At 65.6% G+C, this 57,671-nt stretch carries 48 protein-coding genes (1 of these 48 running past the window's edge); 15 read left to right on the plus strand and 33 right to left on the minus strand.

The window, feature by feature from the left end; all coding sequences use genetic code 11:
• Window positions 1-722 (plus strand): IS30 family transposase (locus ACFVYC_RS12885; RefSeq protein ID WP_387550413.1); only part of this gene is annotated, 722 nt, incomplete at its 5' end.
• A 78-nt stretch (window positions 723-800) separates the two neighbouring features.
• Here the strand turns inward: ACFVYC_RS12885 and ACFVYC_RS12890 are convergent.
• The 6 genes from ACFVYC_RS12890 to ACFVYC_RS12915 all read right to left on the minus strand — a co-directional run bounded on the left by ACFVYC_RS12890 (window position 801) and on the right by ACFVYC_RS12915 (window position 5,981).
• Window positions 801-1,133 carry a metal-sulfur cluster assembly factor gene (locus ACFVYC_RS12890; RefSeq protein ID WP_387550415.1) on the minus strand — a complete coding sequence of 111 codons (333 nt, stop codon included), beginning with the start codon at window positions 1,131-1,133 and terminating at the stop codon, window positions 801-803.
• Between the two features lie 14 nt (window positions 1,134-1,147).
• Entirely contained in the window at window positions 1,148-1,936 is a 789-nt protein-coding gene (sufC, locus tag ACFVYC_RS12895) for a Fe-S cluster assembly ATPase SufC (RefSeq protein ID WP_091418788.1), read from the minus strand.
• 79 nt (window positions 1,937-2,015) lie between these two features.
• The gene (locus ACFVYC_RS12900) at window positions 2,016-2,375 is read right to left on the minus strand and encodes a non-heme iron oxygenase ferredoxin subunit (protein WP_387550417.1); all 360 of its coding nucleotides are present in this window, start codon (window positions 2,373-2,375) and stop codon (window positions 2,016-2,018) included.
• Between the two features lie 23 nt (window positions 2,376-2,398).
• Entirely contained in the window at window positions 2,399-3,682 is a 1,284-nt protein-coding gene (sufD, locus tag ACFVYC_RS12905; RefSeq protein ID WP_387550419.1) for a Fe-S cluster assembly protein SufD, read from the minus strand.
• A 2-nt stretch (window positions 3,683-3,684) separates the two neighbouring features.
• Window positions 3,685-5,148 carry a Fe-S cluster assembly protein SufB gene (gene sufB / locus ACFVYC_RS12910; RefSeq protein WP_387550420.1) on the minus strand — a complete coding sequence of 488 codons (1,464 nt, stop codon included), beginning with the start codon at window positions 5,146-5,148 and terminating at the stop codon, window positions 3,685-3,687.
• Window positions 5,148-5,981 carry a helix-turn-helix transcriptional regulator gene (locus tag ACFVYC_RS12915; RefSeq protein WP_387550422.1) on the minus strand — a complete coding sequence of 278 codons (834 nt, stop codon included), beginning with the start codon at window positions 5,979-5,981 and terminating at the stop codon, window positions 5,148-5,150. Before ACFVYC_RS12915 ends, sufB begins: the two co-directional genes overlap by 1 nt.
• A gap of 115 nt (window positions 5,982-6,096) precedes the next feature.
• Between ACFVYC_RS12915 and ACFVYC_RS12920 the strand changes: the two genes are divergently transcribed.
• Genes ACFVYC_RS12920 through ACFVYC_RS12930 form a run of 3 tightly spaced genes read left to right on the plus strand, consistent with a single transcriptional unit; the run spans window position 6,097 to window position 8,823 of the window.
• The gene (locus ACFVYC_RS12920) at window positions 6,097-7,065 is read left to right on the plus strand and encodes an ABC transporter ATP-binding protein (RefSeq protein ID WP_387550423.1); all 969 of its coding nucleotides are present in this window, start codon (window positions 6,097-6,099) and stop codon (window positions 7,063-7,065) included.
• Entirely contained in the window at window positions 7,062-7,871 is an 810-nt protein-coding gene (locus ACFVYC_RS12925) for an ABC transporter permease (protein ID WP_387550425.1), read from the plus strand. The genes ACFVYC_RS12920 and ACFVYC_RS12925 overlap by 4 nt, the downstream gene beginning before the upstream one ends.
• 7 nt (window positions 7,872-7,878) lie before the next feature.
• A complete protein-coding gene (locus ACFVYC_RS12930; protein WP_387550427.1) occupies window positions 7,879-8,823 on the plus strand; it encodes a heme A synthase in 945 nt (314 codons plus the stop codon).
• An 85-nt stretch (window positions 8,824-8,908) separates the two neighbouring features.
• Here the strand turns inward: ACFVYC_RS12930 and ACFVYC_RS12935 are convergent, their stop codons facing one another.
• Together ACFVYC_RS12935 and ACFVYC_RS12940 are read right to left on the minus strand one after the other, a co-directional pair.
• Complete coding sequence (locus ACFVYC_RS12935; RefSeq protein WP_387550429.1) at window positions 8,909-11,287, minus strand: SulP family inorganic anion transporter; 2,379 nt, start codon at window positions 11,285-11,287, stop codon at window positions 8,909-8,911.
• Window positions 11,288-11,481: 194 nt separating this feature from the next.
• Entirely contained in the window at window positions 11,482-12,441 is a 960-nt protein-coding gene (locus ACFVYC_RS12940; RefSeq protein WP_387550430.1) for a heme o synthase, read from the minus strand.
• A 514-nt stretch (window positions 12,442-12,955) separates the two neighbouring features.
• On the opposite strand from ACFVYC_RS12940, the gene tkt reads away from it, so the two are divergent.
• The 6 genes from tkt to pgl are packed head-to-tail and all read left to right on the plus strand — an operon-like array spanning window position 12,956 to window position 21,186.
• Window positions 12,956-15,073 (plus strand): transketolase, encoded by a 2,118-nt coding sequence (tkt, locus tag ACFVYC_RS12945; protein ID WP_387550798.1) that lies wholly within the window; start codon window positions 12,956-12,958, stop codon window positions 15,071-15,073.
• A gap of 24 nt (window positions 15,074-15,097) precedes the next feature.
• Window positions 15,098-16,213: a transaldolase gene (tal, locus tag ACFVYC_RS12950; protein ID WP_387550431.1), complete on the plus strand. Its 1,116-nt coding sequence runs from the start codon at window positions 15,098-15,100 to the stop codon at window positions 16,211-16,213.
• 6 nt (window positions 16,214-16,219) lie between these two features.
• On the plus strand, window positions 16,220-17,854 hold the full coding sequence (locus ACFVYC_RS12955; RefSeq protein ID WP_387550433.1) for a glucose-6-phosphate isomerase: 1,635 nt from the start codon (window positions 16,220-16,222) through the stop codon (window positions 17,852-17,854).
• A gap of 14 nt (window positions 17,855-17,868) precedes the next feature.
• Entirely contained in the window at window positions 17,869-19,440 is a 1,572-nt protein-coding gene (gene zwf / locus ACFVYC_RS12960) for a glucose-6-phosphate dehydrogenase (protein ID WP_387550435.1), read from the plus strand.
• Window positions 19,437-20,378, plus strand: coding sequence for a glucose-6-phosphate dehydrogenase assembly protein OpcA (locus ACFVYC_RS12965; protein ID WP_387550436.1), 942 nt, complete (start codon window positions 19,437-19,439; stop codon window positions 20,376-20,378). The genes zwf and ACFVYC_RS12965 overlap by 4 nt, the downstream gene beginning before the upstream one ends.
• On the plus strand, window positions 20,368-21,186 hold the full coding sequence (gene pgl, locus ACFVYC_RS12970) for a 6-phosphogluconolactonase (protein ID WP_387550437.1): 819 nt from the start codon (window positions 20,368-20,370) through the stop codon (window positions 21,184-21,186). The genes ACFVYC_RS12965 and pgl overlap by 11 nt, the downstream gene beginning before the upstream one ends.
• On the opposite strand, the gene ACFVYC_RS12975 is transcribed toward pgl, so the two are convergent.
• From ACFVYC_RS12975 to ACFVYC_RS13055, 17 genes are all read right to left on the minus strand, one after another.
• Window positions 21,139-21,534: an RNA polymerase-binding protein RbpA gene (locus ACFVYC_RS12975; RefSeq protein ID WP_387550439.1), complete on the minus strand. Its 396-nt coding sequence runs from the start codon at window positions 21,532-21,534 to the stop codon at window positions 21,139-21,141. The genes pgl and ACFVYC_RS12975 overlap by 48 nt on opposite strands.
• A 110-nt stretch (window positions 21,535-21,644) precedes the next feature.
• Window positions 21,645-21,902 carry a preprotein translocase subunit SecG gene (gene secG, locus ACFVYC_RS12980; RefSeq protein WP_307095161.1) on the minus strand — a complete coding sequence of 86 codons (258 nt, stop codon included), beginning with the start codon at window positions 21,900-21,902 and terminating at the stop codon, window positions 21,645-21,647.
• A gap of 50 nt (window positions 21,903-21,952) precedes the next feature.
• Complete coding sequence (gene tpiA, locus ACFVYC_RS12985) at window positions 21,953-22,768, minus strand: triose-phosphate isomerase (RefSeq protein ID WP_387550442.1); 816 nt, start codon at window positions 22,766-22,768, stop codon at window positions 21,953-21,955.
• Window positions 22,769-22,868: 100 nt separating this feature from the next.
• Window positions 22,869-24,095 carry a phosphoglycerate kinase gene (locus tag ACFVYC_RS12990; RefSeq protein ID WP_387550444.1) on the minus strand — a complete coding sequence of 409 codons (1,227 nt, stop codon included), beginning with the start codon at window positions 24,093-24,095 and terminating at the stop codon, window positions 22,869-22,871.
• 10 nt (window positions 24,096-24,105) lie between these two features.
• The gene (gene gap / locus ACFVYC_RS12995) at window positions 24,106-25,116 is read right to left on the minus strand and encodes a type I glyceraldehyde-3-phosphate dehydrogenase (protein ID WP_387550445.1); all 1,011 of its coding nucleotides are present in this window, start codon (window positions 25,114-25,116) and stop codon (window positions 24,106-24,108) included.
• Between the two features lie 261 nt (window positions 25,117-25,377).
• Window positions 25,378-26,004: a superoxide dismutase gene (locus ACFVYC_RS13000; protein WP_387550447.1), complete on the minus strand. Its 627-nt coding sequence runs from the start codon at window positions 26,002-26,004 to the stop codon at window positions 25,378-25,380.
• Window positions 26,005-26,103: 99 nt separating this feature from the next.
• The gene (whiA, locus tag ACFVYC_RS13005; RefSeq protein ID WP_015937022.1) at window positions 26,104-27,084 is read right to left on the minus strand and encodes a DNA-binding protein WhiA; all 981 of its coding nucleotides are present in this window, start codon (window positions 27,082-27,084) and stop codon (window positions 26,104-26,106) included.
• A 9-nt stretch (window positions 27,085-27,093) separates the two neighbouring features.
• Window positions 27,094-28,107, minus strand: coding sequence for a uridine diphosphate-N-acetylglucosamine-binding protein YvcK (gene yvcK, locus ACFVYC_RS13010; RefSeq protein WP_387550449.1), 1,014 nt, complete (start codon window positions 28,105-28,107; stop codon window positions 27,094-27,096).
• On the minus strand, window positions 28,107-29,030 hold the full coding sequence (gene rapZ, locus ACFVYC_RS13015; protein ID WP_387550451.1) for an RNase adapter RapZ: 924 nt from the start codon (window positions 29,028-29,030) through the stop codon (window positions 28,107-28,109). The genes yvcK and rapZ overlap by 1 nt, the downstream gene beginning before the upstream one ends.
• 114 nt (window positions 29,031-29,144) lie before the next feature.
• Window positions 29,145-31,199 carry an excinuclease ABC subunit UvrC gene (uvrC, locus tag ACFVYC_RS13020; protein ID WP_387550453.1) on the minus strand — a complete coding sequence of 685 codons (2,055 nt, stop codon included), beginning with the start codon at window positions 31,197-31,199 and terminating at the stop codon, window positions 29,145-29,147.
• 98 nt (window positions 31,200-31,297) lie between these two features.
• Complete coding sequence (locus ACFVYC_RS13025; protein WP_387550455.1) at window positions 31,298-31,966, minus strand: lysophospholipid acyltransferase family protein; 669 nt, start codon at window positions 31,964-31,966, stop codon at window positions 31,298-31,300.
• On the minus strand, window positions 31,953-32,669 hold the full coding sequence (locus ACFVYC_RS13030; RefSeq protein WP_387550457.1) for an HAD hydrolase-like protein: 717 nt from the start codon (window positions 32,667-32,669) through the stop codon (window positions 31,953-31,955). Before ACFVYC_RS13030 ends, ACFVYC_RS13025 begins: the two co-directional genes overlap by 14 nt.
• A gap of 79 nt (window positions 32,670-32,748) precedes the next feature.
• Complete coding sequence (gene uvrA, locus ACFVYC_RS13035) at window positions 32,749-35,673, minus strand: excinuclease ABC subunit UvrA (RefSeq protein WP_387550459.1); 2,925 nt, start codon at window positions 35,671-35,673, stop codon at window positions 32,749-32,751.
• Between the two features lie 47 nt (window positions 35,674-35,720).
• A complete protein-coding gene (locus ACFVYC_RS13040) occupies window positions 35,721-36,101 on the minus strand; it encodes a GntR family transcriptional regulator (RefSeq protein ID WP_387550462.1) in 381 nt (126 codons plus the stop codon).
• Window positions 36,098-37,903 (minus strand): ABC transporter ATP-binding protein, encoded by a 1,806-nt coding sequence (locus tag ACFVYC_RS13045; RefSeq protein WP_387550465.1) that lies wholly within the window; start codon window positions 37,901-37,903, stop codon window positions 36,098-36,100. Before ACFVYC_RS13045 ends, ACFVYC_RS13040 begins: the two co-directional genes overlap by 4 nt.
• Entirely contained in the window at window positions 37,900-39,687 is a 1,788-nt protein-coding gene (locus ACFVYC_RS13050) for an ABC transporter ATP-binding protein (protein WP_387550468.1), read from the minus strand. Before ACFVYC_RS13050 ends, ACFVYC_RS13045 begins: the two co-directional genes overlap by 4 nt.
• Window positions 39,688-39,827: 140 nt before the next feature.
• Complete coding sequence (locus ACFVYC_RS13055; protein WP_387550471.1) at window positions 39,828-40,607, minus strand: trans-aconitate 2-methyltransferase; 780 nt, start codon at window positions 40,605-40,607, stop codon at window positions 39,828-39,830.
• Window positions 40,608-40,702: 95 nt separating this feature from the next.
• On the opposite strand from ACFVYC_RS13055, the gene ACFVYC_RS13060 reads away from it, so the two are divergent.
• The 3 genes from ACFVYC_RS13060 to ACFVYC_RS13070 all read left to right on the plus strand — a co-directional run bounded on the left by ACFVYC_RS13060 (window position 40,703) and on the right by ACFVYC_RS13070 (window position 45,166).
• Complete coding sequence (locus tag ACFVYC_RS13060) at window positions 40,703-43,249, plus strand: DEAD/DEAH box helicase (RefSeq protein WP_387550474.1); 2,547 nt, start codon at window positions 40,703-40,705, stop codon at window positions 43,247-43,249.
• Window positions 43,250-43,326: 77 nt separating this feature from the next.
• Window positions 43,327-43,827, plus strand: a complete 501-nt coding sequence (locus ACFVYC_RS13065; RefSeq protein WP_387550476.1) for a GNAT family N-acetyltransferase — start codon at window positions 43,327-43,329, stop codon at window positions 43,825-43,827.
• Window positions 43,820-45,166 carry an alpha/beta fold hydrolase gene (locus ACFVYC_RS13070; RefSeq protein ID WP_387550478.1) on the plus strand — a complete coding sequence of 449 codons (1,347 nt, stop codon included), beginning with the start codon at window positions 43,820-43,822 and terminating at the stop codon, window positions 45,164-45,166. Before ACFVYC_RS13065 ends, ACFVYC_RS13070 begins: the two co-directional genes overlap by 8 nt.
• Before the next feature lie 18 nt (window positions 45,167-45,184).
• On the opposite strand, the gene ACFVYC_RS13075 is transcribed toward ACFVYC_RS13070, so the two are convergent.
• From ACFVYC_RS13075 to coaE, 4 genes are all read right to left on the minus strand, one after another.
• A complete protein-coding gene (locus tag ACFVYC_RS13075) occupies window positions 45,185-46,582 on the minus strand; it encodes an MFS transporter (protein WP_387550481.1) in 1,398 nt (465 codons plus the stop codon).
• Between the two features lie 106 nt (window positions 46,583-46,688).
• A complete protein-coding gene (locus ACFVYC_RS13080; RefSeq protein WP_387550484.1) occupies window positions 46,689-47,717 on the minus strand; it encodes a TerC family protein in 1,029 nt (342 codons plus the stop codon).
• 192 nt (window positions 47,718-47,909) lie between these two features.
• Entirely contained in the window at window positions 47,910-50,006 is a 2,097-nt protein-coding gene (gene uvrB, locus ACFVYC_RS13085; RefSeq protein WP_387550487.1) for an excinuclease ABC subunit UvrB, read from the minus strand.
• 96 nt (window positions 50,007-50,102) lie between these two features.
• Window positions 50,103-51,323, minus strand: a complete 1,221-nt coding sequence (coaE, locus tag ACFVYC_RS13090) for a dephospho-CoA kinase (RefSeq protein WP_387550490.1) — start codon at window positions 51,321-51,323, stop codon at window positions 50,103-50,105.
• A gap of 147 nt (window positions 51,324-51,470) precedes the next feature.
• Between coaE and ACFVYC_RS13095 the strand changes: the two genes are divergently transcribed.
• Together ACFVYC_RS13095 and ACFVYC_RS13100 are read left to right on the plus strand one after the other, a co-directional pair.
• Entirely contained in the window at window positions 51,471-52,160 is a 690-nt protein-coding gene (locus ACFVYC_RS13095; RefSeq protein WP_387550493.1) for an IMPACT family protein, read from the plus strand.
• The gene (locus ACFVYC_RS13100) at window positions 52,144-52,638 is read left to right on the plus strand and encodes a GNAT family N-acetyltransferase (RefSeq protein WP_387550495.1); all 495 of its coding nucleotides are present in this window, start codon (window positions 52,144-52,146) and stop codon (window positions 52,636-52,638) included. The genes ACFVYC_RS13095 and ACFVYC_RS13100 overlap by 17 nt, the downstream gene beginning before the upstream one ends.
• Before the next feature lie 110 nt (window positions 52,639-52,748).
• Here the strand turns inward: ACFVYC_RS13100 and rpsA are convergent, their stop codons facing one another.
• The 4 genes from rpsA to polA all read right to left on the minus strand — a co-directional run.
• Window positions 52,749-54,227, minus strand: a complete 1,479-nt coding sequence (rpsA, locus tag ACFVYC_RS13105) for a 30S ribosomal protein S1 (RefSeq protein ID WP_387550498.1) — start codon at window positions 54,225-54,227, stop codon at window positions 52,749-52,751.
• A gap of 215 nt (window positions 54,228-54,442) precedes the next feature.
• Window positions 54,443-55,732, minus strand: coding sequence for a GNAT family N-acetyltransferase (locus tag ACFVYC_RS13110; RefSeq protein WP_387550801.1), 1,290 nt, complete (start codon window positions 55,730-55,732; stop codon window positions 54,443-54,445).
• 73 nt (window positions 55,733-55,805) lie between these two features.
• Window positions 55,806-56,237 carry a GyrI-like domain-containing protein gene (locus tag ACFVYC_RS13115; RefSeq protein WP_387550501.1) on the minus strand — a complete coding sequence of 144 codons (432 nt, stop codon included), beginning with the start codon at window positions 56,235-56,237 and terminating at the stop codon, window positions 55,806-55,808.
• A gap of 45 nt (window positions 56,238-56,282) precedes the next feature.
• A protein-coding gene (gene polA / locus ACFVYC_RS13120) for a DNA polymerase I (protein WP_387550804.1) crosses the window boundary here: on the minus strand, window positions 56,283-57,671 show its 3' portion. 1,296 nt of this gene lie beyond the right edge of the window; only the last 1,389 of its 2,685 coding nucleotides appear in the window; its start codon lies off the right edge, out of view; the stop codon is at window positions 56,283-56,285.

The raw sequence follows: 57,671 nt of genomic DNA on the forward strand, positions 1-57,671 counted from the left end.
GGTCTCCAGAGCAGATCAGCCACACGCTGGTCGAAGATTTCCCCGAACTGCCGGAGATGCGTGTGTGCCCAGAGACGATCTATCAAGCCCTCTACATCCAGGCTAGAGGCGGACTCAAACGCGAAATTCAGGCCGCCCTGCGCACCGGCCGGACCCGCCGCAAACCCCACAACGCCGGCGAACAACGCATCTCCCGCTTCACGGACCCCATGGTCATGATCTCCGAACGGCCGCCCGAGGTCCAAGACCGTGCCGTCCCCGGGCACTGGGAAGGCGACCTGATCACCGGGACACTAAACCAGTCCGCCATCGCAACCCTGGTCGAACGCACCACCCGGTACGTCATGCTCGTGCACCTGCCAAATGACCACACCGCCGAAACCGTCCGCGACGGCCTCGTCCGGACCATCAATACCCTTCCAGCGCACCTACGCGGCTCACTGACCTGGGACCAGGGCGCCGAAATGGCCGGACACCGATCCTTCACCATCGCCACCGACATGCCCGTCTACTTCTGCGACCCCGCAAGCCCCTGGCAACGCGGTTCCAATGAGAACACCAACGGCTTATTGCGCCAGTACTTCCCCAAAGGCACGGATCTGTCCGTCTACGGCCCGGAAGATCTCGAACACGTCGCCCAGGAACTCAACGGCCGCCCACGCAAAACGCTCGGCTGGAAAACCCCAGCCGAGCGTTTACGTGATTTACTACTAACCACCTAACCAGCAGGTGTTGCAACGACCCCTAGAAACCGCCCCTTCCCTGCGGAAGGTAACCGGCCGTCGTCGTACCCGGGGACCTTAGATGTTGAAGCCGAGGGCCCGCATCTGGTCCTTGCCGTCGTCGGTGATCCGCTCCGGACCCCATGGCGGCATCCACACCCAGTTAAGGCGCCAGTCGTCAACAACGCCGTCCAGGGCCTGGCCCACCTGCTCCTCGAGGACATCGGTGAGCGGGCAGGCGGCGGTGGTCAGGGTCATGTCGATCAGCAGCGCGCCGTCGTCATCGGAGTACTTCAGGCCGTAAAGCAGGCCGAGGTCCACGATGTTGACGCCGAGTTCGGGGTCGATGACATCCTTCAGCGCCTCTTCGACGTCCTCGAGGCTCGTGCGGGCCGCGTTGATTTCAGTCATGGCGGGGGTCCTTACTAGGCCTGTGCCGCGGCGGGTGCAGCGGCGGCACCGGCGCCCTTGGCGTAGCGGTCGTAGCCTTCTTCTTCAAGGCGGTCGGCCAGCTCGGGGCCGCCCTCCTCCACGACCTGGCCGTCCACGAACACGTGCACGAAGTCAGGCTTGATGTAGCGCAGGATGCGCGTGTAGTGGGTGATGAGCAGCGTGCCCATGTTGCCATCGGCGTGGGCGCGGTTGACGCCCTCGGAAACGACCTTGAGCGCGTCAACGTCCAGGCCGGAGTCGGTCTCGTCCAGGACGGCGAACTTGGGCTTGAAGAGTTCCAGCTGGAGGATTTCCACGCGCTTCTTTTCGCCGCCGGAGAAGCCTTCGTTGACGTTGCGCTGGGCGAAATCGGCGTCGATGCGCAGCTGCTCCATGGCGGCCTTGACGTCCTTGGTCCAGGTGCGGAGCTTGGGGGCTTCGCCGTCAATGGCGGTCTTGGCGGTGCGCAGGAAGTTGGTCATGCTGACACCGGGGACCTCCACCGGGTACTGCATGGCCAGGAAGACGCCGGCGCGGGCGCGCTCGTCAACGCTCATTTCCAGGACGTCTTCGCCGTCCAGGGTGATGGAGCCGCTGGTGACGTTGTACCGCGGGTGGCCTGCGATGGTGGAGGCCAGCGTGGACTTGCCGGAGCCGTTGGGGCCCATGATGGCGTGGGTTTCGCCGGTCCGGATGGTCAGGCTGACGCCCTTCAGGATTTCCTTGGTGCCCTGCTCCGTCTCAATGCTGACGTGCAGGTCCTTGATCTCAAGAGTAGACATGTGTCTTGTTCTCCTCTGCACCGCGCCTGGCGGCTGCGGTGCGGTCTCTGTCTGGAAGTTGGTTCGTAATTCTGTGGTGCTAGCTGAAGTTCGGGGCTTCGGCGCCGTTGAGGATGTTGGTGAAGTCCACGTAGACCTCATCCCCCTGGATCTCAACGGCGAACACCGGAACGGGATCGTAGGCCGGCAGCTGCAACGGCTCGCCGGTGCGCAAGTCGAATTGGGAGCCGTGGCCCCAGCACTCAATGGCGCAACCCTCCACGTCGCCCTCGGACAGTGAAATGTCCGCGTGCGAGCAGGTATCTCCGATTGCGTGGATCTCCCCCATGGAGTCCTTCACGATCGCCACAGGGTAGTCATCGATCAGGATCCGCAGCGCCTGCTTCAGCTGGATTTCATCCACCTTGCAGACAAGCTCGCCCTTTGGCTGTTCAGTCATCAGTAAACCGTGCCCCGTGCCTTCTAGTTATCCGTCAGCGCGAGTTCGTGCTCAACAGCCTCGGTAAGCCGCTCCTCAATGGAGGGGACCTTGATCTGCTGGATGATCTCGTTCAGGAAGCCGCGGACCACCAGGCGGCGGGCAACATCCTCCGGGATGCCGCGGGCCATCAGGTAGAACAGGTGCTCGTCGTCCATCCGGCCGGTGGCGCTGGCGTGACCGGCACCCTCGATCAGCCCGGTCTCGATTTCGAGGTTGGGGACAGAGTCGGCACGGGCACCGTCGGTCAGCAGCAGGTTGCGGTTGGCCTCGTAGGTGTCGGTGCCTTCTGCTTCCTTGCGGATCAGGACGTCACCCACCCAGACGGCGTGCGCATTGCGGCCCTGCAGCGCGCCCTTGTACAGGACGTTGGACTTGCAGTTGGCCACGGCGTGGTCCACGAACAGGCGCTGCTCCAGGTGCTGGCCGGCGTCGGCGAAGTACAAGCCGAACAGCTCGGCCTCGCCGCCGGTGGCGGTGAAGCGGGCCGACGGCGTGACGCGGACCAGGTCGCCGCCAAGGCTCACCATAACGTGCTTGAGCTTGGCGTCGCGGCCGATTTTTGCCTGCTGGGAGGAGGCGTGGACGGCGTCGTCGTTCCATTCCTGAAGCGAGATAACCGTGAGGCTGGCACCGTCTTCAACGATGATCTCGACGTTTTCCGAAACCACGGCGGAGCCCCGGTGGTTCAGGACAACAACTGCCTTCGAGAACTTTTCCGCCACGATCACGAGGTGCTGGGCGGCGGCGTCCATGGAGGCGCCTTCGATGTCCACGGAAATTTCCGTCAGGGCTTCGAACTCGGACGGGATGGTCACCACGGTGGCCCCGGCAAAGTTTTCCCAGGCGTTCGCGGAGACGCGGTCCTCGGGGATACCGGCAGTACCTATGCGCTGGTCGTCGCGGTTCACGCTTTCCACGATGACCTGCTCCGGGCCGTTGACAACAACGGTGGGTGCCGCGCCGGAGAGGACCTCTGAGTGCAGTCCGCGGAGGCGCTTCAGCGGGGTGAAGCGCCAGTCTTCCTCCATGCCGGTGAGCGGCTTGAAGTCGGCAAGCTTGTAGGACGTCAGGCGGCCTGCACGTGAGCTGTCCGGGATGCCGACGCCGCCGCCGTGGGAATGGCTCTTGGCTGAAGCGCCCGCGAGCGGTGCCTTCGTGCCGGCGTTGATGGGCGAGAGGCTCTCGCCTTCTTCAGTGAAGCCGTCGATGAACGGCTGGGCTGAGGGCGCGCCGATGCGCGCCTTTTCAGTAGTGATTTCAGTCATCGTTATCCGACGGACCCTTCCATCTGCAGTTCAATCAGGCGGTTCAGCTCAAGTGCGTACTCCATGGGGAGCTCGCGGGCAATGGGCTCGATAAAGCCGCGGACGATCATCGCCATGGCTTCGTCTTCGCGCATGCCGCGGGACATCAGGTAGAAGAGCTGCTCTTCGCTGACCCGGGAAACAGTTGCCTCGTGGCCCATTACAACGTCGTCCTCGCGGATGTCGATGTACGGGTAGGTGTCCGAGCGGCTGATGGTGTCGACCAGCAGCGCGTCGCAGCGCACGGTGTTGGCGGAGTGCTTGGCGCCTTCGCGGACCTGGACCAGGCCGCGGTAGGCAGCACGGCCACCACCACGGGCCACCGACTTGGAGATGATGGAGCTCTTGGTGTTCGGCGCGATGTGGACCATCTTGGAGCCGGTGTCCTGGTGCTGGCCCTCGCCCGCGAAAGCGATGGACAGAGTCTCACCCTTGGCGTGCTCACCCACGAGGTAAACGGCCGGGTACTTCATGGTGACCTTGGAACCGATGTTGCCATCGACCCATTCCATGGTGGCGCCCTCTTCGCAGATGGCGCGCTTGGTCACCAGGTTGTACACGTTGTTGGACCAGTTCTGGATGGTGGTGTACCGGACGCGGGCGCCCTTCTTCACGATGATCTCCACCACGGCAGAGTGCAGGGAGTCCGAGGTGTAGATCGGAGCCGTGCAGCCTTCGATGTAGTGGACGTAGGAGTCCTCGTCAGCGATGATCAGGGTCCGCTCGAACTGGCCCATGTTCTCGGTGTTGATGCGGAAGTATGCCTGCAGCGGGATGTCCACGTGGACGCCCTTGGGGACGTACACAAAGGAGCCGCCGGACCAGACGGAGGTGTTCAGCGAGGCGAACTTGTTGTCGCCCACCGGAATGACCGTGCCGAAGTACTCCTGGAAAATCTCCGGGTGTTCCTTCAGGGCGGTGTCGGTGTCCAGGAAGATGACACCCTGCCTCTCAAGGTCCTCACGCAGCTGGTGGTAGACAACCTCGGACTCGTACTGGGCGGCGACACCGGAAACAAGACGCTGCTTTTCGGCCTCGGGAATGCCCAGCTTGTCGTAGGTGTTCTTGATGTCCTCGGGGAGCTCTTCCCAGGTGGTTGCCTGCTTCTCCGTGGAGCGGACGAAGTACTTGATGTTGTCGAAGTCAATGCCGGACAGGTCCGCGCCCCAGGTGGGCATGGGCTTGCGGTCGAAATACTTCAGGCCCTTGAGGCGCAGGTCAAGCATCCACTGCGGCTCGCTCTTCTTGGCCGAGATGTCCCGGACAACCTCTTCGTTGAGCCCACGGCGTGCGTTGGCGCCGGCGTCGTTCTTATCGGCCCAGCCGTACTCGTAGGTGCCGATGCCGTGGAGCTCGGGATTCTTTTCCAGAATCTCCGAGATCACAGTGTTTTCGGCTACCGCTTTCTCTGATAGTTGGTCCGTCATCACGGCCTTTCTTGCTGCTGGTTGGTTACTTCATTCAGGCCGGCGGGGGCTGCCGGGGGCCTCGTGGGCCCCTGGGCAGACAGCCTGCCTGTGGGTATGTGGGTGGTGCAGACGTGTCCGCCGCGGGCCAGCGTGGAAAGCCGGCGGACGTCGACGCCCACCAGTCTCGCGAACACTTCGGTCTCCACGTCGCAAAACACGGGGAAGCGGGCGGCGAGCTGCTGGATGGGGCAGTGACCCTGGCACAGCTGCACGCTCGAAAGGGCGGCGGGGAGCGGCGGCTTGGCCTCGATGGAGGCTGCCGAGGCCACGAAGTTGTCGCGGCTCAGGGCTTCCGCCAGGGCCCTGGCGCGGTCGGTGACGTCCGGGCCGGCCTGGTCGATTTCCGGCGCGTAGCGGCGTTCCATCTCCGAGAAGCGTTCGACGGCGAATGCCCGCACCGCGTCCGGTCCTGCAACTTTCTGCAGCTCCTGGAGCGCAAGGGCGGCAATGCCCAGGTAATCGTTGCCGAGGCTCGACTGTCCTTGGGAGCTGAGGACGTAGCGGCGTGCGGGACGGCCTGCCCCGGCCCCGGACTTGGCCACACGCTTGACTTCGATAACGCCCGCACGGGACAAATGGTCCAGGTGCCGCCGCACCGCCGCCGGCGTGAAGCCCAGCAGGTCGCCAAGTTCGGCGGCGCTGACGGGCCCATGTTCCAGGACGGCAGAGAGCACACGGTCCCGGGTGCGCTCATCGGCATCAGCCACCGGACCGGCGGCCATAGGACCACGGTCTGCGGGAGCCGGAAAGGCTCCGTGCCCGGCAAAAGGCACAGCAGTAGCATTGCTCATGGAATACACAACACAATAATGTCGTAATTTAGTCCCCCGCTCCAGTAAGGACAGGCTGACCTGAGCGGCAGGGTGGAAGGACCGGGGAAAATACTACATCCCGTAGAATACTGGGGTGCGATCCCCCCAATCCCCGGTTCTGTCCATCAGCGGGCTAGTTAAGGATGTAGGCCCGCTCGCAAGCCTGGACGGAAAAATGCTCCGGGTGGTGAGCGGCGTTTCTCTTGTCGCCGAACGCGGGCAGGTCACCGCCCTGCTGGGCGCCAACGGCGCGGGAAAAACCACCACCTTGGAATGCGCCCAGGGCCTCCAAAAGCGAACCGGCGGCACCATCTCCCTGCTCGGCCGGGACCCGGCGACCGCGGGGGCGGAACTGCGCTCCCGCGTCGGGGTGATGCTTCAGGACGGTGGGCTGCCGCCGTCGGCCAGGCCTGTTCCCCTGCTGCGGCACATCGCCGGACTTTATGCCCAGCCCTGGCCCGTGGATGACCTGATTGAGCGGCTGGGCATCGGCGCGTTCAGCCGGACCACCGTCCGCCGGCTCTCCGGCGGACAAAAGCAACGCCTGGCACTTGCCGCCGCTTTGATCGGCCGGCCGGAAGTCCTGTTCCTTGACGAGCCCAGCGCCGGCCTGGACCCGCAGTCGCGCCAGCTGGTGTTCGACCTGATCTCCGAGCTGCGCGACGCCGGGATGGGCATCATCCTCACCACGCACCTGATGGACGACGCCCAAAGGCTGGCCGACTACGTCTACATCATCGACGGCGGCCGGAACGTCGCCGAGGGAACCGTCCAGGAACTACTGCAGCGCAACCCGGCCGTGGAAGCAGGGGCGGACCACATCCGCACGCTCGACTTCGAAGCGGTGCCGGGGCTGGACGTCGGCGGCGTCCTGCCGGACAGCATCGCTTTCCTGGAAACCCGCGCCGGCCGCTACTCCGTCACGGGCAGCCTGACTCCCGGCCACCTTGCGGCACTGGCCCGGTGGTGGGAAGCGCAGGGCATCATGCCGGCCTCGATGAGCCTGCAGGCGCGTAGCCTTGAAGACGTCTTTCTGGATATCTCGGGAAAGGACATCCGATGAACGGGAATGCGCCCGGCGCCGCACGCAATGCTCCTGTCAACGCCCTCGGCGGGGTTTCCGGCGCGCAGCAGCCTTCTTCCCTGCTGCGGCGAGTGCTGCTGCAGGGCAAGTACGAGGCCCTGGCCATGCTCCGGAACGGCGAACAGCTGATCCTTGCCGTGGTGCTGCCGCTCCTGGCACTTGTTGGCCTGACCGTCACGCCGTTCCTGGACGGGCTGGGGGGCAGCCGCGTGGACGTCGCCGTTCCAGGCATCCTCGCCCTGTGCGCCATGTCCACGGCATTCACCGGCCAGGGCATCGCCACCGGCTTCGACCGGCGTTACGGAGTGCTTCGCTTCCTTTCCACCACTCCCCTGGGCCGCGGCGGGTTAATCGCCGGCAAGGCACTGTCGGTCCTGGCCGTGCTCTGCCTGCAGGTGGTGGTGGTCAGTGCCGTGGCCTTGTCCCTGGGATGGCGGCCGCCGGCAGCCGGCTGGGTTCCCGGCCTGTTCCTGCTGGCACTGGGCGCCGCCGCCTTTACCGCCCTGGGCCTGCTGGTGGCCGGGACTGTCCGGCCCGAGGCAACGCTGGCCATCACCAACCTGCTGTGGATCCTGCTGGGCGCCCTCGGTGGGATAGTCCTTCCGGCGGAACGCCTGCCCGCCGCTGCCCAGTCAATGGTGCAGTTCCTGCCTTCCGGCGCACTCGGTGAATCCCTGCGCGAGGCATTCCTTGGCGGCACGCTGAACGGCGGCGCCACCCTCATCCTGCTCCTCTGGACCGTTATTGCCGGGGCAGCAGCCATCCGTTGGTTCAAGTGGAATTGAGATATCCGTGAGCACGGCCGCACGCCTCCCCCAGTTCGTTAACCGTCTGTCGTCCCGGCTGCCCCGCACCGTGGACGTTCGGGTTCGCCGCCTCGCGGTTGCCTCCCTGATCGGCCAGACCCTCCTGGTGGTCACCGGCGGGGCCGTACGGCTGACCGCGTCCGGCCTCGGCTGCCCCACCTGGCCGCGCTGCACGGACACATCACTGGTGAACACCCCGGAAATGGGCATCCACGGTTTTATCGAGTTCGGCAACCGGCTCCTCACGTTCGCCCTGGCCGCCGTCGCAGCACTGATGCTGGTGTACCTGTGGAACCTCCGCAAGGAGCGCAAGGATCTCTTCCTGCTGGCCCTGGGTCTTCTCGCCAGCATTCCGGCGCAGGCAGTCATCGGCGGGATCACCGTCCTGACCAACCTCAACCCCTGGGTGGTTGGCCTGCACTTCCTGGTATCCATGGCGCTGGTGGTGTTTGCCACGCTGCTGGTGAACCGCGCCTTCGGCCGGACCGGCCGTTTCCGCACGGTGCGGCACCACGTCCTGCCGGGCGTCATGCGCCCGGTGACGGCCGCCGTCGCGCTCTTTTCCGCCCTCGCCGTGATGCTGGGCGTAGTGGTGACCGGGGCCGGGCCCCACGCAGGGGACGCTGATGCCCCCCGCAACGGCCTGGACTGGGACCTGTTCTCGCACATCCACGCCGTGCCGGCCTACCTGGTGACGGCAGGCACCGTGGTGGCACTCGTGCTGGTGATCCTGCGGCGGATCAAGGGGGCCTGCCGTTCAGCGATTCTGGGGCTGCTCGCTGTGACACTCCTCCAGGCCGTCATCGGCTTCACCCAGTACTACAACGGCATTCCCGCGCTCCTGGTCGCGGCCCACATGCTCGGGGCTGCACTGCTGATGGTGGCAGCCACCAATGCCTGGGACATCTCCCGGTCCAGCCCGGTGGATTAGCCCCGCCACGGTACTTCCACAACCAAGAGCGCCCCGGTTCCCAGGAACCGGGGCGCTCTTGGTTGTGGGTCCAGCTACTGCCGCGTCAGCCTGCAGGAATCCCTGCCGGGGCTGGCCTTCGTGCCGACGCGGCAGGGTCAAGGAACTGGATGCCGGCCGGTTCCACCAGCAGGACCCGCGCCGTGGCGATGTCGTAGAAAAGGCCCGTGGCCTGCACGCTGCCCTTGGCAAGCGCCGGCCCCACCGCCGGATGGCTTTCGAGTTTGCCCAGCTGCACGGCCACGTTCACCATCGCCAACTGGTCCTGCCGGCTGTACCCCGCGGCTTCGGCAGCCAACGCCACGGGATGTTCCGCCAGCAACTCCCGGTAGCTGGGACGGGCGTGGTTCAGCCAGGCGTCGAAGCCGGCTCCGAGCGACGGGTTTCCCTTGCCGTGGGCGTCGTCGATCAGCGCTTTCATGGCGCCGCAGTTGGAGTGCCCGCAGATGACGATCGAATCTACTTTGAGGCCTTTCACGGCGAAGTTGAGGGCGGAGTCGATGGAGTCGTCCTGGCCTTCGTGGCACACCACGTTGCCGATGTTCCGCAGGGTCAGCAGGTCGCCGGGGCCGCTGCTGGTGATCAGGTTCGGGTTCACGCGTGAGTCCACGCAGGCCACGAACAGGGTGTCCGGGTTCTGGCCGTCGGCCAGGTCCTGCACCAGCGGACGTACCTGGTCCGCGAAGCGGCGGTGGTACTTGTTTATGCCCAGCAGGAGCGATCGCAGCGGCAGGGAGCCTCTCCCTGCCTGGTCCGGCGTCTGGTCCCCGGCGTCAGTCCCCGGCCGCTGGGCGTCCCGGACGTGTGCCGGCAACTGCTGCCAGGAGGTCCTCGGCGGCAGCGGCAGCTCCCTCGCGTCCTGGCGTTTCGGCGCCTGGTGCGCCGCATCCTGGAAAAGCGTATTTCCGTGTTCCTCCAAACCAACCGTTCCGCCGGCTGCCTCGTACTGGTGCTGCCAGGCGAGCAGGGCCTCGCGGAAGGCATGGTCCAGGTAGTCCGCGTTCAGCTCCACCGTCACATCCGCTCCAGCCGGAATGGCGTGCAGGACACGGTTGAGCCGCGGCAGGGCAAAGAAGCTGCACGACCCGGCGATGGTCACCCGCCACGGGGCGGCCGGTGAGACCGGCCGGTGGGAGTAGACCACGGCGCGCAGCACACGCCACAGCACGCTGGCAGCCGCCAGTGCCAGGCCGATCATGACCCCTTCGAGCAGGTTCAGGAACACCACGGAGAGCAGCGTCACCACGTAGATCAGCAGATCGCCCGTGCGGAGGCTGGTCCGGATATCGGCCACCTTGATCAGGCGCGCGCCGATCACCACCAGCAGGCCGGCCAGCACGGACAGCGGGATCAGCTGGATCAGCCCGGCAAAGATGGCGGAAAAGGCCAGCACCCAGACACCGTGCAGGACGGCGGACGTCCGGGTGGCCGCGCCGGCCTCCACGTTGGTGGCGCTGCGGACAATAACGCCCGTCACCGGCAGTCCGCCCAGCGAGCCGGAGACAATATTGGCCGCGCCCTGGCCCACGAGCTCCCGGTTGAGGTTGGTGCGGGGGCCGGTCTGCATCTTGTCCACAGCGACGGCGGACAGCAACGATTCGATGCTGGCGATCAGCGCCATCGAGATGACGGCGAAGGCGACGGCACGCCAGTTGCCCTCGGGCAGCTGCGGCAACGCGACGGCGTCGACAATTGACCCGGTCAAGGAGATGCGCTCAACCCCCGGCGCGAAGGCAACAGAAAGTGCGGTGCCCACGGCGACGGCGGCCAGCGGTCCGGGGAGGCGACGGGCCGCAGCCGGAAGGTGCTTCCACACCAGCAGGATTCCCACGACGGTCAGTCCGAGCAGGGCAGCATGCAGTTCGAGGCCGGTGATGGCTGCAGGCAGGGCGGCCAGGTTCTCAAGGGCCGAGCCGGCGGGCTGGCCACCCAGCAGGACCTGGATCTGCTGGAGGATGATGGTGATTCCGATGCCGGCCAGCATCGCCTTGACCACGACGGGTGAGACCGCCAGCGCGGCCCGCCCCACGCGGCTGATGCCGAGCAAGAGTTGGACGACGCCGGCGGCTGCGGTAATCGCGCACGTCACCTGCCAGCCGAACTCCTGCACCAGTCCGGCCACCACAACGGTGAGCCCGGCGGCGGGTCCGCTCACCTGAAGCGGTGATCCGCCCAGGCTGCCCGCCACGATGCCGCCGACGGCGGCGGCAATCAGTCCGGCCATGATGGGTGCACCTGAGGCTGCGGCAATACCCAGCGAAAGGGGCAGGGCGACGAGGAACACAACAAGTGAGGCCGGGACGTCGGCGCCAAGATGGCCGAGGAACGCGGGGCGCCGGAACCTTAGCGGGTGTGCGCGCCGGGAACCGGGCGGAGGACTGTGGCTGGGTGCTGGAACGGTGGATGGATCGTTTGCCTTTGCCATGGTTTTCCTTTGCTCGCGGGCAGGATCCATCCCACAGTAACCAGACCGTCATGCGCGGTGACAGGTCTAAGTGATCAACATGACATATGTGTCATATGAGATGTCAACTGCTTGCTTGAGGCTGGATTACGCCCCTACAAACAAACCTCCCCCGGCGGGTGCCGGGAGAGGTTCGTCAGGCAGAAAGCGCGAGGCTACCCGGCAATCACGGCCGGGCCGATAAACGGGTCAACCGCCAGGGCAATAAAGAGCAAGGTGAGGTAGCTGATGGAGCCGTGGAAGACCTTCATGGCCCGCTTGTCCGTGATGTCCTCGCGATGGGCCCGGCTGTAGAGGGAGTGCGACTCGTACAGGAACCAGGCGCCGGCCAGCACTGCGGTTACGGTGTAGACCCAGCCCGCTCCGCCGGCGGGAACCATCAGCAGGGAGCACGCAACCATGGCCCACGCATAGAGGACCACCTGCACCGAAACCACCTTGGCACCGGCGATGGCTCCCAGCATGGGGACGTTGGCGTTGCGGTAATCCTCGCCGTAGCGCATGGACAGCGGCCAGTAATGGGGCGGGGTCCAGAGGAAAATCACCATAAAGAGGATGACCGCGGGCCATTCCACCGAGTTGGTTACGGCGGCCCAGGCAATCAGCACGGGGAAACAGCCTGCCGCGCCGCCCCACACAATATTCTGCGCAGTCCGGCGTTTGAGGATGATGGTGTAGATCACCACGTAGAAGAAGATGGCGCCAAGCCCCAGCCAGGCGGACAGCGGATTGGCTCCGAACCAGAGGATGGCGATGGCTGCCGCGCCCAGGAGCCAGGAGAAGATCAGCGCTTCACGCGGCGTGACTTCACCGGTTACCAGGGGGCGGTTTTCAGTGCGGTGCATCAGTTTGTCGATGTCGCGGTCAATGTAGCAGTTGAACGCCCCTGCGCTGCCGGCCGCGAACGCGCCGCCGACCAGCGTGGCCAGGATGAGCCCGATCGAGGGAAATCCGCGCTCCGCATAGATCATGGTGGGCAGCGTGCTCACCAGCAGCAGCTCAATGACCCGGGGCTTGGTGAGGGCGAGATACGCCTTGGCCTTACGGGCGATCCCGGCGTTTGTTGCCCGGGATGCGTTCAGCGGCGTATCTGTTGTGCTCACGGTGGCAGTCACCCGTTCTGTTGGCAGTTCTGCTGGCTGTCCAGCGGTGTCAAGCGGCCCGCCCGTCCGGGCGCCGGCGGAACCGGAATTAGTGGTCCGCACCCCGGCCGGGAGTTTCGGGAAGCTGCAAATGGGCCGCCACCCGGCGCTGGCCTCCAAATATCATACCGTGCCGTCCCCGTCCCAACGGCCCGCCATTTGGTGCTGGTGATCGCTCGCGCACCAATTCGAGCAGATTAACTCAGCCTCACTTCAGGCCGGTTCACATAAGGCGAAATTGCGTCCACAACGTGAGATTTCCGCCGCCCGAGGAGTGGAATAGAGCTAAGCTGTCACCAGATCAGCACGCGGCAGGAAAGCGGCGGAAAACGCATTCCCAAGCTGGCCAGTGGCTGAGTGACAAAGATCAACGTTTCGATGGTGAACGGCTGGTACACACCGAGCGGCGCCCTACAACGTGCCTTACTACGGATCCGGTGTGCCGCCCGCCATCAGCACAGAGAGGGGCCCGGTTTTCGTGCCACATTTGGAAGAGCAAGAACTGTCTTGGACCAGCTTGGACCAGCGCGCGGTGGATACCATCCGCGTACTGGCTGCAGACGCCGTGGAGAAGGTGGGCAACGGCCACCCCGGAACGGCGATGAGCCTGGCGCCGGCCGCGTACCTGCTTTTCCAGAAACTGATGCGCCACGATCCGCGCAACCCCGACTGGCTGGGCCGCGACCGCTTCGTGCTTTCGCCGGGCCACACCTCGCTCACCCTGTACATCCAGTTGTTCCTCTCCGGTTACGGCCTGGAACTGAAGGACCTTGAGGCGCTGCGCACCTGGGGTTCGCTGACCCCGGGCCACCCCGAGTACAAGCACACCGCCGGCGTGGAAATCACCACCGGCCCGCTGGGCCAGGGCCTCGCGTCCTCTGTCGGCTTCGCCTACTCGCAGCGCCGGATGCGCGGCCTGTTCGACGCCGATGCCCCCGCCGGCGAGTCGCCGTTTGACCACACCATCTGGGTCATTGCCTCCGACGGCGACCTCCAGGAAGGCGTCACGGCCGAGGCTTCCTCGCTGGCCGGGCACCAGGAACTGGGCAACCTTGTTGTTGTCTACGACGAGAACCACATCTCCATCGAGGACGATACCGACATCGCCTTCACCGAGGATGTCCTGAAGCGCTACGAGGCCTACGGCTGGCACGTCCAGCGCGTGGACTGGACCAAGACCGGCGAATACAAGGAAGACGTCCAGGAGCTTTACTCCGCGCTCCTCGCCGCCAAAGCCGAGACGTCCAAACCTTCCATCGTGTCGCTGCGCACCATCATCGGCTACCCGGCGCCGAAGAAGCAGAACACCGGCAAGATCCACGGCTCCGCACTCGGCGCCGAGGAAGTTGCAGCCCTGAAGGAAGTCCTGGGCTTCGACCCCGCCAAGTCTTTCGACGTGGACCAGGACGTCCTGGCCCACGCCCGCGCCGTGGTGGACCGCGGCGCCGCCGCCCGCAAGGAATGGGAAGAGTCCTTCAACGCGTGGCAGGCCGCCAACGCCGAAGGCGCGGCCCTGCTGCAGCGCATTGAGGCCAAGGAACTGCCGAACGACGTTGACGCCGCTCTTCCGGTCTTCCCGGCCGGCAAGGATGTCTCCACGCGCGCCGCTTCCGGCAAGGTCCTCAACGCCCTCGGCCCGGTCCTGCCCGAACTGTGGGGCGGCTCCGCCGACCTCGCGGAGTCGAACAACACCACCATCGAGGGCTCGCCGTCGTTTGTTCCGGCGTCCAAGCAGACCGACGCCTGGAAGGGCAACCCGTACGGCCGGGTCCTGCACTTCGGCATCCGCGAGCACGCCGCCGCGTCGATCGTGAACGGCATCAGCCTGCACGGCCGGACCCGGGCGTTCTCGGGCACGTTCCTGATCTTCAGCGACTACCAGCGCCCCGCCATCCGCCTCGGCGCGCTGATGGGTGTCCCGTCCCTGTACGTCTGGACGCACGACTCCATCGGCCTGGGCGAGGACGGCCCCACCCACCAGCCGGTGGAACAGCTCGCCACCCTGCGCGCCATCGTGGGCCTGGATGTGGTCCGTCCCGGTGACGCCAACGAAGTGGCCGTTGCCTGGAAGACCATGCTCGAAAACCACAGCAACCCTGCCGGCATCGTGCTGACCCGCCAGAACATCCCCACCTGGGAACGCGGCGAGGGCGAGGCCGACGGCGACACGTTCGGTTCAGTGGCCGGCGTCGCCAAGGGCGGCTACGTCCTGGCCGAGGCAGCCAAGGACGGCGCCACCGTCCCGGCCGACGTCATCCTCATCGGCACCGGCTCCGAGGTCCAGCTGGCCGTCCAGGCCCGCGAAGCCCTGCAGGCCGAAGGCATCGCCGCCCGCGTTGTCTCCATGCCGTGCGTGGAGTGGTTCAACAAGCAGGACGCCGCCTACCGCGAGTCAGTGCTCCCTGCTGGCGTCAAGGCCCGCGTCTCCGTCGAAGCAGGACTGTCCCTGGGCTGGAAGGAATTCGTCGGCGACGCCGGCCGTTCCATCAGCCTCGAGCACTACGGCGCTTCCGCCGACTACAAGCGCCTCTTCCAGGAGTTCGGCATCACCGCAGAAGCAGTTGCCGCGGCCGCCAAGGACTCCCTCGCCGGCCTCCAGGCCTAACCCGTTTTCTTAGGAGATACAAAAATGACTACTCCCACTCAGCAGCTCTCCGACGCCGGAGTTTCCATCTGGCTCGATGACCTTTCCCGCGGACGCCTGGACACAGGCACCCTGGCCAAGCTCATCGAAGAGAAGAACGTGGTTGGTGTCACCACCAACCCCTCCATCTTCCACGCGGCCATCACGGCAGGCACCGACTACGACGCCACCATCGCCAAGCAGGCAGCAGCCGGCGCGTCCGTCGAGGACACCATCTTCGAGATCACCACCACCGACGTCGCCGACGCCTGCGACCTCTTCGCACCCGTGGCAGCAGCCACCAAGGGCGTGGATGGCCGCGTGTCCATCGAGGTCGACCCGCGCCTGGCCTGGGACACCGCAGGCACCATCGCCGAAGCAAAGCACCTGTACAAGAGGGTCAACAAGGACAACGTCCTCATCAAGATCCCCGCCACGCTCGAGGGCCTTGAGGCCATCACCGCCACCCTGGCCGAGGGCATCAGCGTCAACGTGACCCTGATCTTCTCCCTCGAGCGCTACCGCGCTGTCATCAACGCCTTCCAGGCCGGGCTGGAGCAGGCCAAGGAAAACGGCCACGACCTGTCGAAGATCCACTCCGTGGCTTCCTTCTTCGTCTCCCGCGTGGATTCCGAAATCGACAAGCGCCTCGACGCTCTGGGCACCGATGAGGCCAAGGCACTCAAGGGCAAGGCCGGCCTGGCCAACGCCCGCCTGGCCTACCAGGTCTACGAAGAGCTCTTCGCCACCGAACGCTGGGCCCTGCTGGCCGAAGCCGGCGCACTCCCCCAGCGTCCCCTGTGGGCTTCCACCGGCGTGAAGGATCCGGCCTACCCGGACACCCTGTACGTCACGGAACTCGTCGCCCCCGGCGTCGTGAACACCATGCCGGAAAAGACGCTTGACGCCACCTTCGACCACGGTGTGGTCACCGGCGACACCGTCACCGGCACCTACGCGGAAGCCAACAACACCCTGGACGCGCTCGAAAAGCTGGGCATCTCCTACAACGACGTCGTAGCAATCCTTGAATCCGAAGGCCTGGACAAGTTCGTGGCCAGCTGGAAGGAACTGCTCGGCGACGTCGAGGGCGCCCTCGCCTCTGCACGGAAGGCTTCCTAACCAACAATGAGCACACTCAGCTACGAAGCCACAGGTGCCGCGCAGCAGGCACTGGAACAGCACCTCCCCGCCCTGGTGGAGGAACGCATCGCCACCCGGATCTTCGCGAAGGACCACACCCTGTGGGGTTCCGACGCCGAAGCAGAGTCTGCCATCAGGCTCGGCTGGGTTGAGGCGGCCACCGTCTCCCAGCCGCAGGTGTTGGAGATCCTGGAACTCCGCGATGCCCTCCGCGCCGAAGGCGTCACCCGCATTGCACTGTGCGGCATGGGCGGATCCTCGCTGGCCCCGGAGGTCATTGCCGGCACCGCCGGCGTCGAGCTGACTGTGCTGGACAGCACGGACCCTGACCAGGTCCGTGCTGCCCTGGCGGACCGGCTGGCGGAGACCGCCATTGTGGTTTCCTCCAAGTCCGGTTCCACCGTTGAAACCGATTCCCAGCGGAGGGTCTTCGAGAAGGCGTTCAACGACGCCGGAATCGATGCCGCGAGCCGCATCATCATCGTCACCGATCCCGGCTCCCCGCTGGACAAGGCCTCCCGCGACGCCGGCTACCGTGCCGTGTTCAACGCCGACCCCAACGTCGGCGGCCGTTTCTCCGCCCTCACTGCTTTCGGCCTGGTGCCCTCGGGCCTGGCCGGCGTGGACATCCAGGCTTTCCTGGACGAGGCCGAGGAAGCAGCCGAGGTCCTCAACGAGGACGCGCCGGAGAACATCGGCCTGTCCCTGGGAACCGCACTGGGCGGCACCAGCCCGCTGCGCAACAAGATTGTCATTGCCGAGGACGGTTCCGGCATTGTGGGCTTCGCCGACTGGGCCGAGCAGCTCATCGCCGAGTCCACGGGCAAGCTGGGCACCGGAGTCCTGCCGGTGGTGGCCGGACCCGCCGCCCCTGAGGTGAACTCGGGTGCTGACGACGTCCTGGTGGTCCGGCTGGTAGCCGCGGACGCCGACGTCGAACTTGGTGAAAACGAAGTTGCGATCGCCGGCGGCCTGGCCACCCAGATGATGGTCTGGGAATTTGCCACCGCCGTGGCCGGGCGCCTGCTGGGGATCAACCCGTTCGACCAGCCCGATGTTGAGGCCGCCAAGGTGGCTGCACGCGGCCTGCTCGACGCCCAGCCGGAGCCGACGCCGGCAGCCTTCGTTGACGGCGCCATCGAGGTCCGCGGCGGCGAGTGGCTCGGCGGTGCGTCCACGGCCGAAGAGGCAGTGCGGGCCCTGCTGGACACCCTCCAGCCGGACAGCTACCTCAGCGTCCAGGCCTACTTTGACCGGCTCGCGTTCGCACAGCTCGAGGGCATCCGCGACGAACTGGCAGCCGTCTCCGGCCGTCCCGTCACGTTCGGCTGGGGTCCGCGGTTCCTGCACTCCACCGGGCAGTTCCACAAGGGCGGCCCCGCCATCGGCGTCTTCCTGCAGGTCACAGCGGATGCGGCCGAAGATCTTGCCATCCCTGACCGTCCCTTTACGTTCGGGAAGCTGATCTCCGCGCAGGCTGCCGGTGATGCCCAGGTCCTGAGCGACCACGGCCGTCCCGTGCTTCGCCTGCACCTGACCAACCGGGCAGCCGGTGTGGCACAGTTGCAGGACATCATCGCCGCGCTGTCCGCCAGGTCAGCCTCCGTCACCGAAAGCTAAGGCACAGAAGCAACATGCCAGAAACTGAATACGGCAGGACGTCCGGCACGCGTCCCGGGAAACCGGTGCGGAATCCGCTCCGGGACCCCCGGGACCGCCGCCTGAGCCGGATCGCCGGCCCGTCATCGCTGGTGCTCTTCGGAGTCACCGGCGACCTTGCCCGCAAAAAACTGATGCCGGCCGTGTACGACCTCGCCAACCGTGGGCTGCTGCCTCCCAGCTTCGCGCTGGTGGGCTTCGGCCGCCGTCCCTGGACGGATGAGGATTTCGCCGCCGAGGTGAAGGCTTCCGTGCAGGCCTACGCGCGCACTCCCTTTGACGAGGCCGTGTGGAACCAGCTGTCCGAAGGCATCCGCTTTGTCCAGGGCGAGTTCGACGACGACGGCGCCTTCGAGCGGCTCGGCGAGACCATCAAGGAACTCGACGACGTCCGCGGCACCCGGGGGAACCACGCGTTCTACCTCTCGATCCCGCCGAAGGCGTTCGAGCAGGTCTGCCGGCAGCTGTCCAAGCACGGACTGGCTCAGGCCGAGGGTGACAAATGGCGCCGCGTGGTGATCGAGAAGCCGTTCGGGCACGACCTCGAATCCGCCCGGCAGCTCAATGACATCGTGGAGTCGGTGTTCCCGGCGGACGCGGTGTTCCGGATCGACCACTACCTGGGCAAGGAGACGGTCCAGAACATCCTGGCGCTGCGGTTCGCGAACCAGCTGTTCGAGCCGTTGTGGAACGCCAACTATGTGGACCACGTCCAGATCACCATGGCCGAGGACATCGGCACCGGCGGCCGGGCAGGGTACTACGACGGCGTGGGCGCAGCCCGTGACGTCATCCAGAACCACCTGCTCCAGCTGCTGGCCCTGACCGCAATGGAGGAGCCCATTTCCTTCAACGCCGATGACCTGCGCGCGGAGAAGGAAAAGGTCCTCGCCGCCGTCAAGCTTCCTGATGACTTGTCCACGCACTCGGCACGCGGGCAGTTCGCCGGCGGCTGGCAGGGCGGCGAGCAGGTCCAGGGCTACCTGGAGGAAGAAGGCATCCCGGCCGATTCCACCACAGAGACGTTCGCGGCGGTCCGGGTTGACATCCACACCCGCCGCTGGTCTGGTGTCCCGTTCTACCTGCGGGCCGGCAAGCGCCTGGGCCGCCGCGTGACCGAGATCGCCGTGGTGTTCAAGCGGGCACCCAATCTTTTATTCCGTGACCACAGCGAGGATGACTTCGGCCAGAACGCCGTGGTGATCCGGGTCCAGCCGGACGAGGGCGTGACTATCCGGTTCGGGTCCAAGGTTCCGGGCACCCAGATGGAAGTCCGCGATGTGACGATGGACTTCGGCTACGGGCACTCCTTCACCGAGTCCAGCCCGGAGGCCTACGAACGGCTGATCCTGGACGTGCTCCTGGGCGAGCCGCCGCTGTTCCCGCGGCATGAGGAAGTGGAGCTGTCCTGGAAGATCCTCGACCCGTTCGAGGAGTACTGGGCGCAGCTGAACGAACAGCCCGAACCCTACGCCCCGGGGAGTTGGGGCCCGGCCTCTGCCGATGAGCTGCTGGCCCGCGACGGACGAACCTGGAGAAGGCCATGATTGTAGACCTGCCGGACACCACCACTTCCAAAGTCTCGAAGAAGATCATGTCCCTGCGCGAGCAGGGCGGCGTGATTGCCCTGGGCCGGGTGCTCACCCTCGTGGTGGTCACCAAGTCAGGCCAGGAGGAAGAAGCCATAGAGGCAGCCAATGAGGCCAGCCGCGAACACCCCTGCCGGATCATCGTCCTGGCCGACGCCGGTGCCGAGGCCGAGGACCGGCTGGATGCCCAGATCCGCGTGGGCGGTGACGCGGGCGCCTCCGAGGTGATCGTGCTGCGCGGCTACGGCCAGCTGGCCCATGAAAGCGAATCCCTGGTGGCCGCGCTGCTGCTTCCGGACGCGCCGATCGTGGCCTGGTGGCCCCACGGCGCCCCGGAAAACGCCTGTGAAACCTCCATCGGCCGGATCGCCCACCGCCGGATCACGGACTCCGCCAACGAACCGGACCCGCAGGTTGCGCTGGAGCGGATCCACAAAACCTACCGCGCAGGCGACACGGACCTGGCCTGGACGCGCCTGACCAACTGGCGGATCCAGCTCGCCGCCGCGCTGGACGAGGTGGACTCCTCTCCGGTGACCGCCGTCGCGGTGGAAGGCGCCTCGGACTCCCCGAGCACCATCCTCCTCGCGGCCTGGCTCACCCTTACGCTGGACGCACCCGTGACCATCGTGGCCGACCCCGCCGGGACCGGCATCCGACGCGTCCGCCTGACGCGGCCCGGCGGCGACGTCCAGCTCTTCCGCCCCGGACTGTCCGTGGCCGAACTGACCCAGCCGGGACAGCCTGCCCAGCGCATCTCGCTTCCGCGCCGCAGCCTCCGGGACTGCCTTGCGGAGGAGCTGCGCCGCCTGGACCCGGACGAAGTGTTCGGGGAAGTGATTACTATGGGACTGCCACGTACCAATCTAAGGAGTGTCCGACCCAGTGAGCGTTGAGCCAAGAGTAAGCATTCATCCTGATTCGTCCGTGCTGATGGCGGCCATTGCGGCCCGCCTGATTACCAAGCTTGTTGATGTCCAGGACAAGCACGGTGAAGCTACCGTGGTCCTGACCGGCGGCACGGTGGGTATCGGCACCCTGAAGGCTGTTGCTGACTCTCCGGCCGCGCCTGCCGTCGACTGGTCCAAGGTCAACTTCTGGTGGGGCGATGAGCGCTTTGTCCCCTCGGACGACGCCGAGCGGAACACGAAGCAGGCATACAACGCGCTGCTCTCGCATATTCCGGTGGACCCGGAGCGGATCCACGAACCCGGGTCATCGGACCAGTTCGCCACTCCCGAAGAGGCGGCGGAGGATTACGCCCGCCAGTTGCGGGACGCCGCGGCCTCCGAGCACGCTGCCGATATGTCCGATGACCGGCCGGAACACCCGGCGGCACTCCCCCGCCTGGACGTTGTCCTGCTGGGTGTAGGGCCGGACGCGCATGTGGCATCGCTGTTTCCTGAGCAGGCCGGCATCCGTGAGAAGGAGCGGACCGTGGTGGGGGTGCGGAATTCGCCCAAGCCGCCTCCGCTGCGCGTTTCCCTGACGCTGCCGACTATCAACACGGCCGCCGAAGTCTGGATGGTTGTTGCGGGCGAGGACAAGGCCGGTGCGGTGGGGCTTGCACTTGCCGGCGCCAACCCCGTGCAGGTGCCGGCCGCGGGTCCGCGGGGAACGTCCCGGACTCTCTGGCTCATCGATGAAAACGCGGCGTCACGCGTCCCGCAGCAGCTCGTCCGGAAGGACGCCGCGGGCGCGTAGCCTTTCCAGCGCTCCAGCCAGGAGGTCTTCGGCGTCCTGGCTGGAGCGCCGCTCTTTAACGTATTCCAGGTGGCTTTTGTAGCCATCCTCCATGGCGTCCGCCCCGGCTGCCTCCTCGCCGTCCCTCGCTGCCACAGCTCCGCAGCGCCGGCAATCCCATATTGCCGGGAGCTGGTCCTCGGGAAGCTTGAGGAAGACCAGTTGGGTTTCATGCCCTTTCGCGCACCAGTAGGACACCAGGACGCGAGGGAGGGTTTTTCCCTGGTCCTCATCAGCCTGGAGGCTGGGTCCTGTTCCTGCTGTGACACCGGCCCGGGTGCCCCGGAAACCTGACGTTGGATGTACCATCGGCGCTCCTGCCTCTTAAACAAAACTGTGGCTGCCGGAATCCGACAGCCACAGTTTAGTTCCCGGATCAGCGCGGCGGCAGTGCCCGCGCGGATCCTTTTAGCAATGCGTCAGGAGTCGCCGCTGCCGGTGAACCGCATGATCAGGCCCAGGGCGATGATCACGATGCCCCAGGTAACGCCGAGAATGACCGTGAACCTGTTGAGGTTGCGCTCGGCCACGCCCGAGGAGCTCAGCCCGGAACTCATGCCGCCACCGAACATGTCGGACAGTCCGCCGCCCCGTCCCTTGTGGAGGAGGATAAGCAACGTCAGCAGGAGGCTGGTGATGCCAAGGAGGATCTGCAGAATGACATGAAGAACGTCCACGACGGCCTTTCAGAAAGTTGGAATTGCGGGAGTGTGCGCTGCGGGACGGACTAGTCCGTCACCAAGTGACTCTCGAACCTGACAATATTAGCAAACTCCGCCGGATCGAGGCTCGCGCCGCCCACCAGCAAACCGTCAACGTCGCGTTCCTTCAGGATTGCGGCGGCATTGTTGGCCTTGACCGATCCGCCGTACAGCAGGCGGGTCTTCGACGCCACGTCGGCCCCGAACAGTGACTCGAGCTCGGCGCGGATGGCGGCACACATCTCCTGCGCATCCCCCGGCCCCGCCACTTCGCCGGTGCCGATGGCCCAGACGGGCTCGTAGGCCACCACAAGCTCGGCGGCCTGCTCCTGGGTCAGGCCTGCGACACCCGCGCGGAGCTGGGCGAGGGTATGGTCCACGTGGGTGCCGGCCTGGCGGATTTCCAGGCCTTCGCCGACGCAGAGCACGGGAACCACGCTGTGCTTGAACGCGGCCTTCACCTTGGCGTTGAGGACTTCGTCGGATTCGTTGTGGATGGTCCGGCGTTCGCTGTGGCCCACCAGGACGTACGAGCAGCCCAGCTTGTTCAGGAACTGGCCGGAGATGTCTCCGGTGTACGCGCCGGAGTCGAACTGGGAGAGGTCCTGGCCGCCGTAGGCAACGTCCAGGTCGTCACCCTGCACCAGGGTCTGCACGCCGCGGAGGTCGGTGAACGGCGGGAAGACGGCAACCTCGACCCGGCTGTAGTCATGCTTGGCGTCGGAGAGGGTCCATGCCAGCTTCTGCAGCAGGGTGATGCCCTGCACGTGGTCCATGTTCATTTTCCAGTTGCCCGCGATAAAGGGCTTGCGGTCGAAAGCGCCGTTCGTTGACGTTGTCACGTATTCTCCAAAAAGTCTGTATAAGTGTTCGGCCGGCAGGTTGCCGCGGGGCAACCTGCCGGCCGGAGGATTGAAGAGCGAGAACTGCTGCCGGCTGTTGTTACCGGTCGAGGACGCTGAGCCCCGGGAGTTCCTTGCCTTCGAGGTATTCCAGGCTGGCGCCGCCGCCGGTGGAAATGTGGCCGAACTGGTCATCAGCGAAACCGAGGGTGCGGACGGCAGCAGCGGAATCGCCGCCTCCCACCACGGTGAACGCCCCGGTTTCGGTCAGCGCCTGGGCGATGGCCCGGGTACCGGCTGCGAAGGCATCGAATTCGAAGACCCCCATCGGACCGTTCCAGAACACGGTTTTGGCACCCTTGATCCGGTCGGCAAACACAGCCGCCGAGTCCGGTCCGATGTCCAGGCCAATGCCGTCTGCCCCGAAGCTGCTGCCTTCGATGGCGTCCGCGGCAACGGTCTCATGGGCGGCGTCAGCGGCGAACTTCTCCGCCACCACAACGTCAGTGGGCACCACGAATTCCGTGCCGGCGTCAGCGGCGCGCTTCAGGTAGTCCTGGACCACGGGAATCTGGTCCTCCTCCAGCAGGCTGGAGGCTACCTTGTGGCCGGCTGCGGCGAGGAAGGTGAACAGCATGCCGCCGCCCACCAGGATGGTGTCCGCCTTGCCGAGCAGGTTGTCGATGACTGCGAGCTTGTCCGAGACCTTGGAGCCGCCGAGTACCACCACGTAGGGGCGCTGGGTGTCTGCGGTGAGCTTGCGGAGCACTTCCACCTCGGTGTGCACGAGATCGCCCAGGTACGACGGGAGCCGGGTGGCGACGTCGTAGACGCTGGCGTGCTTGCGGTGCACAGCACCGAAGGCATCGTCCACGAATGCGCCGTTGGCGCCGGTCAGCGCCACCAGCTCGTCAGCGAAGGCGCCGCGCTGGGCGTCGTCCTTGCTGGTCTCGCGGGCGTCAAAGCGGACGTTTTCCAGAACCAGCACTTCGCCGTCCTGGAGGGAGGCTGCAGCTTCCTTGGCGGAGCTGCCTACCGTATCCGCGGCCAAGGTGACCTTGAAGCCCGCCAGTTCCGCCAGGCGGTTGGCTGCAGGGCGAAGGGAGTACTTATCCTCCGGGGCGCCCTTGGGGCGTCCGAGGTGGGCTGTTACCAGCACGCGGGCACCGGCGTCCGTGAGCTTTCCCAGCACTGGCAGTGAGGCCCGGATGCGGCCGTCGTCAGTCACTGTAGAGCCGTCGAGCGGCACATTCAGGTCACTTCGAACCAGAATGTACCGCCCGCGGACACCTTCAGCGATCAGTTCGTTGAGGGTGTGAGATGTCATGTGTCTAACCCTAGCCCAGCTTGGCTGCCACAAGCTCCGTGAGGTCAACGAGGCGGTTGGAGTAGCCCCATTCGTTGTCGTACCAGGAAACAACCTTGACCTGGTTGCCGATCACCTTGGTGAGTCCGGAGTCGAAGATTGAGGAAGCGGGATCCCCAACGATGTCCGAGGAGACGATCGGCTCGTCCGTGTAGGTCAGGAAGCCCTGCAGGTCCTCGGACTCAGCGGCGCGCTTGAGGGCGGCGTTGACTTCCTCCACGGTGGTCTCACGGGAAACGGTGACGGTGAGGTCCGTGGCGGAGCCGGTGGGGACGGGAACGCGGATGGCGTAGCCGTCCAGCTTGCCCTTGAGCTCCGGCAGGACCAGGCCGATGGCCTTGGCTGCACCGGTGGAGGTGGGAACCATGTTGACGGCGGCGGCGCGGGCGCGGCGCAGGTCCTTGTGCGGGCCGTCCTGCAGGTTCTGGTCCGCGGTGTAGGCGTGGACGGTGGTCATGAGGCCGCGCTCGATAACGAACTCGTCGTTGATCACCTTGGCCAGCGGACCCAGGCAGTTGGTGGTGCAGGATGCGTTGGAAATGATGTGGTGCGTGGCGTTGTCGTACAGCTTGTGGTTAACGCCCATCACGATGGTGATGTCCTCGTCCGAGGCCGGGGCGGAAATCAGGACCTTCTTGGCGCCGGCGTCGATGTGCTTCTGTGCATCGGCTGCCTTGGTGAAGAAGCCGGTGGACTCGATGACGATGTCCACGCCCAGCTCGCCCCACGGGAGGTTGGCGGGATCGCGCTCGGCCAGGACCTTGACGACGGTGCCGTTGACGACGATGTTGCCGTCCTTGACCTCGATGGTTTCCTTCAGGCGGCCGCCAACGGAGTCGTACTTGAACAGGTGGGCCAGCGCCTCCGGGCTGGTGAGGTCGTTGACTGCAACGATCTCCAGGTCCGCGCCCTGTGCGAGTGCTGCGCGGAAGTAGTTGCGGCCGATACGGCCGAAGCCGTTGATACCAATACGGGTCGTCACTTTTTCAGTCTCCTTGGTGCTTGAAAAGCACAACTAGTTGAGCGGGCTATCAAGCCAACTAACAGATCCCGCACGCCATTGGGCAGAGATGATTTACAGACGGAGGGCGACCAGCCTCATTGCTGAAGGCTAACCGCCTTCCGTGACCTATCTTACGTTTAACTGGGTCCGCCCCCGCAAGTGCGGGGGCGGACGGTCCACATTCCGGCCGGTTAACGCCCGAAATGTGAACTTTGTTACAGGCGCGTGAAGCGCAGGTCACTACCGGAGGGTGATGAGTCCGGTGGCGTTGGTACGTGCAGCCTCAAACCGCTTGGCGACATCGGCCCAGTTCACGATGTTCCAGAACGCCTTGACGTAGTCGGCCTTGACGTTGACGTAGTCCAGGTAGAACGCGTGCTCCCACATGTCCAGCATCAGCAGCGGCGTGGTGCCCAGCGCCACGTTGCCCTGCTGGTCGTACAGCTGCTCGATGACCAGGTTTCCACCGATGGGCTCATAGGCCAGGAAGCCCCATCCCGAGCCCTGCAGGCCGAGTGCGGCCGCGGAGAACTGGGCGCGGAAGGCGTCGAAGGAACCGAAGGCGTCATCGATGGCCGCTGCCAGTTCGCCTTCGGGCTTGTCGCCGCCGTCCGGGGAAAGGTTGTTCCAGAACACGGAGTGGTTGACGTGTCCGCCGGTGTGGAAGGCGAGGTCCTTCGACAGCCGGTTGATGTTGGCGAAGTCGCCCTTCTCGCGCGCCTCGGCCAGCTGGGCCAGGGCGTTGTTGGCGCCGGCCACGTAGGCTGCGTGGTGCTTGCTGTGGTGCAGCTCCATGATGCGCGCAGAGATGTGCGGCTCCAGTGCGGCGTAATCGTAGCTGAGTTCGGGCAGTACGTACTCGGTCACAAAATCCTCCAATATCGTGGACCCTTGGTCCGGTTGGTAACTCTTGGATTGTGCATCCGGGCGTCTGGCACCCGGAATCTTTTTGATTCTAGGGGGCCGTCACTCGTCCAGCATTTCGGGCGTCACATTGGCGTCGGTCCCCGGGATGCCCAGATCAAGCGCCCGTTTGTCCGCCATGGCCAGCAACCTTCGGATCCTGCCGGCGATGGCGTCCTTCGTCATGACCGGATCGGCAAGGCGACCCAGTTCATCCAGGCTGGCCTGCTTGTGCGCCACGCGGAGCTCGCCGGCATACTTCAGGTGGTCAGGGACGTCGTCGCCCAGGATTTCCAGGGCGCGGTCCACGCGCGCCCCCGCTGCAACGGCCGCCTGGGCCGAACGGCGCAGGTTCGCGTCGTCGAAATTGGCGAGCCGGTTGGCGGTGGCCCGCACCTCCTTGCGCATCCGGCGTTCCTCCCAGACCATCAGTGCGTCGTGGGCGCCCATCCGGGTCAGGAGAGCGGCGATGGTGTCGCCGTCGCGGATAACCACCCGGTCCACTCCCCGGACTTCGCGTGCCTTCGCCTGGATGTCCAGCCGGCGGGCGGCGCCCACCAGTGCAAGTGCAGATTCAGGGCCGGGGCAGGTCACTTCCAGCGAGGATGAGCGTCCGGGCTCGGTGAGCGAGCCGTGCGCAAGGAAGGCGCCGCGCCACACCGCTTCGGCGTCCGCCGCGGAGCCGTTGACGACGGCAGACGGCAGCCCCCGCACGGGGCGGCCGCGGCCGTCGAGGAGGCCGGTCTGGCGGGCCAGCGCCTCGCCGTCGCGCACTACGCGGACCACGTACCGGCTGGCGCGCCGCAGTCCCCCGGCGGAAACCACGATGATCTCGCTCTGGTGGCCGTAGACTTCCGCGATGGCCGCGCGGAGGCGGCGGGCAGTGGAGGCGAGGTCCACTTCGGCCTCGATAACGATCCGGCCGGAGATGATGTGAAGCCCGCCGGCAAAGCGGAGCATGGCGGACACTTCGGCTTTCCGGACTGATGACTTCTTGATGTCCAGACGGGACAGTTCTTCCTTGACTGATGCTGTCAGTGCCATGGCACCTTCCTAACTGTTCCCGAAAATGTCGTTGTACGCCGTGGCCAGACGCAGGGGGTCATGGACGGGTCGGCGGCCCGACGCCCCTACTTTACCCAAGACCACCTCGGCGCCGATCATCGCGGCGGCTTTCTCGAACTCCATCCGGTCGGGAACAGAGGCGGGATCGGCCAGGACCACATCAACGCTGAACCCGGGGGCGTAGCGGCGCAGGACGTGCAGATGGTCAGCTGCGGTCATGCCGGAGGTTTCCTTGGTGTCCGTGGCCAGGTTCATGGTGAGGCAGCGCTTGGCGGGGGTGTGGCACAGTGCTTGCCGCATCTCGGGGAGCAGCAGGTGCGGCAGTACGGAGGTATACCAGGAGCCCGGGCCCAGGATGACCCAGTCCGCCAGTTCGATGGCCGTCAGCGCTTCAGCGCAGGCGGGGGCGGCTTCGGGCAGGAGCCGCACCTCCTCCAGCGAGCCGGCAACGGCGCAGCGCGCCTGCCCGCGGATGGTCTGCAGCTGGGAGGTGCCGTCGGGAGCGGTGACCCGGACGTCGCCTTCGATGGTCAGCGGCTCCGTGGACATGGGCAGGACCTGCCCGCGTGCACCGAGCAGTGCACCCGCCCATCGCAGTCCTGCAACGGCGTCACCGAGCAGTTCCCACAGCGTGACGATCAGCAGGTTGCCCGTGGCATGGTCGTCGAGGGAACCGCCTGGCCCCTTGCCGGGGCGGAAGCGGTGCTGCATCACGTCGCGCCAGGTGCGTCCCCAGTCGGTGTCGTCGCACAAGGCGGACAGCGCCATCCGCAGGTCTCCCGGCGGGAGGACGCCGTACTCGTCCCGCAGGCGCCCGGAAGAGCCGCCGTCGTCCGCAACCGTGACGATCGCCGTGAGCTCCGAGGTGAGGAGGCGAAGCGCCGAGAGCGAGGCCGAGAGGCCGTGGCCGCCGCCCAGTGCAACAACGTTCGGCCCTTTGTCCTGCTGGGCTGCCGCTGCGGCAGGCGGAACCAGCGGCAGCGCCCCGGTGAAAAGCGACATTACTCGCGGCCCAGGTCCCGGTGGGTGGTGGTCACCGTGACCCGTGGGTATTGGGCCAGCTTCTTGGAGAGTTCGACGGCGACTGCCACGGAGCGGTGTTTGCCGCCGGTGCAGCCCACGGCGATGGTGGCGTAGTGCTTGTTTTCGCGGCGGTAACCGTCAAGGACCGGTTCAAGTGCCATGACGTAGCGGTCCACGAAGTTCTTGACGCCCTCCGCTTCGAGCACGTAGTCGCTGACGTCCTTGTCCAGCCCCGTGTGCGGGCGCAGCTGCGGCACCCAATGCGGGTTGGGGATGAACCGGACGTCTGCCACATAGTTCGAGTCCACGGGAAGGCCGTATTTGAAGCCGAAGCTCATAACGTTCAGGCGGAGGGCCACCGGACCGGTTTCACTGAAGAGTTCGGTGATGGCGGTGGCGAGGCCGTGGACGTTGAAGCCCGAGGTATCGAGTACGACGTCGGAGCTGGCGCGGAGTTCCTGCAGCAGGTCGCGTTCGGCCGCGATGCCATCAAGGATGCGGCCCCCGCCCTGCAGGGGGTGCGGCCGGCGTCCCTGTTCGAAGCGCCGGACCAGGACGTCGTCGCTGGCATCGAGGAAAAGGACGCGGAAGGTGACGCCGCTGGCAGCGAGTGCCCCGAGCGCGGCGCGGATGTCCGCGAACAGGCCCTTGCTGCGGACGTCGATGACAACGGCCAGCCGCGGGATGGACTGGGGTGCGTGCGAGACGAGTTCAGCGAGGGTGCCCAGCATCTGCGGCGGCAGGTTTTCCACGACGTACCAGCCGTGGTCCTCCAGCGCGTCGGCCGCGGTGCTTCGCCCCGCTCCGGACATCCCGGTGACTACCAGCAGTTCCGCTTCGAGCGGCTTGACGGGGAGCATCCCGTCCTGCCCTGCTCCGGATTCCGCCGTTGTGTCTGCCATTAAGTTCCGCCCCGTTTCTGCTGTTGTTTCTCCGGGGCGGCCCGCATCGGCGGGTACCCCGCCCTCAACCCTAGCTAAGTTTCTTTGAACTCCGCCAAGTTTCAGCGGTGTCCGCTAGGTTTCGATGACTTCGCCGGTGGTCATGTTGATGGCCGGAACCGTTGCTGCCTCCGGGCCGGTCGCGGAAAAGTGGTTAACGATGGCGCTCGCGAGGGCAGGTCCGATTCCCTTGGCTTCGGAAAGTTCCACCGCCGAAGCCGCCTTGACGCCCTTAATCGATCCAAAGTGCGCCAGAAGGGCCTTCCGCTTGGACTCACCGAGGCCCGGCACACCGTCCAGTGCCGAAACGGTCATGGCCTTCCCCCGTTTCTGCCGGTGGAACGAGATGGCGAACCGGTGGGCTTCGTCGCGGATGCGCTGCAGCAGGTACAGCCCCTGGGAGGTCCGGGGCAGGATCACCGGGAAGTCACTGTCCGGCAGCCAGACTTCTTCCAGGCGTTTGGCCAGACCCACCACGTACACATCATCAACGCCCAGGTCAGCCAGCGCCCGGGCCGCGGCGTTGACCTGGGGCTTGCCGCCGTCCACCACCACCAGGTTGGGCGGGTACGCGAACCTGCCCCGGGGTGCGGGTGTGGTGGTGTCCAGCAGGGTGTCCTCCCGGGCAGGTGCCTGTGCGACGGCGTCCAGTTGGCCAGCTTCCTGCAGCTCCTGCTCCAGCGGGTCCGGTTCCTGGCCGCTGAGGACCGTTTCGTCCAACTGCCCGGACTTGTCCTGGAGATAGTAGCGGAACCGCCTGGTCAGGACGTCGTGCATGGCGGCGGTGTCGTCGGTGGCGGCAGCGCCGGTGATGGAGAACTTCCGGTAGTCGGATTTTTTCGGGAGGCCGTCTTCCACCACCACCATCGATGCCACCACGTTGGTGCCCTGGACATGGGAGACGTCATAGCACTCGATGCGCAGCAGCGGCACCGGAAGGTCGAGCGCTTCCTGGAGTTCCTGCAGCGCCTGCGACCTGACCGTGAGGTCCCCGGCCCGGCGGGTCTTGTGCAGCTTCAACGCGTGCTCGGCGTTCTCCCGCACGGTGGACATCAGCGCCGCTTTATCCCCGCGCTGGGGTACCCGGATGTCAACCTTCGCTCCCCGCAGTCCGCCCAGCCATTGCGTCAGTTCCGCAGCGTTGCTGGGGGCCACCGGCACCAGCACCTCACGGGGCAGCCTGCCGTGGCTTTGTGCCTCTTCCCCGTAAACCTGCTGCAGCAGGTGCTCCACCAGGTCCGGGGTGGTGGAATCCTCTACCTTTTCAACCACCCAGCCACGCTGGCCGCGGACCCGGCCGCCGCGGACGTGGAACACCTGCACTGCAGCTTCCAGTTCGTCCTCGTGGAGGGCGAAGACATCGGCGTCGGTGTCTTCGGCCAGCACCACGGCGTTCCGCTCGAAAACCTTCCGAAGGGCGGTGATGTCATCGCGCAGCCGGGCCGCCCGCTCATAATTGAGTTCGGCTACCGCCTCCGCCATCTGCTTCTCGAGCTTGGCGATAAAACGTTTGGCCTCCCCGCCCATAAATGCGCAAAAATCGTCTGCCAGGGCGCGGTGGTCTTCAGCGGAGATCCGCTTCACGCAGGGTGCGGAGCACTTGTCGATGTAGCCCAGCAGGCAGGGCCGGCCGCTGGCCTCGGCGCGTTTGAAAACACCCGCGCTGCAGCTGCGGACCGGGAAGACGCGGAGGAGGGTATCCATGGTCTCCCGGATGGCGCCGGCAGTGTACGGCCCGAAGTAGCGGGTGCCCTTCCTCCGGTCCCCTCGCATGACCTGCACTCGGGGGTATTTTTCGCCCATCGTGACGGCGAGGTAGGGGTAGGTCTTGTCGTCACGGAAGACGACGTTGTACCGGGGCTTGAATTCCTTGATCCAGGTGTATTCCAGCTGCAGCGATTCCAGTTCGCTGCCTACCACGGTCCATTCCACGCTGCTGGCCGCGTGGACCATTGCGTAGGTTTTCGGCAGGAGCCCGGCGGGGTTGGCGAAGTACGAGTTCAGCCGGGAGCGGAGGCTCTTGGCCTTGCCCACATAAATGACCCGGCCGTTGGGGTCGCGGAACCGGTACACCCCCGGGTTGGTGGGAATCTCGCCCGTCTGGGGCCGGTAACTTGCTGGATTTGCCACCTATCCATTCTACTGAGGCAGGCCGGGTACCTCTGACACTCGGAGGTTGTTACCTGTGCTCCGCCCGGCCGCACCGAGTGGGCTGTCGCCCTGGTTCCCTACTCGAGGATCTTGCTTTGGTTGTAGCTGGTGGAGCGTTCCTGGCCGCTGAGTTCGGCTATGGCGTCCATGATGCGGTCCGTTACCTGCCGGCGCGCCGGCAGGGAGTGGTCCGGTCCCGTCTTGTCGAAGTACAGCGGCTCCCCCACTTTCATGAGGAAGTGCTGGGGCCGGACGCCCTTCTCGCCGGCGCGCTGAAGGTTTTCCGTCCCGATCAGGCCCACCGGGATAACAGGGGCCCCGGTGGTCAGCGCCAGCCAGCCCACGCCGGTGCGTCCGCGGTAGAGGATGCCGTCACGGGAACGGGTGCCTTCAGGGTAGATCCCTATGCCCTTGCCCGATTCGAGAATGTCCAGAAGGGTTTTGAGCGCCTGGACGCTGGCGGCCTGCTCGCCGCGTTCCACCGGGATGGAACCCACGGATTCGAAGAAGGCTTTCATCGCCTTGCCTTTAATGCCGCCGGTGGTGAAGTACTCGGCCTTGGCAAAGAAGGCCACCGGGCGGGGCATCAGCGCCTGGACGATCACGCTGTCGAAGAAGGAGAGGTGGTTTGGAGCCACAATGAACGGACCGTCGGTGGGAACGTTTTCCAGTCCAATAACGGTGGGCCGGCACGAGCCCGCAATCAGGCTGCGCGTGGTCCAGCGGACAGCCTCAAACAGTGCCATCGTTCGTCACCTCGCTCATCGCGGCAGAGTGGATCGCCTGCAGCCGGTCGAGGGTGGCTACGAGCTCCCCGGCGGTTCCCACCACGGCCACGGCTCCCGCGATTTCCAGTTCCCCGTCCGGGGCGAAGCCCCACGCGACGCCGATGCAGTCAAGGCCGTTGGCAATGGCGCCGGAGACGTCCTGCGCCCGGTCCCCGACCATCAGGGCGTGCTGGGTGCCCAGGTCCCGCAAGGCGGCGGCAATGATCTCGGTTTTTCCCAGCGGAACGCCCGCCACGGCGGACTCGTCGTCCGCCGAGCCGTGGATTCCCTGGAACAGGGTGTCGATGCCATGGTGCGCCAGGACCGTACGGGCCAGTCCCTCGGGCTTCTGGGTAGCCACAGCGATCGGCCGGCCGGCCGCCGCGAATGACTCAAGGACTTCGCGGACCCCCGGATAAATCCGGCTCTGGCTGATTCCGGTGGCAACGTAGTACTCCCGGTAGCGCCGAATGACCTCGTCCAGCAGCTCCGCAGGAACCTGGGCCACATTTAGCAGCGAGTCGCTCAGCTTGGGGCCGATCATGGCTTCCAGCAGGTCCTGGCCGGGAACCGGAAGCCCCAACCCGCGAAGGGCCGAAGCAATTCCATCCGTTATCCCGCCGGCGGGGTCGACAAGAGTGCCGTCCAGGTCAAAGATCACGGGCACTGTTGTTTGAGTCACCGGGTTAGTTTCTCATGTCAGCACGCGTGCCTGAAACTCGCATGCGCGCAGCGGAATACTTCGGGGAATACTCCGGACCCTACTGCAGGATTTCGGCGAGGAACGCGGCAGTGTGGCTGGTGGTGGACTTGGCGAGCTGCTCGGGCGTCCCGGCGGCAACGATCTGCCCACCTCCCGAACCGCCGTCAGGTCCGAGGTCCACAATCCAGTCGGCACTCTTGATGACATCCAGGTTGTGCTCGATGGTGATGACGGTGTTGCCTTTGTCCACAAGGCCCTGCAGGACCATCAGCAGTTTGCGGATGTCCTCGAAGTGGAGGCCAGTGGTGGGCTCATCAAGGACGTAGACGCTACGGCCGTTTGATCGCTTCTGCAGTTCAGCGGCCAGCTTGACGCGCTGGGCCTCGCCGCCGGACAGCGTAGTGGCCGGCTGGCCAAGTCGGACGTAGCCCAGGCCCACATCCACCAAGGTGTTCAGGTGGCGCGCGATCGGAGAGAAGGCGGCGAAGAACTCCGCGCCCTCCTCGATGGGCATGTTGAGCACGTCCGCGATGGTCTTGCCCTTGTAGTGCACTTCGAGGGTCTCGCGGTTGTACCGGGCGCCGTGGCACACCTCGCACGGGACATAGACGTCCGGCAGGAAGTTCATTTCGATCTTCAGCGTGCCGTCACCGGAGCAGGCTTCGCAGCGGCCGCCCTTGACGTTGAAGGAGAACCGGCCCGGGAGGTAGCCACGGACCTTCGCTTCGGTGGTCTCGGCGAAGAGCTTGCGGATGTTGTCAAAGACGCCCGTGTATGTGGCCGGGTTGGAGCGCGGGGTCCGGCCGATGGGGCTCTGGTCAACATGTACCACCTTGTCCAGGTGTTCCAGGCCCTGGACAAGCTTGTGCCGGCCGGCCACCTGCTTGGCGCCGTTGAGCTTGTTCGCCAGCACCTTGTACAGGATTTCGTTCACCAGGGTGGACTTGCCCGAGCCGCTGACGCCGGTCACGGCGGTGAACAGGCCCAGCGGGAACGCGGCGTCAACGTTGAGGAGGTTGTTCTCCCGCGCGCCGACAACCTTCAGTTCGCGCTTTTTGTCGTACTTCCGGCGCTTCCTGGGCACTTCAATCTTCTTGCGCCCCGACAGGTAGTCGCCGGTCAGTGAGGCGGTGTTCTCCAGCAGCTCCTTGTAGGAACCGGAGTGCACCACCTGGCCGCCGTGCTCGCCGGCCCCGGGTCCGATGTCCACCACCCAGTCCGCCACGTGAATGGTGTCCTCGTCATGCTCCACCACGATGAGCGTGTTACCCATGTCCCGGAGCCGGGTGAGGGTGTCGATCAGGCGCCGGTTATCACGCTGGTGCAGCCCGATGGAGGGTTCGTCAAGGACATACAGCACCCCTACCAGGCCGGAGCCGATCTGGGTGGCCAGCCGGATGCGCTGGGCTTCGCCGCCGGAGAGGGTGGCGGACGGCCGTTCAAGGTTCAGGTATTCCAGCCCGACGTCGAGCAGGAAGGTCAGCCGGGCCTGGATTTCCTTCAGCACCTGGTGGGCAATCTGCGCCTCACGGCCGGTGAGCACAAGGTTGTTCAGGAAATCAGCGCAGTCCCGCATGGGGAGGGCAGCGACGTCGGCAATGGACTTGCCGTTGATGAGAACGGACAGGGACGCCGGGTTGAGCCGGGCGCCGTTGCACGCGGGGCAGGGAATCTGCCGCATGTACTCTTCGTAGCGGTCGCGGGCCCAGTCGGAGTCCGTCTCACCGTGCTTGCGGTGGACGTACTGGATGGCACCCTCAAAGCCGGTGCTGTACTTCCGTTCCCGGCCGAAACGGTTCTTGTACTGCACCACAACCTTGTGGTCCTTGCCGTGCAGCACAGTCTGGCGGACATCGCTGCCCAGCTTCTCCCACGGGGTGTCCATGGAGAAGCCCAGTTCCTTCGCCAGGCCTTCCAGGAGCCGGTTCCAGTATTCGGTGGTGGCGGTGCCCAGGGACCACGGGGCGATGGCACCTTCGGACAGTGAGAGCTCCGGGTTGGGGACGATGAGTTCCTCGTCCACCTCCAGCTTGGTGCCGATGCCGCTGCAGGCCGCGCAGGCACCGAAGGGGTTGTTGAAGGAGAAGGACCGCGGCTCGATTTCGTCGATGGCCAGCGGATGCTCGTTCGGGCACGCCAGGTTCTCGGAGAAGGCCCGGAGCCGGTGCGGATCGTCCGCCTCGAGGTCCACGAATTCGGCCAGGACCCTGCCCTCGGCGAGGCCGAGCGCGGTTTCGATCGAGTCGGTAAGCCGCTGGCTGATGCCTTCCTTGACCACGAGGCGGTCCACCACGACTTCGATGGTGTGCTTGAACTGCTTGCCCAGCTTCGGCGGGTCGCTCAGCTGGACAAGGTTTCCGTCCACGCGGGCGCGGGAGTAGCCCTTGGCGGTCAGTTCCTTGAAGAGGTCAACAAACTCTCCCTTACGCCCGCGGACCACGGGAGCGAGGACCTGGAAGCGGGTGCCCTCCTCCAGTTCGAGCAGCTGGTCAACGATCTGCTGCGGGGTCTGCTTGGCGACGGGCTCGCCGCACACCGGACAGTGCGGCCGGCCCACGCGCGCCCAGAGCAGGCGCATGTAGTCGTAAATTTCGGTAATGGTTCCCACGGTGGAGCGGGGGTTCTTGCTGGTGGACTTCTGGTCGATGGAGACGGCCGGTGAGAGCCCTTCGATGAAGTCGACATCTGGCTTGTCCACCTGGCCGAGGAACTGCCGGGCGTAGGCGGAGAGCGATTCGACGTAGCGGCGCTGGCCCTCGGCGAAGATGGTGTCAAAGGCAAGGGACGACTTGCCGGAGCCGGACAACCCGGTGAAGACAATCATGGCGTCCCGCGGCAGGTCCAGGTCCACGTTGCGCAGGTTGTGCTCGCGGGCACCCTTGACGACGAGGCGGGAAAGATCAGGGCGCTTGGGCGGCGTGGCGGGCGCGACGGTTACTTCAACGGATTGGATGGCAGATTCTTCAGCTACGGCTTTAGGCACTTACTAATGCTAATCGAAAACTTCTTCGAACACTCACGCGGAAGCCGTCAGCCGCCGTCGTATGCTGCCGCAAGCAGCTGCACGGCCTCGGCGAACGACGCGCCCTGGGCCCTGGCTGCGGCTGCGTAGGCAGCGGCAGCCTCCGAAAGTCCGCCGAGGCGTTCGTCGCGCGCGCACACCACCGTGCCGTTCCGCCCACGGGTGGCCACGACGCCGGCGGCCTCGAGTTCCTTGTATGCCCTGGCCACGGTGTGCGGGGCCACGTCCAAGCGCCCGGCCAGCGCCCTGACAGCGGGAAGCCGAGTGCCTGGCGGGAGCTTTCCGCCGTCGGCCAGGTGAATGACCTGGAGCCGCAGCTGCTCGAACAGCGGCACCGAGCTGGCGGCGTTCGGCTTCCACGATCCCGGGAAGTCGGCCACCGCTTTCAAATGCCGGCCTCGAGCGCGCCGGTCCGTCCGGCCTGCCGGGAGAACTGCGCGTTGTAAAGCCGCGTGTAGTAGCTGTTCGCGGCCAGGAGGTCCTGGTGGTTGCCCTGCTCGACGATGCGTCCGTGATCCATGACCACGATTAGATCAGCGTCGCGCACGGTGGACAAACGGTGGGCAATAACAAAGCTGGTCCTGCCGTGGCGCAACCGCTGCATGGCCTGGCGGATCAGCAGCTCCGTCCTTGAGTCCACCGAGCTGGTGGCTTCATCGAGGACCAGCACCGTCCGGGCGGCCAGCTGCGCCCTGGCGATGGTAATCAGCTGCCGCTGGCCCTGGCTCAGGCCGTCGCCGTCGTTCTCCAGCACGGTGTCGTACCCCCGCGGAAGGGACCTGACGAAGCGGTCCACGTAACTGGCTTCCGCCGCGGCGAGGATGTCGGCTTCTGCCGCGCCCGGATTTCCGTAGGCGATGTTCTCCCGGATTGTGCCGGCAAAGAGCCACGCGTCCTGGAGCACCACACCGAACTGGGCCCGCAGGAGATCCCGGGGAACTGCCGCGATGTCCTTCCCGTCGATGGTGATGCGTCCGGAGTCCGGTTCGACGAAGCGCAGCAGGAGGTTGATCACAGTGCTCTTGCCGGCCCCGGTGTGCCCAACGATCGCCACCGTGCGGCCCGGTTCCACAGCGAAGGCAAGTTTGCGGACTGCCGGCGCGGCTTCCCCGTAGCCGAATGTCACGTCGTCGAAAACGATGCGGCCCGACGGGACTACTTCCCCCGGCGGGTCGGCGGGCTCCTCGCCGGCGTCGAGCAGGGCAAAGACCCGGGACGCAGAAGCCACGCACGACTGCATGAGGTTGAGCATGCCCCCGATCTGGCCAACAGGCTGGGTAAAGAGCCTGCTGAACTGGATGAACGCCTGGATGCCCCCGATGGTCATGGCGCCGGCGATGACCTGGAGGGCACCCACCACTGCCACGGCGATGTAGTTGAGGTTGGACATAAGGACCATCAGCGGCTGCACGACCCCGGCCGAATACTGTGCCCGGGTGGCGGCACGCGCGAGCCTCTCGTTGCTCCTGGCGAAGACTTCGGCGGCCTGCGACTGCTGACCGAACGCCTTGATGACCTCGTGGCCGGTGACGAACTCCTCAACATGCGCGTTCAATTGGCCGGTTTCGGTCCACTGGCTGGCGAACTGTGCTTGGGATTTCCTGGCCACGAACACGGTGATCAGGGTGGAAAGGGGAACGGTGGCAATCGCGATCGCTGCCAGCAGCGGCGAGATCCACAGCATCATGGCCAGCGAGCCGCACAGCAGCAGGACGGACATGATCAGTTGGGTCAGGAGCTGGTTCAGGGCCTGGGTGATGTTGTCGATGTCGTTGGTGGCACGGCTGAGGACGTCACCCCGGGAGCGTTCGCCGAAGTAGTTCACTGGCAGCCTGTGCAGTTTGTCCTCCACTGATTTCCGGAGGCCGTGCATCAGGCCCTGCACCGAGTGGGCGGTGAGCGCCCCCTGGATCCAGTTGAAAAGGGAGGCGCACACATACATTAATGCCACTGCGGCGAGCAGGACTCCGAGCCGTTCCTTGTCCAGCGCACCCCGCATCACGCCTTCCACCACCACGTCGGTGGCGTCACCCAGAAACTTGGGTGCGGCGACGTTCAGCCCCGCGAAGGTGCAGGTTGCGCCGACCGCGCCCAGCATGCGCAGGCGAGAGGGCTTCAGCAAGGCAAGGAGCCGGCGTGCGGTGCGCCAGAACCGCACCGGGGTCTCCTCGACGGCGATTGCCGCACTCATGGGCGTCCGTCCAGGACCAGCTGGGACTCCGCTATTTCCCGGTAAGTGGCGGATGTCTCCAGCAACCCCTCGTGGGTTCCCTGCGCCACGAGGCGGCCGCCGTCGAGCACCAGGATCAGTCCCGCACCTTCGACGGCGGAAATACGCTCGGCGACCACTACGACAGAGGCGTCGGCCAGCCTGGCCTGCAGGGCCTGCCTCAGCCTGGTGTCGGTGTCATAGTCCAACGCTGAAAAGCTGTCGTCGAACAGATAGAGGGACGTCTTGCGGAGCAGGGCGCGGGCAATGCACAGCCGCTGCCGCTGGCCGCCCGAGAGGTTGGTGCCGCCCTGGCCCAGCGGGGTGGCGAGCCCCAGCGGCAGGTCCCGCATAAAGCGCATGGTCTGGGCGGTTTCGAGGACCTCCCACAGTTCGTGGTCCGTAGCATCCGGCGCGGCCATGCGGAGGTTGCTGGCGATGGTGCCGGTGAAGAGGTGGGCGTGTTGCGGAACCATGGCCATGGAGGCCCGCAGTTTATCCAGCGACTCGTCCTTGATGTCGCTTCCCCCCAGCCTGATGGTCCCGGCTGTGGAATCCAGGAAACGCGGGATCAGGTTAAGCAGTGTCGACTTTCCGCTGCCGGTGGAACCCACGATCGCCGTTGTTGTGCCCGGACGGGCGGTAAAGCTGACGCCGGCAAGGACCGGTTCCTCCGCCCCCGGGTAGGAAAAACCCACTCCGCTGAACTCCAGGATGCCGGGGGGCACGGCACGGGAGGCGTTGCCGTCCGCGGTGCCGGGCTGCTCCAGGGTCTTGGCTTGCACGGTTGTCGCGTGCCGGGTTTCCCGTACCGAGGGCATCGTGTCCAGGACTGCACTGATCCGCTCCGCGCATACTGCCGCGCGGGGTGCCGTCATCAGGACATACATGGACATCATGATGGCGATCAGGATCTGCAGGATATAGGCAATGAACGCCGTCAGGGCACCCAGGTTCATCAGGCCTGCCTGGATCCGTTGCCCCCCGAACCAGACGACGGCCACCGAGGAAAGATTGACCACCAGCATGACCATCGGGAGCATGCCGGCAACCAGCAGCGCGGACTGGAGGTTGTTGGCAGTCAGGCTGCCGTTGACCCGGGCAAAGCGGCGGACCTCATGGTCCTGCCGGACAAAGGACCTGATGACACCGGCGCCGATGATCTGCTCGCGCAGGATGCCACCGGCCCGGTCCAGCAGGTCCTGTCCTTCCCGGTAGAGCGGGATCAGCTTCCGGACGATGAGGTACATGATCAGCAGGAGCAGCGGAACGATGACGATCACCACCGAGGAAAGCGCCACGTCCTGCTGCAGGGCCAGGACCACGCCCCCTACTCCCATGGCAGGTCCGGCCACCAGCATGGTGAACACCAGCACGGCGAACGCCTGGACCTGCTGGGTGTCGTTGGTGGCACGGGTGGTGAGGCTCTGGGTTCCGAAGACTGCAACGTCCTGGGTGGACAGTGACTGGATCTTGGCGAAAATCTCGCCCCGCAACTGCTGCCCGATCCGCATCGCAACAACGGCTCCGAGGTATCCCGCCGAGACGGCGGCCGCGGCCTGAAGAACGGCGATAACGGCCATCACTGCCCCCAGGCGGGAGATCACACCCGTTTGGCCTGCCACGATACCGTCGTCAATGATCGCTGCGTTGACTGTTGGCAACAGGAGGTTAGCGGCGGCTTGAACCAGTTGCAGGAGGACAATGGCGGCCACGGCATGCTTGTGGTCCGTCAGCAGCCGCCTCATCATTGCGATCAGCACCATACCTCCACTGCGCTCAGGGATAACAACCTGGGCGGTAGCGGCCTCCCCATGGCCGACTCCGCAATTGTAAGCCACATCACTCACCTTTGCTGTCACGTGGCATGACCTTTATGTATTGATTCTCCAGCGAATGGAGTTTCTCACCGGTTCTTCCGCCCCACCGCGAAGACCCGGCGGAAAGGGAACACCGTGCCGTGGCGGCCCTGAGGGTAGGCCTCCCTGAGCGCGGCTGCGTATTCGGCCTCGAAAGCGGCGCCCTCAGCCGGCGGCAGGACTGCCAGGACCGGGCGCAGGGCAGTGCCGCGAACCCACTCCAGAACCGGATCCGGACCGGTCAGCACCTGCTGGTAGGTGGTCTCCCACGCGTCGGAAGTGAAGCCGGCGTCGAGCAGAATCCGAAGGTATTCCGCAGGCGCGCCCGCCGACTCACTGCCCCGCAGCACTCCCTGCAGTTGGGGCGCCCACCGGGAGGACCCCGCGAGTCCCCGCATCAGCACATGCGACGGGGCGTCGAAGTTGCCTGGAACCTGCAACGCAAACCACGAACCGGGACTCAACGCCGCCAGCCAGGAGCGCATCATGTCCTGGTGGCCCGGAACCCACTGCAGTGCCGCGTTGCTTACCACCACCCCGGTCTCCGCGGAGGGCATCCACTCGGCAATATCCATAAGGCCGAACCGCAGGGAAGGCGTTCCCTGGGCAGCGCCCTCGGCTTTGGCGAGCATCTCGGCTGAGGAATCGATGCCCACAACGTCCGCCCCCGGCCAGCGCTCGGCGAGGGTGGCGGTGAGGTTTCCGGGCCCGCATCCCAGGTCCACCACCTGCGCGGGCGACTCCGCGTGGACCCTGGCCGTCAGGTCAAAGAACGGCCGGTCCCGGTAATCGCCGAACTGGACGTACTTTGCCGGATCCCATTTCATATCTGTCTCCAGGTTCTGGTTCTGTCACGGTACGGCGAAGCCTAACCCGACGGCGGCGGAATTCCGGGAGCGTCCGGGCACTAAGCTGGAAATCAATGAAACTCGTTGACCAGTTGCCCCTTCCGCCCGCCCGGGACCTGCCCGCCTCCGCCGTTGATTCCGACGCCCTGTACACCCGGTTCGTTGAATGGACGGAAAGCCGGGGACTGGAGCTCTACCCCGCCCAGGACGAGGCGATCATGGAGCTGGCAACCGGGGCCAACGTCATCCTGGCCACCCCCACGGGTTCGGGGAAATCCCTGGTGGCCATTGCCGCCCACTTCCAGGCCATGGCCCAGGGCCGGCGCAGCTACTACACCGCGCCCATCAAGGCGCTGGTCTCGGAGAAATTCTTTGCCCTCTGCGATATCTTCGGCGCCGAGAACGTGGGAATGATCACTGGCGATTCCGGCGTCAACCAGGACGCGCCCATCATCTGCTGCACGGCCGAGATTCTGGCCAACATCGCGCTCCGGGAAGGCGCGGCCGCGGAGCTGGGCTGCGTGATCATGGACGAGTTCCACTTCTACTCGGATCCGCAGCGCGGCTGGGCGTGGCAGGTGCCGCTGCTGGAGCTCCCCCAGGCCCAGTTCCTCCTGATGTCCGCCACGCTGGGCGACGTCAGCAGGTTTGAAGTGGGCCTGACCGGCCTGACCGGACGCCCCACCACCACCGTGAGCTCCGCGGAGCGGCCCATTCCGCTGCATTACTACTACCACGAGACTCCTGTCCACGAGACGCTGGAGGAGCTGCTCTCCACCAGGCAAGTGCCCGTGTACGTGGTGCATTTCAGCCAGATCGAGGCGATCGACCGGGCACAGACGCTGATGAGCATCAACGTCTGCACCCGCGAGGAGAAGGACAAGATCGCGGAGCTGATCGCCAACTTCCGTTTCGCCGCGGGATTCGGCAAGACCCTCAACCGCCTGGTCCGCCACGGCATCGGGGTGCACCACGCAGGCATGCTCCCGAAGTACCGCCGCCTGGTGGAGCAGTTGGCGCAGGCCGGCCTCCTGAAAGTTATTTGCGGCACCGACACCCTGGGGGTGGGCATCAACGTGCCCATCCGCACTGTGCTCCTGACTGCTTTGAGCAAGTACGACGGCGTACGCACCCGGCAGCTTAACTCCCGTGAGTTCCACCAGATTGCCGGCCGTGCCGGGCGGGCGGGCTACGACACCGCGGGAACGGTGGTGGTCCAGGCTCCCGAGCACGTCACGGAGAACGTGAAGGCGATGGCCAAGGCCACCGCCAAGTTCGGTGATGACCAGAAAAAGCTGCGCCAGGTGGTGAAGAAAAAGCCGCCGGAGGGTTTTGTGTCCTGGGGCGAGCCCACCTACAAGCGGCTTGTCGAATCCGTGCCGGAGCCGCTCAGTTCCAGCTTCACGGTGACGCATGCCATGCTGATGAACCTGATGGAACGCCCGGGCGACCCCTTCGCGGCCGCCCGCCGCCTCCTGACCGAAAACCATGAGACGCGGTCCTCGCAGCTGCATCTTATGAAGAAGGCGCTGGGCATCTACCGCGAGCTGCTTGCCGCCGAGGTGGTGGAGCGGATTCCGCCCGAACAGCAAGGGCGGGACGGCCGCAGTGTCCGGCTCACCGTGCACCTGCAGGCAAATTTCGCGCTGAACCAGCCGCTGTCCCCCTTCGCACTGGCGGCGCTGGAGCTACTAGATCCGGAGTCGCCGTCGTACGCCCTCGACGTGGTGTCCGTGATCGAGGCGACGCTGGAGAAACCGCGCCAGATCCTTTCTGCCCAGCAGAAGAAAGCCCGTGGTGAAGCGATAGCGGCAATGAAGGCCGACGGCATCGAGTACGACCAGCGCATGGCGATGCTGGAGGAAGTGACGTACCCGCAGCCCCTGGCGGAAATCCTGGGCGAAGCGTTCGAGGTGTACCGCAAGGCGGCCCCCTGGGTGGGTGACTTCGAACTCGCGCCGAAGTCGGTAGTGCGGGATATGTACGAGCGCGCCATGAACTTCGGCGAATTCGTGCAGTTCTACGGCCTGGCCCGCTCCGAAGGCATCGTCCTGCGCTACCTGGCGGACGCCTTCAAGGCCCTGCGGCAGACAGTGCCGCAGGACATGCTGCGCGAAGACCTGGAGGATCTCATCGCCTGGCTGGGTGAGCTGGTCCGCCAGGTCGACTCCAGCCTGCTTGATGAGTGGGAGGAACTGGCGTCGGGCGCAGCACCCACCCCGCACGATGCACCCCCGCCGCCTCCGCCGTCGCTCACGTCCAACATCCGCGCCTTCCGGGTGATGGTGCGCAACGAGATGTTCCGGCGCGTGGAACTGTTCGCCGACGAGGACGCTGCAGCTCTGGGCGGACTGGACGGCGCTGCCGGCTGGGATGCCGACCGCTGGGAGGACGTCCTGGATGACTACTTCGACGAGCACAACGACATCGGCACCGGGCCGGATGCCCGCGGCCCCGGACTGCTCATCATCACCGAAGAACCCGGCGTGTGGAAGGTCCGGCAGATCTTTGACGACCCCGCCCGGAACCACGACTGGGGCATCTCCGCCGAAGTGGACCTGGAAGCCTCGGATGAAACCGGAACCGCAGTGGTGCGGGTGACGGACGTGAACCGGCTCTGACCGGCGGCGGTGCCGGTCCGGGGCCCATCTTTGAGCGGCCGACTGCACCTCTCCGGTCCCGGCGGTAAGCTCGAACAATGAGTGTTATCCGGCCGGCAACCCCGCAAGATGTCCCCGCGATCCTTCGCATGATCCACGAACTGGCGCACTACGAGAAGGAACCGGACGCGGTCCGGAATACCCCGGAGATGTTGGAGCAGGTTCTCTTCAGCAGCAACCCGCGCGTCTTCGCGGCCATGGCCGAGAACGATACCGGCGAAGTCCGCGGCTTTGCCTTGTGGTTCCTGAACTACTCCACGTGGGAAGGTGTCCACGGAATCTACCTGGAGGACCTCTACGTCAGCCCGGAGGCCCGCGGCGAGGGGCACGGCAAGGCGCTGCTGCAGCACCTGGCCGGCATCGCCGTCGAGAACGGCTATGCGAGGGTGGAGTGGAGCGTGCTGGACTGGAACGAGCCATCCATCAACTTCTACCGCCGGCTGGGCGCCCAACCCATGGACGGCTGGTCCACCTTCCGGCTGACCGGCGATGCCCTCGAACAGTTCGGCAGTGCTGTGACGGCCCGCGCCAATGGCTGACGTGCAGTTGGCCGCCGCGCGCGGACAAGTGCGGCACGAGATCAGGGCCCGGCATGAATTCCGCGGCATGCGCACCGTGGAGCACTTCTTTACGCTCCCCCTGGACCACTTCGGTCCTGACCCGGACCCCGAAACCATCACCGTCTTTGCCCGTGAGTACGTTTCGGCCTCCCACAGCGGGGAAGACGCCGCCAAACTGCCCTGGCTGCTCTTCCTGCAGGGCGGTCCCGGTGGCCGTGGCAACAGGTTCGGGTCCCTGGGTGGCTGGAGCAAGGCCGCGGCCAAGGACTTCCGGATCCTGATGCTGGACCAGCGCGGCACCGGCCTGTCCACTCCCCTGGACCGGAACACCCTCCCCCAGCGCGGGACGGCCGAGGAGCAGGCGGCCTACCTGGAGCACTTCCGGGCTGACTCGATCGTGGCCGACGCCGAACTGATCAGGGAGGCGCTGGGGTCACCACCCTGGAGCATCTACGGGCAAAGCTACGGCGGATTCTGCGCGCTTACGTATCTCTCGTTCGCCCCCGAAGGCCTTCGCGAGGCCTTCATCACCGGTGGCCTTCCCCCGCTGACCGGCCCGGCCGACGACGTGTACCGCGCCACGTACCAGCGCGTGGCCGCACGGAATGCGGAATACTTCGGCTGGTACCCGGAGGACCGGGCAACTGTTGACCGGATCGCCCGCCACCTGCGGACCACCCCGGAATATTTGCCCGACGGCGGACCCCTCACCGTGGAGCGCTTCCAGATGGCAGGCGCCTTCCTCGGCGGCAACACCAGGGTGGACAGCCTCCACTACCTGCTGGAGGACGCCTTCACCGGGACCACAGGCGGCAGCAGGCTCACGGATTCCTTCCTGGATCAGATGCAGGGAATAGTATCCCGCCGCTCCAACCCCCTATACGCCCTGATGCACGAGTCGATCTACGGCCAGGGGGAGGCGACCGACTGGTCCGCGTGGCGGGTGCTGCGCGAGTATCCGGAGTTCGGCCCGGACGCCGACCCGCTGCTGTTCACCGGCGAAATGGTCTACCCGTGGTACTTCGACCAGGACCCCGCCCTGCAGCCCCTGCGCGAGGTGGCAGGGCTGCTGGCAACGAAGCCGGACTGGAAACCGCTTTACGACGTCCATCAGCTCGCCGCCAATATCGTGCCCGTAGCCGCCGCCGTCTACTCGGACGACATCTACGTGGACCGGAACCTGTCCCTGGAGAGTGCCGCAGCTGTCCGCGGGCTGCAGGTCTGGGAAACGCCGGATTTCCACCACGACGGAATCGCCGACGACGGCGAGGGGATCTTCACCCGCCTGCTGGGATTGGCGCGCTCAGTACGCAGCTGACCTGCAGCGGCAGATGGCTTAAGGCGCCGGGGTCCTCCGCCTGCGCGCTATTGCCGTGGCTGTGGCCGCGGCGAGGACAGCGGCTCCCACGAGGGCTCCCGCCATGTTCAGCCCCAGGTAGCCGGCCTGGCTGAGGACCAGGCCGGACGTGGCTCCGCCCACCGCGCCGGCGATCCCCATCAGCATGTCGGATACGCCCTGGACGACTACCCGGTCATCCTGGCCGACGCTTTCCGCCAGGAGCGTGGAGCCCGAGATGGTGGACGCGGACCAGCCCATGCCCAGCAGGACCAGCCCCACGGCGACGGCTGCAGTGGAGTCCTGGCCGAACCCGGCAACGGCGACGGCGGTGATCAGCAGGCCGAAGCCGATCACGATGGTTTCGGTCCGGCCCGCCTTGTCCGTCAACCAGCCCATCACCGGCGACAGGGCAAACATTCCCGCGATGTGCAGCGAGATGGTGAACCCTATAATTACCAGGACGTCGCCCGACGCCGTGTGCCCTGCGTGGGCGGCGGCGGGCCCTTCCACGAGGTGCTGCAGGTGAAGCGGCGTCATCGACATAACGCCCACCATCACGGCATGGGCCCCCACAACGGCAGACACGGCGAGCAGTGCCATCCTGGAACCGCGGATGGCCCGCATCCCCCGGGCAAGCGACCCGCCGGCCTGTGCCGGGGGCCCCTGCGCTGTTGGCATCTGCGTCGAGGGAGCCGGCCGGCCGGCGTCGATGTGCGGGTCCGCCTGCGCTGGCACCCCCGGTTGGGGTACCGCCGAAGACGAGAGGCTGCGTGCCAGCAACAGGGGATCGGGCCTGAGGCCGGCGAAGACCAGCACCGTGGCCACGAGGAGACCGGCCGCGGAGATGACGAACGGACCGGCAACGGGCGGCAGGCCGAGCGCCTCGCCCACCACGGTGCCGGGCTGGATCAGGTTGGGCCCGGCCACTGCACCGACCGTCACCGCCCAGACCACGGCCGACAAGGCCCTTCCCCGGTGCTCGGCGTCAGCAAGGTCGACGGCGGCGAAACGCGCCTGCAGGCTTGCGGCGGTACCAACCCCAATACCGGCTGCACCGAGCACGAGCAGGACAAAGAGGCCCCAGACCACCGCCAGCACCATCAGCAGCGTGCCCAGCAGCGCAGCCGCGAGCCCTGCAACCTGGCCGCTCCGGCGGCCCCGGCGGTCTGCAAGGGCGGCGAGGGGCAAGGCAGCCAGGGCGGCGCCCAAGGTCATAACCGTGGCCACGGCACCCGCCCAGGCGCTTGATCCTGACAGCTCCACGGCAAGGATGGAGCCGATGGAAACCGTGGCACCGGTGCCGATCCCGCCGAACACCTGGGCCGCGCTGAGCAGCACCACGGTACGCCGCTGCACCTGGCGCACTCCGCTTTCCGTCATCAAAGTGCCGGCCATGATCAGAGCATAGTCCCCCGCGTCCGGCTCCTAAAGAGCGACTTTAAAGCCAGAAATCCCGGCCGCGGGCGGCCGGGATTTCTGGTAATGCAAGAAGCGGAAGGAGCTAGTCGACGTCGCTGTGGCTCTTTCGGACGTCCTCTTCGAGGCGCGGGTCAAGGTGCGCTTCCTTGGCTTTGGAGCTGAGGAGGCTGGCAATGACCGCAATGATAATCGTGCCTACGATGACTGCCAGGGACACGAACGTGGGGATCTCGGGAGCCCATTCGATGTGCTGGCCGCCGTTGATGAACGGCAGTTCGTTGACGTGCATTGCGTGCAGGACCAGCTTGACGCCAATGAACGCCAGGATGAAGGACAGTGCGTGCTTCAGGTAGATCAGGCGGTTCATGAGGCCACCCAGCAGGAAGTACAGCTGGCGCAGGCCCATCAGGGCGAACAGGTTCGCCGTGAAAACGATGAACGGGCTCTGGGTCAGGCCGAAGATTGCGGGGATGGAGTCGACCGCGAAGAGCAGGTCCGTGAGGCCGATGGTGATGAACACGATCAGCATGGGAGTGAAGACCTTCTTGCCGTTCACCTCGGTGCGCAGCTTGCCGCCGTCGAACTTCTCCGACATGGGGATGACCTTGCGGATCTTGGCGATCAGCGGGTTCTCCCGGTCTTCTTCGTCTTCGCCCTCATCCTGGGCCTGCTTCCAGGCGGTCCAGAGCAGGAAGGCGCCGAAGATGTAGAAGACCCAGCTGAACTGTTCGATCACGATGGCGCCGAGCAGGATGAAGATGCCGCGCAGGATCAGGGCGATGATGATGCCCACCATCAACACTTCCTGCTGGTACTTCCGGGGTACGGAGAACCTGGCCATGATGATGATGAAGACAAACAGGTTGTCGATGCTGAGGCTGTATTCCGTGACCCAGCCGGCGACGAACTGGCCGCCGTATTCAGGTCCGGTGAAGGCAAACATGGCACCCGCGAACACCAGGGCGAGGCTGACGTAGAACGCCACCCACAGGCCTGCCTCCTTCATGGAGGGTTCGTGGGGGCGGCGGATCACCAGGAGAAGGTCAATCAGGAGGATCAGGCCGAGGGTGACTAACGAGCCGACCTCAAACCACACGGGTAATTCGAGCACAGGGCAGCCTTTCGCAGGTACAGAGATGCAGTGTAAGTCTCTCCGGCCTGCCTGTGCACTTTGTGCTGATGTGGCGGCCCGCTACGCCCGGCGGGGCAACCATGCCCTGCGTGTTGACGATCGTAGCGCTTGGGATACTCCCCTACGTGCCGTTAACTGTACCTCAGGCCGGTCCCCCGACCGTTCATTGTGTCAGGCGTGCCCGGCCGCCTGCATCTGCCGCAGTTCCTTCTTCAACTCACTGACCTCGTCCCTGATCCGTGCTGCCACCTCGAACTGCAGCTCGGCGGCGGCGCCGTGCATTTGCTCCGTCAACTGCTCGATCAGGCCCACCAGATCCTCCGCCGGGGCGGCGGCAAGGCCGTCGGAGCGCACCTGCGCGGCACCCTTCGCCGCGGACTTGCGCTTGCCGCCCTTGGCCAGCCGGTTGTTGCTGAGCAGCTCCTGGGTGTCCGCGTCTTCCTTGGCCAATTGGTCGGTGATGTCGGCGATCTTCTTCCGCAGCGGCTGCGGATCGATGCCTCTTTCCGTGTTGTAGGCAACCTGGATGGCGCGCCGGCGGTTGGTTTCGTCTATGGCATGGGCCATCGAGTCCGTGATCCGGTCGGCGTACATATGCACCTGTCCGGAGACGTTACGGGCGGCGCGGCCGATGGTCTGGATGAGCGATGTGGAGGACCGCAGGAAGCCTTCCTTGTCAGCGTCCAGGATGCTCACCAGGGATACCTCCGGCAGGTCGAGGCCTTCCCGGAGCAGGTTGATGCCCACGAGGACGTCGAATGTGCCCATCCGGAGCTCGCGGAGCAGCTCCACGCGCCGCAGGGTGTCCACGTCTGAGTGCAGGTATTCCACCTTCACGCCGTGGCCCAGCAGGTAATCGGTGAGGTCCTCAGCCATCCGTTTGGTGAGTGTGGTGACCAGGACCCGTTCGTTCTTCTCCGTGCGGGTCTTGATTTCGCCGAGCAGGTCATCGATCTGGCCCTTGGTGGGCTTGACCACCACCTCGGGGTCGATCAGTCCGGTGGGCCGGATGATCTGCTGGACCGTGCCGTCCGCTTTGCCCAGCTCGTATTTGCCGGGAGTGGCGGACAGGTAGACGGTCTGGCCCACGCGCTGAAGGAATTCATCCCACTTCAGGGGGCGGTTGTCCATGGCGGACGGCAGCCGGAAGCCGAAGTCCACCAGGTTCCGTTTGCGGGACATGTCGCCTTCATACATGGCACCGATTTGGGGAATGGTCACGTGGGACTCGTCCACCACCAGCAGGAAGTCGTCCGGGAAATAGTCAAGGAGGCAATGCGGAGCGGTCCCGGGGGCACGGCCGTCAATGTGCGACGAGTAGTTCTCGATGCCGTTGCAGAAGCCCATTTGCTGCATCATCTCGAGATCGTAGGTGGTGCGCATCCGCAACCGCTGCGCCTCGACCAGTTTGTTCTGGCTTTCAAGGACGTGCAGGCGGTCGGCGAGTTCGTCTTCGATCCGCTTGATGGCCTTGGCCATCCGCTCGGGCCCTGCTACGTAGTGCGAGGCCGGGAAAACGTACATCTCCTCTTCGTCCCGGATGACTTCACCGGTGAGCGGATGCAGCGTGTGGATGTTCTCAATCTCATCCCCGAAGAACTCGATCCGGATGGCGAGTTCCTCGTACATCGGAATGATTTCCACAGTGTCGCCGCGGACCCGGAAGGTGCCGCGGTGGAAGTCCATGTCGTTGCGTGCGTACTGCATGGCCACGAATTTCCGGAGCAGGTGGTCGCGGTTCATCTCGGCCCCCTTGCGGAGGGTCACCATGCCGGCGATGTATTCTTCCGGGGTGCCGAGGCCGTAGATACAGGACACGGTGGCCACAACGATGACGTCGCGGCGGGTCAGCAGCGCATTAGTGGCGGAGTGGCGGAGCCGTTCCACTTCCTCGTTGATGGAGGAGTCCTTCTCGATGAAGGTGTCCGTCTGCGCCACATACGCCTCAGGCTGGTAGTAGTCGTAGTAGGAAACGAAGTACTCCACCGCGTTGTTGGGCAGGAGTTCCCGGAACTCATTCGCGAGCTGCGCCGCGAGGGTCTTGTTCTGCACCATCACCAGGGTGGGCCGCTGGACCTGCTCAATCAGCCACGCCGTGGTGGCGCTCTTGCCCGTACCGGTGGCGCCGAGCAGGACCACGTCCTTCTCACCGTTCTTAATGCGCTCCGTCAACTCCGCAATCGCTGCGGGCTGGTCGCCGGCGGGCTTGAACTCGCTGATCACCTCGAAGGGCGCTACAACACGGTTGACTTCCTGCGCAAGGCTCATGGTTCTAATTTACAGTGGGGCACCGACACTGAGGGGTCCAGTCCGTTACGGGCGAACACCGCGGCCCGGCATCCGGAACCGTGCCCGTGAAGGCAGTCAGGACACGGACGACGGCGGCTGCCAGCCCGACTGCTTTACCCACCGTTCGAGGGGTTCTTCTACTGCCGTGAACCAGTCTTCCTTTGCCTCCGCGTAGTCGGAGGTGGACGCGTCGCCGGCGTGCGCGGCAGCGAGCCTGCGCTTCAGGGCCAGGTACTCGGCTGCCGCTGCCGGTTCCGCCCGCAGCCAGTCACGGAAGCAGAGGGCGAACCGCCAGCCGGGCGAGCCCGCGGCCCTGATGTGCAGGTTTACCGGCCGGCCCGGATCGGCGTTCGCGTGGATGCGTTTGCGCCAGTCTTCCGGGTTGGGGTGGCTGGGCTTGGGGCTGTCACCGGTAATACCGGGAATTGCAGGGTATCCGCCGGCGGCCAGGGCCGGTGCAAGGGCGTCGGCAACGCCGAGGTCGGGGACGGTGAGCTGCAGGTCGATGACGTCCTTGGCGTCCAGGCCGGGAACGGAGGTGGAGCCGATATGGTCAACGGTCACGGCATCCTGCTGCCCTGCCGGGAGGACTTTGACAATCCTGTCCATGAGGCGACGGGCGTCGTTCGCCCATTCAACCCGCGCCGGCACCAGGACCGGTCCACCGGCCCTGCCCGCCCTTTCTCCGGCCGAGAGGTTTCGGGCAAAGGGCGCCAGGCGGTCATCCCAAAGCCGATCCACTTTCGCCACCAACTGTTCCACCGTGCCCGAGTTGTCGAGGACGGCGTCGGCTGCGGCGAGCCGTTCCTCCCGTGTTGCCTGCGCTGCCATCCGGGAGCGGGCGGCCGCGGCGGTCATCCCGCGGTGCTCGAGCATCCGCTGCAGCCTCGTCCTGTCCGGGGCGTCCACCACCACGACCAGGTGGAAGTCGCTGCCTTGGCCGGTCTCCACCAGCAGCGGGATGTCCTGCACCACCACCGCGTCCTCCGCGGCTTTCGCCACAATGGCGGCGGCGCGCGCCCGGACCAGTGGGTGGACGATTCCGTTCAGCGCGGCCAGGCGGGCGGAATCGCCGAACACCAGAGCACCGAGCTTCGGCCGGTCCAGCCGCCCGTCGGACCCCAGGACGTCATCGCCGAACTCAGCCGCGATCCGCTGCAGGCCTTCGGTCCCGGGTTCCACCACCTCCCGGGCCAGGGCGTCGGCATCCACCAGCACCGCCCCGCGTTCCTTCAGCCGCGAGGCGACTACCGATTTTCCTGAGGCGATTCCACCCGTCAAACCAATCTTCAGCACCCCACCACCCTATTCCCACCGTCCCCCTCGCCTCGCTGCGCCCGCCCAGGGAACCCCGACGGCGTGGGCCTCCCCACCGTCCCCCTCGCCTCGCTGCGCTCGCCCAGGGAACCCCGACGGCGTGGGCCCACCATTAGACTTGGGCGGATGCAGGAGCAAGCGAGCCGGGCCACCGCCTACACCACCCTGGCACCAGGCCCGGACTTCCGCCACGAACTCGAAATCAAGCGCTCCAGGTTCATCACGGTGCTGCGCCGGGCTGACAGCGAGGAAGGTGCCCGCGATCTGGTGGCAGGCCTCCGCCGCGAATTCCACGATGCCCGGCACCACTGTTCCGCGTTCATCCTCGGCCCCGACCGGGACATCCAGCGCTCCAGCGACGACGGCGAACCCTCGGGAACTGCCGGCGTCCCCATGCTCGAAGCCCTGGCCAAAAGGGAAACGACGCCCGGGGCGGCCGACCTCAGCGACGTGAGTGCCGTCGTCGTCCGCTACTTCGGCGGCATCCTGCTGGGGGCGGGCGGACTGGTGCGCGCGTACTCAGAGTCTGTGTCTTCGGCGCTGGCACTTGTGCCGCTGGTGCGCCGTAGCCGGTTGCGGATCTGCTCCGCGGAAGTGCCGCACGCTGCTGCCGGCAGGCTGGAGAACGACCTGCGGGCGGCGGGCTACGTGATGGCGGAAACCACCTACGGTGCACAGCACACGGTCCTGCGCGTGGCCGTCCCGGACGATTCCGGGGCGATCGCAGCGGCTGCGGACCGCCTCCAGTTGTTGACCTCGGGGAGCGCAGCCCTCAGCCCCGGAGGAACGGAGTGGGTGGATGTCCCGTTCCGCTGATGTGTCCCTCGTGGACGTGGATGAAACGGTCCTGGAGCAGCTCCTGGCGCTCGCCAAACGCGACGCCTCCCCCGACGAGGTGGCTCCCCCGCTGGGCGGTCCGGGCTGGAACTTGGAACGAACAGCATGGTTTTTCAACTATCACCGTGCCGCTGCCCAAGGCCTTGGCGGGGAAGCCGGGGAGAAGACGTGGGGCATCGTTGCCGACGGGACCCTTGCCGGATCCATCAGGCTCCGGCGCCTCGGCGGCGGGGTTGTTGCCGAGACGGGCATCTGGCTCGGCAGGAGCTTTCGGTCAAGGGGAATCGGAAGCGCCGCGCTGCGCCTGGTTTTGAAGGAGGCCCGCAACGCCGGCGTCGCCCGCGTCACCGCCCGCACCCTGGTTGGGAACCTTGGTGCCCAGCGTCTCCTTGCCTCCGCCGGGGCCACGCTCACGCCCGACGACGACGGGACGGTCAGCGCCGTCGTCGTACTTTAACTGCCTGGCTGAGAACGCACGGCGACCATCAGTGGGTTAACGCAACAGACCCCCTGCCTTGTAGGCAGGGGGTCTGTTGTGTCAGCCCGGAAAGTCCGGGCCGGTGGCAATTAGTTGCCGGTCAGCTTCTCGCGCAGAGCGGCGAGGGCCTCGTCGGATGCAAGGGTGCCTGCACCAACGTTGGACTCAGCAGCCGGCTCCGAGGAGTAGCTCGTGGTGCCGGAATCGCTCTCACCGGACGTTGCAGCTGCAGCGTCGTCAGCAGCGTGCTGGGCAACCTGCTTCTTGTGGGCTTCCCAACGGGTCTGGGCGTCAGCGTACTGCTGCTCCCAGGCGGCGCGCTGGTTCTCGTAACCTTCAAGCCACTCGTTGGACTCGGGATCAAAGCCCTCGGGGTACTTGTAGTTGCCCTCTTCGTCGTACTCTGCGGCCATGCCGTACAGAGCCGGATCGAATTCGGTGCTGTCGGCGTCGACGCCCTCGTTGGCCTGCTTGAGGGACAGCGAGATGCGGCGGCGTTCGAGGTCGATGTCGATGACCTTGACGAACAGCTCGTCGCCAACGGAGACAACCTGCTCTGCCAGCTCCACGTGGCGCACGGCCAGCTCGGAGATGTGGACCAGGCCTTCGATGCCGTCTTCGACGCGGACGAACGCACCGAACGGAACGAGTTTGGTGACCTTACCCGGAACAACCTGGCCGAGGGCGTGGGTGCGGGCGAAGGTCTGCCACGGATCTTCCTGCGTAGCCTTGAGCGACAGGGAAACGCGCTCGCGGTCCAGGTCGACCTCGAGAACCTCGACGGTGACTTCCTGGCCGACTTCGACAACCTCGGACGGGTGGTCGATGTGCTTCCAGGACAGCTCGGAAACGTGCACCAGGCCGTCTACGCCGCCCAGGTCCACGAATGCACCGAAGTTGACGATGGAGGAAACGACGCCGGGACGGACCTGGCCCTTTTCCAGCTTGTTGAGGAACGTGGAGCGGACCTCGGACTGGGTCTGCTCGAGCCATGCACGGCGGGAGAGGACCACGTTGTTGCGGTTCTTGTCCAGCTCGATGATCTTGGCTTCGATCTGCTGACCGATGTACGGAGCCAGGTCGCGCACACGGCGCATCTCGACGAGGGATGCGGGCAGGAAGCCGCGCAGGCCGATGTCGAGGATAAGACCACCCTTGACAACCTCGATGACGGTACCGGTGACAACACCGTCTTCTTCCTTGACCTTCTCGATGTCGCCCCAGGCACGCTCGTACTGAGCGCGCTTCTTGGAGAGGATCAGGCGGCCTTCTTTGTCTTCCTTGGTGAGCACCAGGGCTTCGACCTGATCGCCAACGGAGACGACGTCTCCGGGATCAACGTCGTGCTTGATGGACAGCTCGCGGGAGGGGATGACACCTTCGGTCTTGTAACCGATGTCGAGCAGAACTTCATCGCGGTCGACCTTGACGACGGTACCTTCGACGAGATCTCCGTCGTTGAAGTACTTGATGGTCGCGTCGACTGCTGCGAGGAAGTCCTCAGCGGTACCGATGTCGTTAATGGCGACTACGGGGGTACCGGGCTTCTCGGTGGAGGTGATGGTCATGTAGTAGGGGCTCCGTTGTGGATAGTTAGTCGGTCAGGCAAACCGGCGCGCCCGCGTTATGGAACGCAGGCGCGGTGTGCGGTGAATCCGAACGGATCCTCCGGGTCATCCTGATTTTGTGGATTTCAGAAATCGTGCACGTGGTACACGCCCGTTTATTCTAGTCGCTGCGCGCAACACGGGTCAAAGCGGCACGCATCGGGTCGGGTACGACCTCAGAAGTGCGTGAGGCAATGCGTTGCCCGTTCGACGGCGAACATTTGCCTTGCCTGCAGCGCTGAACCCGCCGTGTTTTCCCGGATCCGGCCTGCCGCCGTCAACGTTACCGGGCATACGGCGCCCAGGTAGATGGACGACAGGGCCGAGACATCCAGCACCAGGTCCGCTTCCGCGGTTTCCGGCAGGCGTTCGACGACGGCCCTGCCGCCTTGGACTCGCAGCGCGAAGGTTCCCGCCGTGAGGCCCAGGGAGTCATGGACTTCGAGGACCAGCCGGCCGTCCGCAGGATAGTGCCTGGCCTCGAGTGCCTTGGCTGCGTCGAGGATGCGGAGCCACAGCATGTCCCGGCTGTCCGATGAATCGATGCATCGGGGGTCCGCAAGGGCCCAAGCCAAGGGGTCATCCAGCGGCGCTTCGTCCCACGAGACACGCTCCACCAGGTCGATGGCGCCGAGGAACTGCCAGAGCTCCAGGTAGGCGTCGCTGCCTGCGGCCACCAGGTCCACCACTTCCACGGTGTACGGTTCCGTGTCCCAGCCGAGGAACTTGTAGGAGACGTAGCCATCCACGGCTCCGTCCGCCGAGTAGTGGAGCGCCACTTTGATGGCGGGGTCCTCCTTGCCGTCACGGGCGAGTGATCCTGACGCGAGCTGCCGGTACCAGTCCTGCCGTCCAAGGGAACCGGGGGTGAACTGGTGGACACGTTCGAAGACCTCCGGTGCCAGCTGCAGCAGTGCCTTGGGGTCGGCAATTTCCACGTTGCCCGTTGGCTGGTGTGCCAGGCTGAAACGCGCAGTGGTGTCCACCTTGACGGAGCGTTCGAAACTGGCCACCCCGTACCCGAAGCGCCCGTAGATAGTTCCCTCCGAAGCGGTGAGGGCGGCCATCGCCAGGCCGTCCTCCTTGGCGCGGTGCAGGTCCTCGCCCATCATCCGGCGGAGCAGCCCACGGCGGCGGTGCGAGGTCCGGACTGTCACCGACGTGACCATCTGGGTTTCCAGCGTTTGGCGGAACCCAATGTTGAGGCTTTTGCGGAAGGTGGCGAACGTGGCCACCGGCACCTCTGCGGGCAACGACGACGGCGCAACGGTTCCGGTCTGGTAGACGCCGGTGAGGATGCGGCCGTCCGCCTCGTACGTGGCAAGCGACTTTGCCACGTGCTCGGGCGTCCTGGTGGATTCGTGGAACCCAAAGGACACGGCACGGCTCCAGGTTTCAGCCTGTGCATAGCCCTCTTTGCCCTGGGACACGGCGCCGAAGCGCCGAATTTCGTAGTTTCCACTCAGATCAGTCACGCACCTGAGCCTAGCTAAGGATTCCGGCGGTGGGCCAGTATCAACACGTTCTGAAAGGGAACGGTCAAAGCCGCCGCACGGGTTGGCGGAGGATGGTCTTCAGCTTTTCAGGTGCAACCCTCCGGGCGTCGCTGAGGTAGATCTCATGGTGCGGGCCGGCAAAGGCAAAACCGTTGGCAGGCAGGAACTCGCTGTGCAGGCGGTGCAGCGTAGGGCCTTCATCGTCGTAGCTGCCGATATGCAGGATCTGCGCGGACAGGCCTTCCTCGAGGGTTTCCAGGCGGAGCATATCCAGTCCGGCGACGTTTTTCGCCGCTGCCTTCGCGATGCCCGAGAACAGCGCTTCCAGGGCACGGGTGTAAGCCGGAGACGTCCCCGGGTTGCCCTGTCCGTCCAGCATAAGGTACTTCAGCGCCGGGACGGTGACCACTTCGAAGTCCCGGGTGCGGGGCGCGTACAGCTCCTTGAACTGCTTCCGGACGTCGTACTTGTCCATCGCGCCCCGCCCCGTTCCCTGGACCTTCTTATGGCCGCTTGTCGCCTAGTGCCCGGCGTCGTACCAGCTGGGGCCAACACCGATCTGGACTTCCAGCGGAACGGTGAGGTCCGCCGCCGCCGCCATCTGTTCGGTAACAAGCTTCTCCACGGCTTCCCGCTCCCCCGCAGCGACCTCAAGCACGAGTTCGTCGTGGACCTGCAGGAGCATCCGCGATTTCAGGCCCTGCGACTTGAGCTCGGCGTGGACGCCCAGCATGGCGCGTTTGATGATGTCCGCGGCCGAGCCCTGGATGGGGCTGTTAAGGGCGATGCGCTCCGCATTCTCCCGGAGCTGCCGGTCGGTGCTGGTCAGGTCCGGGAGGTAGCGGCGGCGCCCCTCGATGGTGGCGGTGTAACCGTCCACGCGGGCCTGGTCCACCACCCCGCGGAGGTAGTCGCGGACGGCCCCGAACCGGTCGAAGTAGTCCTTCATCAGCGTGCGGGCCTCGTCCACGGAGATCTCCAGCTGCTTGGACAGGCCGAACGAGGTCAGGCCGTAAGCAAGCCCATAGGACATGGCCTTCACCTTGGAGCGCATGGCGCTGGTGACTTCCTCGGTGGGTACGTGGAAGATGTTCGAACCGACGAACCGGTGCAGGTCCTCGCCATCCTTGTACGCCTGGATCAGGCCGGCATCACCGGACAGGTGCGCCATGATCCGCATCTCGATCTGGGAGTAGTCCGCGGACAGCAGGCACTCGTAGCCATCACTGACCACAAAGATTCCCCGGACGCGGCGGCCTTCCTCGCTGCGGATGGGGATGTTTTGCAAGTTGGGATTGTTGGACGAGATCCGGCCCGTGGCCGCCACGTTCTGCGCGTAGGTGGTGTGGATGCGGCCGTCTTCAGCCACGGACTTTTTCAATGACTCCAGCATCTGGCTCAGCTTGGCGGCTTCCCGGTGGGCCATGAGCTGCACCAGGAACTCGTGTCCTGTTTTTTCGAGGAGGTTTTTCAGAGACGCGGCGTCGGTGGTGTAGCCGGACTTGATCTTCTTGGTCTTGGGCAGCTGGAGCTCCTCGAACAGCACGGTCTGCAGCTGTTTGGGCGAACCGAGGTTCACCTCATGTCCAATCGCTGCGAAGGCCTGTTCCTGGGCGTTGTCGATAACCCGGGCGAGGTCCGCGAGCTGCTCGTCCATCCGTGCCATGTCGATGCCGATGCCGGCCAGTTCCATGTCGGCAAGGACCCGGCTGACCGGAAGTTCCAGGGTGGACAGCAGCTCCTCGGCGCGCCGCTCCTTCAGCTCCGCTTCGAAGAAGCGGCCCAGTTCAAGGACGACGGCGGCTGCCTGCACCAGCGCGCCGGCGGCAGCTTCGTCGTCGCCGTCGAAGGACAGCTCCAGCTGGCCGGCCTTGGCGGTGGCGGCGGGAATCCCTACGTTGAGGTGGTG

Source organism: Pseudarthrobacter sp. NPDC058329 (genome assembly GCF_042879835.1).
GTDB lineage: Bacteria > Actinomycetota > Actinomycetes > Actinomycetales > Micrococcaceae > Arthrobacter.

Bases quoted from the DNA above. Each gene is read 5' to 3' on its own strand.
- ACFVYC_RS12890 (WP_387550415.1), bottom strand. From the start codon at position 1,133: ATGACTGAAATCAACGCGGCCCGCACGAGCCTCGAGGACGTCGAAGAG.
- sufC (WP_091418788.1), bottom strand. From the start codon at position 1,936: ATGTCTACTCTTGAGATCAAGGACCTGCACGTCAGCATTGAGACGGAG.
- ACFVYC_RS12900 (WP_387550417.1), bottom strand. From the start codon at position 2,375: ATGACTGAACAGCCAAAGGGCGAGCTTGTCTGCAAGGTGGATGAAATC.
- sufD (WP_387550419.1), bottom strand. From the start codon at position 3,682: ATGACTGAAATCACTACTGAAAAGGCGCGCATCGGCGCGCCCTCAGCC.
- sufB (WP_387550420.1), bottom strand. From the start codon at position 5,148: ATGACGGACCAACTATCAGAGAAAGCGGTAGCCGAAAACACTGTGATC.
- ACFVYC_RS12915 (WP_387550422.1), bottom strand. From the start codon at position 5,981: ATGAGCAATGCTACTGCTGTGCCTTTTGCCGGGCACGGAGCCTTTCCG.
- ACFVYC_RS12925 (WP_387550425.1), top strand. From the start codon at position 7,062: ATGAACGGGAATGCGCCCGGCGCCGCACGCAATGCTCCTGTCAACGCC.
- ACFVYC_RS12935 (WP_387550429.1), bottom strand. From the start codon at position 11,287: ATGGCAAAGGCAAACGATCCATCCACCGTTCCAGCACCCAGCCACAGT.
- tal (WP_387550431.1), top strand. From the start codon at position 15,098: ATGACTACTCCCACTCAGCAGCTCTCCGACGCCGGAGTTTCCATCTGG.
- ACFVYC_RS12955 (WP_387550433.1), top strand. From the start codon at position 16,220: ATGAGCACACTCAGCTACGAAGCCACAGGTGCCGCGCAGCAGGCACTG.
- zwf (WP_387550435.1), top strand. From the start codon at position 17,869: ATGCCAGAAACTGAATACGGCAGGACGTCCGGCACGCGTCCCGGGAAA.
- ACFVYC_RS12965 (WP_387550436.1), top strand. From the start codon at position 19,437: ATGATTGTAGACCTGCCGGACACCACCACTTCCAAAGTCTCGAAGAAG.
- ACFVYC_RS12975 (WP_387550439.1), bottom strand. From the start codon at position 21,534: ATGGTACATCCAACGTCAGGTTTCCGGGGCACCCGGGCCGGTGTCACA.
- ACFVYC_RS12990 (WP_387550444.1), bottom strand. From the start codon at position 24,095: ATGACATCTCACACCCTCAACGAACTGATCGCTGAAGGTGTCCGCGGG.
- whiA (WP_015937022.1), bottom strand. From the start codon at position 27,084: ATGGCACTGACAGCATCAGTCAAGGAAGAACTGTCCCGTCTGGACATC.
- yvcK (WP_387550449.1), bottom strand. From the start codon at position 28,107: ATGTCGCTTTTCACCGGGGCGCTGCCGCTGGTTCCGCCTGCCGCAGCG.
- rapZ (WP_387550451.1), bottom strand. From the start codon at position 29,030: ATGGCAGACACAACGGCGGAATCCGGAGCAGGGCAGGACGGGATGCTC.
- ACFVYC_RS13025 (WP_387550455.1), bottom strand. From the start codon at position 31,966: ATGGCACTGTTTGAGGCTGTCCGCTGGACCACGCGCAGCCTGATTGCG.
- ACFVYC_RS13045 (WP_387550465.1), bottom strand. From the start codon at position 37,903: ATGAGTGCGGCAATCGCCGTCGAGGAGACCCCGGTGCGGTTCTGGCGC.
- ACFVYC_RS13050 (WP_387550468.1), bottom strand. From the start codon at position 39,687: ATGGTGCTGATCGCAATGATGAGGCGGCTGCTGACGGACCACAAGCAT.
- ACFVYC_RS13055 (WP_387550471.1), bottom strand. From the start codon at position 40,607: ATGAAATGGGATCCGGCAAAGTACGTCCAGTTCGGCGATTACCGGGAC.
- ACFVYC_RS13060 (WP_387550474.1), top strand. From the start codon at position 40,703: ATGAAACTCGTTGACCAGTTGCCCCTTCCGCCCGCCCGGGACCTGCCC.
- ACFVYC_RS13065 (WP_387550476.1), top strand. From the start codon at position 43,327: ATGAGTGTTATCCGGCCGGCAACCCCGCAAGATGTCCCCGCGATCCTT.
- ACFVYC_RS13070 (WP_387550478.1), top strand. From the start codon at position 43,820: ATGGCTGACGTGCAGTTGGCCGCCGCGCGCGGACAAGTGCGGCACGAG.
- ACFVYC_RS13075 (WP_387550481.1), bottom strand. From the start codon at position 46,582: ATGGCCGGCACTTTGATGACGGAAAGCGGAGTGCGCCAGGTGCAGCGG.
- uvrB (WP_387550487.1), bottom strand. From the start codon at position 50,006: ATGAGCCTTGCGCAGGAAGTCAACCGTGTTGTAGCGCCCTTCGAGGTG.
- ACFVYC_RS13095 (WP_387550493.1), top strand. From the start codon at position 51,471: ATGCAGGAGCAAGCGAGCCGGGCCACCGCCTACACCACCCTGGCACCA.
- ACFVYC_RS13100 (WP_387550495.1), top strand. From the start codon at position 52,144: ATGTCCCGTTCCGCTGATGTGTCCCTCGTGGACGTGGATGAAACGGTC.
- rpsA (WP_387550498.1), bottom strand. From the start codon at position 54,227: ATGACCATCACCTCCACCGAGAAGCCCGGTACCCCCGTAGTCGCCATT.
- ACFVYC_RS13115 (WP_387550501.1), bottom strand. From the start codon at position 56,237: ATGGACAAGTACGACGTCCGGAAGCAGTTCAAGGAGCTGTACGCGCCC.